Source organism: Nocardia sp. CY41, assembly GCF_009829325.1.
GTDB lineage: Bacteria > Actinomycetota > Actinomycetes > Mycobacteriales > Mycobacteriaceae > Nocardia.
Genome location: NZ_VUOS01000021.1, coordinates 170,665 through 214,401 on the forward strand (window position 1 = coordinate 170,665; position 43,737 = coordinate 214,401).

At 69.6% G+C, this 43,737-nt stretch carries 37 protein-coding genes and 1 pseudogene (1 of these 38 only partly in view); 18 read left to right on the top strand and 20 right to left on the bottom strand.

All coding sequences use genetic code 11. The annotated features are described in order from the left end of the window. Together GVY64_RS23720 and GVY64_RS23725 are read right to left on the bottom strand one after the other, a co-directional pair. A protein-coding gene (locus GVY64_RS23720; protein ID WP_159845336.1) for a valine--tRNA ligase crosses the window boundary here: on the bottom strand, nt 1–1,876 show its 5' portion. The gene continues 803 nt to the left of window position 1, outside the view; only the first 1,876 of its 2,679 coding nucleotides appear in the window; it begins with the start codon at nt 1,874–1,876; its stop codon lies off the left edge, out of view. Between the two features lie 288 nt (nt 1,877–2,164). After that, nucleotides 2,165–3,091: an NAD(P)/FAD-dependent oxidoreductase gene (locus tag GVY64_RS23725; protein WP_159845340.1), complete on the bottom strand. Its 927-nt coding sequence runs from the start codon at nt 3,089–3,091 to the stop codon at nt 2,165–2,167. 91 nt (nt 3,092–3,182) lie between these two features. Between GVY64_RS23725 and GVY64_RS23730 the strand changes: the two genes are divergently transcribed. Further along, entirely contained in the window at nt 3,183–3,776 is a 594-nt protein-coding gene (locus GVY64_RS23730) for a helix-turn-helix domain-containing protein (RefSeq protein WP_159845344.1), read from the top strand. Between the two features lie 157 nt (nt 3,777–3,933). Then, nucleotides 3,934–4,593: an AAA family ATPase gene (locus tag GVY64_RS23735; protein WP_236567098.1), complete on the top strand. Its 660-nt coding sequence runs from the start codon at nt 3,934–3,936 to the stop codon at nt 4,591–4,593. Between the two features lie 16 nt (nt 4,594–4,609). Here the strand turns inward: GVY64_RS23735 and GVY64_RS23740 are convergent, their stop codons facing one another. After that, nucleotides 4,610–5,554: a YegS/Rv2252/BmrU family lipid kinase gene (locus GVY64_RS23740; RefSeq protein ID WP_159845347.1), complete on the bottom strand. Its 945-nt coding sequence runs from the start codon at nt 5,552–5,554 to the stop codon at nt 4,610–4,612. Further along, nucleotides 5,551–7,128, bottom strand: coding sequence for an FAD-binding oxidoreductase (locus GVY64_RS23745; RefSeq protein ID WP_159845463.1), 1,578 nt, complete (start codon nt 7,126–7,128; stop codon nt 5,551–5,553). Before GVY64_RS23745 ends, GVY64_RS23740 begins: the two co-directional genes overlap by 4 nt. A 180-nt stretch (nt 7,129–7,308) precedes the next feature. On the opposite strand from GVY64_RS23745, the gene GVY64_RS23750 reads away from it, so the two are divergent. Both GVY64_RS23750 and GVY64_RS23755 read left to right on the top strand, forming a co-directional pair. Continuing rightward, the gene (locus GVY64_RS23750; protein WP_236567100.1) at nt 7,309–7,941 is read left to right on the top strand and encodes a TetR/AcrR family transcriptional regulator; all 633 of its coding nucleotides are present in this window, start codon (nt 7,309–7,311) and stop codon (nt 7,939–7,941) included. A 46-nt stretch (nt 7,942–7,987) separates the two neighbouring features. Then, nucleotides 7,988–9,529: a glycerol-3-phosphate dehydrogenase/oxidase gene (locus GVY64_RS23755; protein WP_159845355.1), complete on the top strand. Its 1,542-nt coding sequence runs from the start codon at nt 7,988–7,990 to the stop codon at nt 9,527–9,529. Between the two features lie 13 nt (nt 9,530–9,542). Here the strand turns inward: GVY64_RS23755 and GVY64_RS23760 are convergent, their stop codons facing one another. Continuing rightward, on the bottom strand, nt 9,543–10,082 hold the full coding sequence (locus tag GVY64_RS23760; RefSeq protein WP_236567102.1) for a GNAT family N-acetyltransferase: 540 nt from the start codon (nt 10,080–10,082) through the stop codon (nt 9,543–9,545). A gap of 22 nt (nt 10,083–10,104) precedes the next feature. Continuing rightward, complete coding sequence (locus GVY64_RS23765; protein ID WP_159845359.1) at nt 10,105–10,776, bottom strand: TetR/AcrR family transcriptional regulator; 672 nt, start codon at nt 10,774–10,776, stop codon at nt 10,105–10,107. 633 nt (nt 10,777–11,409) lie between these two features. On the opposite strand from GVY64_RS23765, the gene GVY64_RS23770 reads away from it, so the two are divergent. The 4 genes from GVY64_RS23770 (at nt 11,410) to GVY64_RS23785 (ending at nt 16,846) form a co-directional block, all read left to right on the top strand. Continuing rightward, a complete protein-coding gene (locus tag GVY64_RS23770) occupies nt 11,410–12,633 on the top strand; it encodes an FHA domain-containing protein (RefSeq protein ID WP_159845363.1) in 1,224 nt (407 codons plus the stop codon). Nucleotides 12,634–12,988: 355 nt separating this feature from the next. Then, a complete protein-coding gene (locus GVY64_RS23775) occupies nt 12,989–15,286 on the top strand; it encodes an FdhF/YdeP family oxidoreductase (protein ID WP_159845366.1) in 2,298 nt (765 codons plus the stop codon). A gap of 58 nt (nt 15,287–15,344) precedes the next feature. Continuing rightward, nucleotides 15,345–16,184 carry a formate dehydrogenase accessory sulfurtransferase FdhD gene (fdhD, locus tag GVY64_RS23780; protein WP_159845370.1) on the top strand — a complete coding sequence of 280 codons (840 nt, stop codon included), beginning with the start codon at nt 15,345–15,347 and terminating at the stop codon, nt 16,182–16,184. An 80-nt stretch (nt 16,185–16,264) separates the two neighbouring features. Continuing rightward, nucleotides 16,265–16,846: a hypothetical protein gene (locus GVY64_RS23785; protein ID WP_159845374.1), complete on the top strand. Its 582-nt coding sequence runs from the start codon at nt 16,265–16,267 to the stop codon at nt 16,844–16,846. A gap of 47 nt (nt 16,847–16,893) precedes the next feature. On the opposite strand, the gene mihF is transcribed toward GVY64_RS23785, so the two are convergent. Beyond that, nucleotides 16,894–17,208: an integration host factor, actinobacterial type gene (gene mihF, locus GVY64_RS23790; RefSeq protein WP_039796616.1), complete on the bottom strand. Its 315-nt coding sequence runs from the start codon at nt 17,206–17,208 to the stop codon at nt 16,894–16,896. 378 nt (nt 17,209–17,586) lie between these two features. Here mihF and GVY64_RS23795 point away from each other — a divergent pair, with 378 nt between their 5' ends. The 4 genes from GVY64_RS23795 (at nt 17,587) to GVY64_RS23810 (ending at nt 20,581) form a co-directional block, all read left to right on the top strand. Further along, nucleotides 17,587–18,381 (top strand): AraC family transcriptional regulator, encoded by a 795-nt coding sequence (locus tag GVY64_RS23795; RefSeq protein WP_236567104.1) that lies wholly within the window; start codon nt 17,587–17,589, stop codon nt 18,379–18,381. 39 nt (nt 18,382–18,420) lie between these two features. Continuing rightward, nucleotides 18,421–18,798 carry a nuclear transport factor 2 family protein gene (locus GVY64_RS23800; RefSeq protein ID WP_063022636.1) on the top strand — a complete coding sequence of 126 codons (378 nt, stop codon included), beginning with the start codon at nt 18,421–18,423 and terminating at the stop codon, nt 18,796–18,798. A gap of 108 nt (nt 18,799–18,906) precedes the next feature. Continuing rightward, nucleotides 18,907–19,476, top strand: coding sequence for a carboxymuconolactone decarboxylase family protein (locus tag GVY64_RS23805; protein ID WP_159845377.1), 570 nt, complete (start codon nt 18,907–18,909; stop codon nt 19,474–19,476). 223 nt (nt 19,477–19,699) lie between these two features. Then, nucleotides 19,700–20,581: a hypothetical protein gene (locus GVY64_RS23810; RefSeq protein ID WP_236567106.1), complete on the top strand. Its 882-nt coding sequence runs from the start codon at nt 19,700–19,702 to the stop codon at nt 20,579–20,581. 102 nt (nt 20,582–20,683) lie between these two features. On the opposite strand, the gene GVY64_RS23815 is transcribed toward GVY64_RS23810, so the two are convergent. From GVY64_RS23815 to GVY64_RS23845, 7 genes are all read right to left on the bottom strand, one after another. Further along, entirely contained in the window at nt 20,684–20,959 is a 276-nt protein-coding gene (locus GVY64_RS23815) for a ribosomal protein L7/L12 (RefSeq protein ID WP_159845381.1), read from the bottom strand. A 29-nt stretch (nt 20,960–20,988) separates the two neighbouring features. Next, nucleotides 20,989–21,399 (bottom strand): STAS domain-containing protein, encoded by a 411-nt coding sequence (locus tag GVY64_RS23820; RefSeq protein WP_159845383.1) that lies wholly within the window; start codon nt 21,397–21,399, stop codon nt 20,989–20,991. A gap of 147 nt (nt 21,400–21,546) precedes the next feature. Further along, on the bottom strand, nt 21,547–22,827 hold the full coding sequence (gene clpX, locus GVY64_RS23825) for an ATP-dependent Clp protease ATP-binding subunit ClpX (protein ID WP_159845470.1): 1,281 nt from the start codon (nt 22,825–22,827) through the stop codon (nt 21,547–21,549). Nucleotides 22,828–23,287: 460 nt separating this feature from the next. After that, on the bottom strand, nt 23,288–23,956 hold the full coding sequence (locus GVY64_RS23830) for an ATP-dependent Clp protease proteolytic subunit (RefSeq protein ID WP_043721507.1): 669 nt from the start codon (nt 23,954–23,956) through the stop codon (nt 23,288–23,290). A 71-nt stretch (nt 23,957–24,027) separates the two neighbouring features. Next, nucleotides 24,028–24,615 carry an ATP-dependent Clp protease proteolytic subunit gene (locus GVY64_RS23835; RefSeq protein ID WP_039796608.1) on the bottom strand — a complete coding sequence of 196 codons (588 nt, stop codon included), beginning with the start codon at nt 24,613–24,615 and terminating at the stop codon, nt 24,028–24,030. 235 nt (nt 24,616–24,850) lie between these two features. Next, a complete protein-coding gene (tig, locus tag GVY64_RS23840; protein ID WP_159845385.1) occupies nt 24,851–26,227 on the bottom strand; it encodes a trigger factor in 1,377 nt (458 codons plus the stop codon). 252 nt (nt 26,228–26,479) lie between these two features. Beyond that, on the bottom strand, nt 26,480–27,058 hold the full coding sequence (locus tag GVY64_RS23845; RefSeq protein WP_159845387.1) for an FKBP-type peptidyl-prolyl cis-trans isomerase: 579 nt from the start codon (nt 27,056–27,058) through the stop codon (nt 26,480–26,482). Nucleotides 27,059–27,268: 210 nt separating this feature from the next. Here GVY64_RS23845 and GVY64_RS23850 point away from each other — a divergent pair, with 210 nt between their 5' ends. The 5 genes from GVY64_RS23850 (at nt 27,269) to GVY64_RS23870 (ending at nt 33,507) form a co-directional block, all read left to right on the top strand. Next, nucleotides 27,269–29,737, top strand: coding sequence for a phosphoketolase family protein (locus tag GVY64_RS23850; RefSeq protein WP_159845389.1), 2,469 nt, complete (start codon nt 27,269–27,271; stop codon nt 29,735–29,737). A 36-nt stretch (nt 29,738–29,773) separates the two neighbouring features. Next, nucleotides 29,774–30,394 (top strand): TetR/AcrR family transcriptional regulator, encoded by a 621-nt coding sequence (locus tag GVY64_RS23855; RefSeq protein WP_159845392.1) that lies wholly within the window; start codon nt 29,774–29,776, stop codon nt 30,392–30,394. A gap of 180 nt (nt 30,395–30,574) precedes the next feature. Then, nucleotides 30,575–31,321: a DUF6008 family protein gene (locus GVY64_RS23860; protein ID WP_159845393.1), complete on the top strand. Its 747-nt coding sequence runs from the start codon at nt 30,575–30,577 to the stop codon at nt 31,319–31,321. Nucleotides 31,322–32,438: 1,117 nt separating this feature from the next. Next, on the top strand, nt 32,439–32,813 hold the full coding sequence (locus tag GVY64_RS23865; protein ID WP_159845394.1) for a hypothetical protein: 375 nt from the start codon (nt 32,439–32,441) through the stop codon (nt 32,811–32,813). Between the two features lie 148 nt (nt 32,814–32,961). Continuing rightward, a complete protein-coding gene (locus GVY64_RS23870; protein ID WP_159845395.1) occupies nt 32,962–33,507 on the top strand; it encodes a hypothetical protein in 546 nt (181 codons plus the stop codon). 39 nt (nt 33,508–33,546) lie between these two features. Here the strand turns inward: GVY64_RS23870 and GVY64_RS23875 are convergent, their stop codons facing one another. From GVY64_RS23875 to GVY64_RS23890, 4 genes are all read right to left on the bottom strand, one after another. Further along, a complete protein-coding gene (locus GVY64_RS23875; protein ID WP_159845396.1) occupies nt 33,547–36,096 on the bottom strand; it encodes an ATP-binding protein in 2,550 nt (849 codons plus the stop codon). A gap of 42 nt (nt 36,097–36,138) precedes the next feature. Next, complete coding sequence (locus tag GVY64_RS23880) at nt 36,139–38,676, bottom strand: ATP-binding protein (RefSeq protein ID WP_159845397.1); 2,538 nt, start codon at nt 38,674–38,676, stop codon at nt 36,139–36,141. A 117-nt stretch (nt 38,677–38,793) separates the two neighbouring features. Continuing rightward, nucleotides 38,794–39,369 (bottom strand): dihydrofolate reductase family protein, encoded by a 576-nt coding sequence (locus GVY64_RS23885; protein WP_228829976.1) that lies wholly within the window; start codon nt 39,367–39,369, stop codon nt 38,794–38,796. Nucleotides 39,370–39,619: 250 nt separating this feature from the next. Continuing rightward, nucleotides 39,620–40,354 carry a MerR family transcriptional regulator gene (locus tag GVY64_RS23890; RefSeq protein ID WP_159845399.1) on the bottom strand — a complete coding sequence of 245 codons (735 nt, stop codon included), beginning with the start codon at nt 40,352–40,354 and terminating at the stop codon, nt 39,620–39,622. Nucleotides 40,355–40,558: 204 nt separating this feature from the next. On the opposite strand from GVY64_RS23890, the gene GVY64_RS23895 reads away from it, so the two are divergent. Next, nucleotides 40,559–40,915: a DUF1707 SHOCT-like domain-containing protein gene (locus GVY64_RS23895; RefSeq protein WP_159845401.1), complete on the top strand. Its 357-nt coding sequence runs from the start codon at nt 40,559–40,561 to the stop codon at nt 40,913–40,915. Nucleotides 40,916–40,921: 6 nt separating this feature from the next. Here GVY64_RS23895 and GVY64_RS23900 read toward each other — a convergent pair whose 3' ends face one another. After that, complete coding sequence (locus GVY64_RS23900) at nt 40,922–43,363, bottom strand: serine/threonine-protein kinase (protein ID WP_159845404.1); 2,442 nt, start codon at nt 43,361–43,363, stop codon at nt 40,922–40,924. Nucleotides 43,364–43,494: 131 nt separating this feature from the next. Beyond that, nucleotides 43,495–43,737: pseudogene (locus tag GVY64_RS23905) on the bottom strand (amino acid permease); the annotation flags it as partial.

Consider the following 43,737-nt stretch of genomic DNA (forward strand, 5'->3'; position numbering starts at 1 on the left):
GGTCGGCGTCGGTGAGTTGCGCGCGGTCGGGCAGGTCGCCCACCCGCGCGCCGTTCATCAGCGCGAACTTGGTCGCGTTGAACAGCTTGGTCACGAAGCTGCGTGAGGCGAGCACGTGCGGCTCGCCGACCGAGAGGTCGCCGCCCGGCTGCGCGCCGCGCGCGAGGGTGAACCGGGTGGCGTCGGCGCCGAAGGCGTTGATCCAATCCAGCGGGTCGATGCCGTTGCCGCGCGACTTGGACATCTTCTTGCCGAACTGGTCACGGATCAGGCCGTGCAGGAAGACGTCCTTGAACGGCACCTGGCGCTCGCCGCCCTTGCCCGCGGTCAGCGCGGCGTCCTCGGCGACGTAGGTGCCGAACATCATCATCCGCGCCACCCAGAAGAACAGGATGTCGTAGCCGGTGACGAGCACGCTGGTGGGATAGAACTTCTCGAGTTCGGCGGTGGCGTGCGGCCAGCCCATCGTGGAGAACGGCCACAGGCCGGAGGAGAACCAGGTGTCCAGCACATCCGGGTCCTGCACCCAGCCTTCGGGCGCCTGCTCGTCGGGCCCGACGCACACCACTTCACCCTCGGGGCCGTACCAGATCGGGATGCGGTGACCCCACCACAGCTGGCGCGAGATGCACCAGTCGTGCATGTCGTCGACCCAGCCGAACCAGCGCGGCTCCTGGCTCTTGGGGTGGATCACGGTGTCGCCGTTGCGGACGGCGTCACCGGCGGCCTTGGCCAGCGACTCGACCTTCACCCACCACTGCATGGACAGCCGCGGCTCGATCGGCTCGCCGGTGCGCTCGGAGTGCCCGACGCTGTGCAGGTAGGGCCGCTTCTCGGCGACCACCCTGCCCTCGCGCGCGAGCCGCTCGCGCACCTTGACGCGCGCCTCGAAACGGTCCATGCCGTCGAATTCGGTTCCGGTGCCGGTGATCCGGCCACGCTCGTCCATGATGGTCGGCATCGGCAGCCCGTGCCGCAGACCCATCTCGAAGTCGTTGGGGTCGTGGGCCGGAGTGATCTTCACCGCGCCCGAGCCGAATTCGGGATCGACGTAGTCGTCGGCGATGATCGGGATCTGCCGCCCGGTGATCGGGTGCTCCAGAGTGGTGCCGATCAAGGCCCGGTAACGCGGGTCCTCCGGATGCACCGCCACGGCCGTGTCGCCGAGCATGGTCTCCACCCGGGTGGTGGCCACCACGACGTGCGGTTCGTCGTCGGCGAGCGAGCCGTAGCGCAGCGAGACCAGCTCGCCTTCCACGTCCTCGTACTTCACCTCGATGTCGGAGATCGCGGTGCGCAGCTCCGGCGACCAGTTCACCAGCCGCTCGGCGCGGTAGATCAGGCCCGCGTCGTAGAGTCGCTTGAACATGGTCTGCACGGCGCGCGACAGACCCTCGTCCATGGTGAAGCGGTCCCGGCTCCAGTCGACACCGTCGCCGAGCGCGCGCATCTGCCATTGGATGGCGCCGCCGGATTCCCGCTTCCAGTCCCACACCTTCTGCACGAACAGTTCGCGGCCGAAGTCTTCCTTCGTCTTGCCGTCCACCGCCAGCTGCTTCTCCACCACGGTCTGGGTGGCGATGCCCGCGTGGTCCATGCCGGGCAGCCAGAGCACCTCGTAGCCCTGCATGCGCTTGCGGCGCGAGAGCGTGTCCATCAAGGTGTGGTCGAGTGCGTGGCCCATGTGCAGCGTGCCGGTGACGTTGGGCGGCGGCAGCACGATCGAATAGGCCGGCTTGCCGCTGCCCGGATCGGCGGTGAAATAGCCCGCGGCTACCCAGCGCTCGTACATCTCGGCCTCCACCTCGCCGGGAGTCCAGCTCTTGGGGAGGGCATCGGCACGATTACGCGTGTTGTCAGGGGCTGCGCTGGTCACCCCGCGATTCTAGAGCCCGCCGATCCGCCCACCTCGGGTCGGTCGACCCCGGTCGCCTGCGGTCGGCGGATCCGCGGGTCGACACCGCGCGGGAATCGCGAGGAATATCCGCCCGCCGGGCACCCGCGCGACGCTATTTCGCGATGAAGACAAAAAGAGGCGGAGTCTTCGGTGGATGAGGGACACCGAACACTCCGCCCATGTCAGTAGCTTACCGGCGATCCGAGACCGAGCTCGGAATCCATAAGCAATTCTCAGCTTCCGACATTTCGGACCCGGATATTCCGCTCAACGGACGAGCACGGCGATCTCGGCCGCCACCAAGTCGCCGTTGATCGCGATCGCGGCGGCCGAGCCCGCTCCCGCGGCGGAGATGACCTGAGCTGCCGGATTGCTGACGTTGCCCGCGGCCCACACACCCGGCACGCTGGTGCGTCCGGTGGCGTCCGTCGCCACCCAGCCGCCGTCGTCGAACGCGCAGCCGAGCGCGACCAGCACTTCGTCGTTGGCACGGAAAGTCGGCGCGACGAACATCGCGGCCCTCGGTATCGCCCGCCCGTCGGCCAGTTCCACACCGCGCAGCCGGTCGTCCACCACGAACCGGGCGACCCGACCCTCGAGCAGCCGGACGCCGCGAGCGTCCAAGTGGGCGCGGTCGTCGTCGGACAGGGTCATCGTGTTCGCGAAGAAGACGACGTCGTCCGACCACTGGGGCAACAGCAGCGCCAGGTGCACCGCGCGGGCCGAGGCGCCGGGCTCCGGCCCGCCGAGCACGCCGATCGGCTGGTCCCGGACCTCGTAGCCGTGGCAGTACGGGCAGTGCAGCACGTCACGGCCCCACCGCTCGCGCACTCCGGGCAGCTCCGGCAGTTCGTCGCGCAGCCCGGTGGCCACGAGCACGCGACGAGCCCGCAGCGCTCCGCCGCCACCGAGCCGCAGCGTGTGGTCGGCCTCCCCGGTGCGCTCGGCGCCGACGACGACGTCATCGATCATCTCCGCGCCATAGCTCACGGCCTCGGCGGCCCCGCTCGCCAGCAGTTCCGCCGGTGGCATCCCGTCCCGGGACAGAAACCCGTGCATGTGCTCGGCAGGCGCGTTACGCGGCGCGCCGCCCCTGACCACCGCGACGCGCCGCCGCGCCCGGGCCAGGACCAACGCACCGGACAATCCCGCCGCTCCGCCGCCCACGATCACCACGTCATATGTCTCGCTCATCCGCGATCACCTCCATGGATACCGTGCCACCCGTCCCACCGATTCAGCAACTGATGTTGCCAAAATCGGGAAGTCGCGGTGCACTGGTGACATGTCCACACCACCGGCTGTCGCCCAAGCCCTCGCCGATATCGGGCCCCGGCTCAAAGCGCTGCGCACTCGCCGCAACGTCACGCTCACCGCGCTGGCCGAAAGCACCGGGATCTCCAAGAGCACGCTGTCGCGGCTCGAGTCCGGTCAACGGAAGGCCAGCCTGGAACTGCTGCTGCCGATCGCGATGGCCCACCAGGTGCCCTTGGACGAATTGGTGGCCGCGCCCGCGATCGCCGATCCGCGAGTCCACACGACGGCGTGGAAGATGAACGGGCTCACCATTGTTCCACTGACCCGGCAGCCGGGTCCGCTGCAAGCGTTCAAGATCATCATCCCACCTGAGCGCGGCGAACCCGACCCCAAGGTGCACGAGGGTTTCGAGTGGCTCTATGTACTGTCCGGACGACTGCGGCTGGTGCTCGGCGAGCACGATCTGGTGCTCGGCCCGGGCGAGGCCGCGGAATTCGACACCCGTCAACCGCATTGGTTCGGGAGCGCGGGCCGAGGGCCGGTGGAAATCCTGAGCCTTTTCGGGTCACAGGGCGAACGAATGCATCTTCGCGCGCGGTCGGCGGGCCGGAAGCGCGCGTGACCCATTCATGTCCAAAATGTCCATTATTGCCAAAACGTGAATTTTCCGGACCCTGGAAAGGGTGAATACCCCAGGCGCTCCTCCCCCCGTGAATCCCCAAGAAAAACCAGGGTTTTCCCGGTTGCCGAACAGGCGTCGGCTGCGGACGCTGGGAGAGGTGAACCCCCCGCTGGAGGCGTACGCCCCCGAACCCCGGCTGCCGGTCCTCGTACCGGAGACGCTGCACGATCTGCGCGGTCGGACGATCACGGAGATCCGGTATCCCGCCGCGGCGGCGCTGGTCGTCGCGGGCGTCCCCGGCGCGGGCAAGAGCACCGCGCTGCGCAAGTTCTTCGGCGCCGACGCGGCGGCCACCACGCCCTCACGCAATGCCGCCGGGGTGCTGGTGCTCGACTCGATGCAGGCGCGTAATCGCTGGCGGCCCAAGCTGTGGTGGCTGCCCTACCAGCTGTGGCGCCCGCTGGTGCACGTCGCGCACTTCCAGGCCATTCGCACCGCGTTGCGGGAGGCAGGCGGCCCGGTCGTCATCCACGACTGCGCCACCTTCGGATGGGCGCGCGCGCTGATCGCGCGCTGGGCGGCGGATCGCGAGCTGCACCTGCTCATGCTGGACGTGCCCGCGGCGGTGGCCCGCGCGGGCCAGCACAGCCGCGGCCGGCGGATCAACCACGTGGTCTTCCGGCTGCACGTGCGGCGCTGGCGGCGACTGATGCGCACCGTGGCGGCGCAGCGCCGGTCGGCAGACCGCGCGTCCCGATCGGTGGTCATCGTCGACCGCGCGGCCGTGAACGACCTGCAGTACGTGACGTTCGCCTGACCGGACGCCGCCGCGGTCAGGGCACCAGAACGGTCAACGCCGCCGGCACCGCCCGGACCGTGATCGGCAGCGTGCCCGCCGGTTCGCCGTCCGCGGTGGCGGGCGCGCCCGCCGCGGTGAGCGTGACGGCCGCGGCGCGGAACTGCTTGACCTCCGGGTGATTCTGCCGTTTGCCCGCCGACAGCGCGGGCAGCAGGCGCAGCATCTCCGCGCGCGACAACGCGCCGACCACGGTCAGGTCGAGCAGTCCGTCGTCCATCAGCGCGTCCGGGCAGATCAGCATGCCGCCGCCGTAGGTGCGGGTGTTGCCGACCGCGACCATGACCGCCTCGGTCGCCAACGCCGAGCCGGCGCCGGGGTTGGTCAGTCCGTCGGTCACCGCGTCCACCAGCTCGACCCGGTAGGGCACGGTGAAGCGTCCGGAGATCTCGGCCAGCGCGGCGACGGTGTAACGCAGTCTGCCCTTCGGCCAGCGCATCTCGTTCGCGCGCAGGGTGACCCGCGCGTCGAATCCGGTACCCGCCACCGTGGCGAACCACATCGGCGGGTCGGACGACTCGATGCGGCCGAGGTCGATCGTCCTGGTCCGCCCGCACAACACGAGCGAGGCGGCGGCTTGCGGATCGTCGGTCGGCACGCCGAGTTCCCTGGCCAGATCGTTGCCGGTACCCGCGGGAATCATGCCGAGCGCCACCCCGGTCTCGGCGACGGCCGGGAGGGTCACGTTGATCAGGCCGTCGCCGCCGACGCACACCACGGCATCGGGTCTCGCACGCCCGGCGATCGAATCCCGCACCTGCCGGACTGTTTCGGCGGCCGAGGGAGCGCATACCTGCGTGACCTCCGCGCCGCCCGCGCGGAAGCGGGCGATCGCGACGCTCGCCGCGTCGCCTCCCCTGCCGTGCCCGGACCGCGGATTGGTCACCACGGTGATCTTGCGCACCGGCGAGTAGTCGTTCACGGCACCAGCTTTCCGGGGTTCAGGATGCCCGCCGGGTCGAGTTCGGCCTTCACCGCGCGCAGCACGCGCACGCCTAGATCGCCCACTTCGTCCGGCACCCACGGACGATGATCGGTGCCCACCGCATGGTGGTGGGTGATGGTGCCGCCCGTGGCGACGATGGCGTCGCCCGCGGCGCGCTTGGCGGCCTGCCACTGGGTCAGCGGGTCGTCGAGCTGCTTGGCGACGACGGTGAAGTACAGCGACGCGCCGGTCGGATAGGTGTGCGAGATGTGGCACATGACCAAGGGCGGAGTGCCCTGCGCGCCGAGCGAATCGGTCAGCGCCGCGGTGACCTTCGCCTTCAGCGCGCTCAGATTCGACCAGGTGGTGGCGGTCTCCAGCGTCTCGCAGAGCACGCCCACGTCCAGCAGCGCGTCGCGCAGGTACGGGGCGGCGAAACGACCGTGCTCCCATTCCCGGGCCGGTGTCTCCCCCAAGGACGCACCGCCGGCGGCGGCCAGCACGGCGGCCGCTTCGGCGCTGCGTGCGGCGACATGCGCCGCGCTGCCCTCGTAGGTGGTGACGGCCAGGCACCCGGCCACGGGGTTGCCGCCGATATCGCCGGAGCGGGCGAGATTGATCCCGGTCTCCGCCTCGTCGGACAAGCGGAGCACGGTGGGCGCCGCATCCGCCTGCACTACCGCACGCAACGCGGCGGCGCCGGTCACGAAATCGGGGAACGCCCACGCTTGGTAGGCGACGGTTTCCGGAACCGGATGCACCCGCAGCGTGACCTCGGTGATCACGCCGAGCGTGCCCTCCGACCCGACGAACAACTCGCGCAGGTCCGGCCCCGCCGCCGAAGCGGGCGCACGCCCGAGTTCGAGCGTGCCGCTGGGGGTGGCGATCTTCAGCCGCTGCACCATGTCGTCGAAGCGGCCGTAGCCCGCCGAGGCCTGGCCGGACGACCGTGTCGCCGCGAAACCGCCGAGGGTGGCGAACTCGAAACTCTGCGGGAAGTGACCGAGGGACAGCCCGTGCGCGCCGAGCAGTTCCTCCGCGCGCGGACCGGTCACGCCCGCACCCAGGGTCGCGGTGCCGCTCACCGGATCGACCTCGGTCAACCCGGCCAGCCTGCGCAGATCCAGGGCGATCACGGTGTCGAAGCGTCCGCGTAGGGGATCGACGCCGCCGACCACGCTGGTACCGCCGCCGAACGGCACCACCGCGACGGCGTGCCGCGCGCAGTAGGCGAGGACGGCGAGGACCTCGTCGTGATCGGCCGGGAAGACGACGGCGTCCGGCGCGTCCTGCGGCCCCTCGGCCCGGCGACGCAGCAGATCGGGCGTGCTCTTCCCGCCGGCGTGCCGCAGCCGATCGCGATGGTCGGCCGACACGTTGCCGGGACCGACCACCTCGACCAGCCCGGCTCGCCGCTCGGGCGTCAGCGCCGATTCGCGCAGTGGCACGTCGCCCTCGTCGCGGCGCGCCACCGGGTTGCCGGAGACCCCGAACACCTGCGTCAGCAGACCGCGGATCCGTTCCGAAAGTGGCTGGTGACCAGCCACGATGCCCCAGGCATCCCAGACCATACCCGCCGCCGATTCGCCCGGACCGGTCTTCGCCGACAGGGCCGGATCGCCATCGGTGCGCTGCTGCGTGTCCACCATGCGTTACAGTTTGACATATACTGTCAAGCAGTAACGAATATCAGGATGAATCCTCCCTGGCCGACGCCTCGCCGCCGGCCGCTCGACCCCGGTGGTGACGCTTTGACCGCTCCCGACACCTCCGCCGAGCACCTCTCGGCGACCGACCTGGCGATCCTGGACGCCGCCCGCGCCTGCGTGGAGGAGTTCGGCGTACGCCGCACCACGCTCACCGAGGTGGCGCGGCGGGCGGGCGTCAGCAGGCCGACGGTCTACCGGCGCTGGCCGGACACCGGCGCGCTGGTCGCGGAATTGCTGGTTCGCGAGCTGCGCGGGATCGTGGCGGCGACCATGCCGTCGGCGGGCAGCGCACGCACCAGGCTGGTCGAGGGCTTGGTCGCCGGAGCGGCGACGGTGCGGATGAATCCCTTGTTCGGCAAGATCTTCCGCACCGACACCGACCTGATGCTCACCTACGTCTTCGGCAGGCTCGGGCGCAACCAGCGCGCGCTGATCGAGCTGTTCGCGGCGGGCATCCGAGACGGCCAGCGAGACGGCTCCATCCGCGCGGGCGATCCGGAGCGAATGGCCACCATGCTGCTGCTGATCGCCCAGTCCGCGGTCCAGTCGGCGGGCACCGTCGCGCCGCTGCTGGCGGGCGAGCACCTCGACGCCGAACTCCGTCGCGCGATCGACGGCTACTTGGACGATCGCGCCCGCGACACAGCTGAAGACGCCGCCCGAGCGCAGTCGTGAGCAGTACCCGCTCCGGCCGTTCCCGCTGGATCCGAAAGGCATTGTGATGAGCACTGAACCGGTGCGTACCGGAGACTCCGCGCTGAACGCCGCGCGCCGCGCCGCGGATCTGTCGCGGCTCGGCGACGGCGCCGAGATCGACGTCTTGGTGATCGGCGGTGGCGTCACCGGCGCGGGAGCCGCGCTGGACGCGGCCGCCCGCGGACTGCGGACCGTGCTGGTGGAACGCCACGACCTGGCGTTCGGCACCAGCCGATGGAGCTCCAAACTGGTGCACGGCGGCTTGCGGTACCTGGCGAGCGGCCGGGTGGGCATCGCCCACGAGAGCGCGGTGGAACGCGGCATCCTGCTGCGCACCACGGCGCCGCATCTGGTGCGCCCGCTGCCCCAACTGGTGCCGCTGCTGCCGAATGTCGGCACGACGCAAGCCGCTCTGGTGCGCGCCGGTTTCGTGGCGGGCGATCTACTGCGGCGCGGCGCGGGCACGCCCGCCGCGCTGCTGCCCCGGTCCCGGCGCGTCGCCGCCGCGGAAGCCGTGCGACTCGCACCGACCGTGCGGCGGGCGGATCTGCGCGGTGGCCTGCAGGCATGGGACGGGCAACTGGTCGACGACGCGCGCTTGGTCGTCGCACTGGCGCGCACGGCGGCGGCGCACGGCGCACGGATCCTGACCCGCGTCGAAGCGCGCGAGGTGACCGGGCAGTCGGCGACCCTGCGCGACACCCGCACCGGCGAGACGCTCACGGTGCGACCGCGCACCGTGGTGAACGCCACCGGCGTCTGGGCCGACCAGGTGGACCCGAGCATCCGGCTGCGCCCGAGTCGCGGCACACATCTGGTGTTCTCCGCCGAGTCCTTCGGCGGCCTCAGCGCTGCGCTCACCGTCCCGGTGCCCGGCAGCATCGGCCGCTTCGTGTTCGCCTTCCCCGCCGCGCACGGCCGGGTCTACCTGGGCTTGACCGACGAGGACGCGCCCGGCCCGGTGCCCGACGAGCCCGAGCCCACCGGAAGCGAAATCGATTTCCTGCTCGACACCATCAATCCCGCCCTGCGAGAGCCGTTGACGCGCGACGACATTCGCGGCTCGTACGCCGGATTGCGCCCACTGCTGCAGACCGCCGACGACAGCACGGCCGACATCTCCCGGCAGCACGCGGTGCTGCGTTCCCCGACCGGGGTCGTCACCATCGTCGGCGGCAAGCTCACCACGTACCGGAAGATGGCCGAGGACGTGATCGACGCCGCGGTCACGCACGGTGGTCTCGCCGCGGGGCCGTGCCGCACCCGGCGGCTGCCGCTGGTGGGCGCGGTCTCCGGCGCGGCACGCGACCGCATCGATGCCCCACCCGTGCTGATCGAGCGGTACGGCAGTGCGGCGGCCGACGTCCTGGCCGCGGCGCGGCGCGATCCGGCGCTCGCCGAGCCGGTCGCGCCCGGAATGGATGTGCTGGCTGCCGAATTCGCCTACGCGGTGTCCCACGAGGGAGCGCTCGAGGCCGGGGACCTGCTGGATCGGCGCACGCGCATCGGCTTGGTCGCCGAGGATCGCGCCGCCGCGGCGGCCGCGGCCGCGCGCGCCCTCGCCTGACCGCACCGCCGGTTCAGTCCATCGACCACTCGGACAGGTCGGCGCGCATGCACGCACGCGGCCATCGGTCGAGGCCGTGGGCCCGTTCGGCGGTACGCAAGGCGATCAGCCCCGGCGTCTCCTCGTCCGCCGCCAGGTAGCGGAAACCGAGCCGCTGGTAATACGGGCCGTTCCACGGCACCTCGGTGAAGGTGGTCAACGTCATCGCGGGCAGTTGCGCGGTCGCGGCCCATCGGGCGGCCTGGTCGAGCAAGCGTTTGCCGATCCGGCGGCGGGCGTGGTCGGGATGCACCGAAACCTGCTCGATATGGGCGTTTCCGTCGATCACGCCCACGATCAGGTAGGCGATCGGCGGGTCGGCGTCGCTCCAAACCCAGGCGCGCCCGGCCTGCTGGAACTCGCGCAACGTCGCCTTCGAAGGCGGTTCGTCGTCGGCTACGGCCGTCATGCCGACGTCCGCGAACGGCTTGCCCGCCGCGCGTTCGATCTCTTGCAGCACGGGTAGGTCTTCGGTCGTCGCGGGCCGGATCACCCGCCCATTGTGCAGCGGCACACCTGACGCATACCAGCGAATTTCACTCCGCCGGCGTGGCGAGGATGCCGCTGATCAGCACCTGCACCGCCCAGGCCGCGCGTGCGTCGCCGTCACCCGACAGCAGAGCCTCCCGCATGGCCACGACGGTCGGATAGCGGTCGACGGGCAGTTCGGCGAAGCGCCGCTCGATCGCCGCGAGGTACTCCTGTTCGCTGCCGCCGCCGGTGTCGTGCTTGCTCTGCTCCGCCGCCGCGGCGGTGATATGCAGAAAGAGCAGGTCCACCGCCCACGACGCGGTGCGGTCGTCCAATCCCGCCTCGACCAGCGCGCCGAGCATCAGTTCCACCAACCGCACCGCGTTGGGACTGCTCGGGATCACGCCGAGCGCGACGAGCGCCAGCCCCTCGTGCCTGCTCATCGCGGCCACCATGGCGTCGGCCAGTGCGGTGAGCCGCGTCCGCCAACTCGCCCCGGCCGGCTCCGGAACGGTGCCGAGGACATGGTCGAGCATGGCGGTCATCAGGTCGTCGCGATTGGCGACGTACACGTACAGCGAGGCCGCGCCGGTGTCCAAGTCCTGCGCCACCCGGCGCATGGTCAGCGCCGCCGCGCCGTCGCGATCCAGGATGCGCAGACCGGTCTCGACGATCACCTCGCGACTCAGCGGAGCTTTGGCCGGGCGGGCCCGGCGGCTGACGGCTGCTGCGCTCATGGGCCGAGCATAACCAGGGACGAACGGTGTTCGGGTGATCGGCGCAAATCGGTGGTGCGAAACATACGGGATACCGAGACAGGGATCGGCCGTGGACCGATCAGGCCGTGGTGACGCAACGACTCGCCGAGACGCCGGCGCGACTGCCGGGCGCACCCTTTGTCGTCGCAGGGTCATCGCCGGGCGTACCGGCCCCGCAACTCGGATGTGCTGCACGCGCCACCAGATCGCGCCCGCGCGACCACTGCGATCTCGCTGACGCCAACCCGTCGGTTCAGCAGGGAGTTGGGCGGATCCGCGTCGGCTGTCCGGAGCCCGGGGCCGACCGACCACTCACCTTGAGCGCCAGTAGTGTCCACGAACCTCGAATTGTGACTTATGGCATAGCAGAAGCCTCCGGGCATGACCGTCGCCGACTGCGGAAAACACCACAACGCGCAGCTCACGGCCTTGGCGATGGCGAAAGCAACCGTTGGCGAGAAGGCGCACGCCCGAGCGTGATTGGAGAACCGGGCGGCGCTCCGAAGGATTCACGCATTCCGCTTCGCCATGCTCGCAGACCCCGGTTCGGTTGTCGCCGACGCTCTATGCTGGCTTCGGAATGCCGGTAGTGCGCCGGGAAGGAGGGCGCGGGTGCGCAGGAAACCGTCCACCGTGGGTGTCGCACCGGGCGACGGGCTCGTCGCTCGCTTCGGTGCGGTCGTCGCCTATCTCGGAGCCGAAACGACCTCCACCGACCGGATACTCGGCACCATCGAAGCCGTGGCCGAAGGGGAGCATCCCGGCGCCGCGCTGGCGCAACGGTTGGCGGCGGTGATCTTCGCCAGCACGGTCAAACCGCCGCCGTTCGGTGTGGTCGCACCGACCGACGACGGCTTGCTGATCCTGTTGCGCGGACCGGTGACCGCCGAGATCCAAGGCGCGGAGGGCACCCGCCGCCTCGACGGCGGGCGCGCGTTCACCTGGGTGGACGAGATCGTGCGCGAACCGGTGCGCCGCATCACGATCGGCGCGGACACGGGCACGCTGCCGACCGCGCTCCCCCGCACGGATCTGCGCGCCGGCGTGGTCCCCGGCGGCGGTTTCGTCATGCACGCCGCGGTGCGGCGCGCCGGGAAGACCGTCGAGCCGCGCACCTCCGAGCCCGCCGCACAGGGCGAACCAGATCCCACAGCGGCGGCCGGTTTCGCCGCGATGCCCGAACCGACCGGCGCCGCCGAGGCCGTCGCCCAGCCGAAGCCGGTCGCCCGGCCGACCGACTCGGCCCCGGTCGCCCGGCCGACCGACTCGGCCTCAGTCGCCCGGCCGACCGAGTCCGCCCGACTCCTGGCCAAACCGCGTCCGCCCCGGCCGGTCACCGATCGCCCGCTTGCCTGGTCCCAGGTGCAGCCCGCGCACGAACCGGTCGCTCCGCGCAAAGGTCCCGAGAACGGTGCGACGCGAGCCGCGCGCCCGGCCGCGCCGTCCGGCGACACGGCGATCGGTGCGCTGGTCACCGAGGACGGCGCGGCCTACCCGTTGAACCGCGCCTACGTCATCGGGCGCGGCCCGCAGGTGGACGAATCGGTGCGCGCCGCCACCGCCGCGCCGATCGTCATCCAGCGCGACCGCCACGTGTCGCGCGTCCACGCGTATGTGTCGGTCGACGGCGGCAAGGTGTACGTCCGGGACGCCGCCGCCACCTCGGGCACCTTCATCGCCGGCCCCGGCACCGATCAGTGGACCCGGATCAGCACGTCGCCGACCGAGCTCCCGCCGGGCTGGCGCGTCCGCATCAGCGAGCGGGTCCTCACCTATCGCGGCGACGAGCAGCGCACGGGCGCGGCCGATATCGCAGCAGCGCGCCGCCGATCCTGACCGCCGGCCGGATTCCTCCACCAACGAGGGCGCGGCGTCGGTCACCCGGTCCGGCGTCCACAGTGAGCGTCGTCGGTCGCCCGGATCGGTGCGACATACGCAGAGCACGGGCCGCACGCACCGGCCCGATGCCACATGCACAGAGCTTGGCCGTGGTACGCACCGCCCGATCGGATCGCGGTGGTGGGCATCCCTCCCGCGCGGTCGCGATGTCTCGGGCGACCATGGCGCGGCCCACATCTCCCCGCCCGAGCACGGCCACCCTGGGCAACGAACGGCCCCACTCGGGGCGGTGCTGACGCCCGCTCGTACGGTCCCCGCCCGCTTCGCGCCGCGCGGAGAGGACAATGGCGGCATGCACCGAAACGGACCGAGCCGTGACATCGACGAGTCCGAGCTGACGGTGACCCCGCCCGAAGAGCAGGCCGCGGGCGTCACCGCCGTGGCGGTGGCGCTGAAACGCTCGATCGAGGAGATGGGCGTCGTGCGCACCGCCCGCACCTTGGCTCGGGTCAATCAGGTGCACGGCTTCGACTGCCCCGGATGCGCGTGGCCGGAGCCGACCGGCCATCGCAGGCCCGCCGAATTCTGCGAGAACGGCGCCAAGGCCGTCGCCGAAGAAGCCACGCTGCGCACGGTGACTCCGGAATTCTTCGCGGCTCACCCGGTGGCGGAGCTGAGTGAGAAGTCCGGCTATTGGCTCGGTCAGCAGGGCCGGCTGACCCACCCCATCGTGCTGCGGCCCGGCGACACCCACTATCGCCCCATCGCCTGGGACGACGCCTATCACCTGATCGCGGAGACCCTGCGCGGCCTGGACTCGCCCGACGAGGCGGTGTTCTACACCTCCGGCCGCACCAGCAACGAGACCGCGTTCCTCTATCAGCTGCTGGTGCGCAGCTACGGCACCAACAACCTGCCGGACTGCTCCAACATGTGTCACGAGTCCTCCGGCACGGCGCTGTCGGGCTCGATCGGAATCGGCAAGGGCTCGGTCTCCATCGACGACTTCGCCGAGGCCGACCTGATCGTGGTCGCGGGACAGAACCCGGGCACCAACCACCCGCGGATGCTCAGCGCGCTCGCCGCGGCCAAGGCCGCGGGCGCCCGGGTCGTCGCGATCAACCCCCTGCCGGAGACCGGGCTGCTGGGGTTCCGGGATCCGCAGACGGTCAAAGGCGTCACCACCGGTGTGCCGATTGCCGACGATTTCCTGCAGATCCGCCTCGGCGGGGATATGGCCCTGTTCCAAGCGCTGGGCCGGCTGCTGCTGGAAACCGAGGATCGCGCCCCGGGCACGGTGGTCGACCGGGCGTTCGTCGACGCCCACTGCGCCGGCTACGCGGAGTACGAAAAGCACGTGCGCGGGGTCGATCTCGCCACCGTCGAAGCGGCCACCGGTTTGAGCCGAGCCGAGCTCGAGCACACCGCAGAGGTGTTCGCGGGCGCGAGCAACATCATCGTGTGCTGGGCGATGGGCCTGACCCAGCAGGCGCATGCGGTGGCCACCATCGAGGAGGTCACCAACCTGCTGCTCTTGCGCGGCATGATCGGCAAACCCGGGGCGGGGGTGTGCCCGGTGCGCGGGCACTCCAACGTGCAGGGCGACCGCACCATGGGCATCTGGGAGAAGATGCCCGCCGCTTTCCTCGACGCGCTCGACCGCGAGTTCGGCATCGCCAGCCCGCGCGAGCACGGCTTCGACACCGTCGCGGCCATCCGCGCCATGCGCGACGGACGCGCGAAGGTCTTCTTCGGCATGGGCGGCAACTTCGTCTCCGCCACTCCGGACACCGGCGTGACCGAGGCCGCGCTGCGCGGCTGCGCGCTGACCGTGCAGGTCTCCACCAAACTCAATCGCAGCCACGTCGTGCACGGTCGCACCGCGCTCATCTTGCCGACGCTCGGGCGCACCGACCTCGACCTCGCGCCCGACGGCGGCAAACAGCAGGTCTCGGTGGAGGACTCGATGTCGATGGTGCACCTGTCCACCGGACGGCTGAAGCCGATCAGCGACCAGCTGCGCAGCGAAGTCGCCATCGTCTGCGAACTCGCCAGGGCGCTGTTCGGCCCCGAGCATCCGGTCCCATGGGCGCGCTTCGCCCGCGACTACGACCACATCCGCGACGCCATCGCTCGCGTCGTGCCCGGCTGCGCCGACTACAACACCAAGGTGCGCGCCCGCAACGGCTTCCAGCTTCCTCACCCGCCCCGCGACGCCCGCGAATTCCGCACCGCCACCGGCAAAGCCAACTTCGCGGTCAACGAGCTGAGCTGGCTGCCGGTCCCCGCGGGCAGGCTGATCCTGCAAACCCTGCGCAGTCACGACCAGTACAACACCACCATCTACGGTCTCGACGACCGCTACCGCGGCATCCACAACGGCCGCAAAGTGGTGCTGGTCCATCCCGACGACATCGCCGCGTTCGGTTTCCGCGACGGCGATCTGGTCGATCTCGTCTCCGAATGGACCGACGGCACCGAACGCCGCGTCGAGGGCTTCCGCCTGGTCCCCTACCCCACCCCGCGCGGCAATGCCGCCGCCTACTATCCCGAGACCAATCCCCTCGTGCCGCTGGACCACGTCGCGAAACGCTCGAACACACCGGTCTCCAAGGCGGTCACTATCCGTCTCGAGGCTGCACCGGCATGAGCGGTCAGGCCCGGAGGCGGCAGCGCAGCGTAACCACGCAGGGCGAGAGGCACAGCGCATGAGTCGCGTCACCGCGCGCCGCCGGATGCGCAGGATCACTCCCGGCGCGGACATCCACCGCCCGGACACCCTCGCCGTCGAGGAGCCGCTGGAAATCCGCGTCGGCGGGCAGTCGCTGACGGTCACCATGCGCACCCCCGGCAACGACATCGATCTGGTGCACGGATTCCTGCTGAGCGAAGGCATCATCGGCTCCGCCGAGGACATCGTGGCGGCGCGTTACTGCGCGGGCACCGACGACCAGGGCCGCAATACCTACAACGTCCTCGACGTCACCCTGCGGACCCCCGTCCCGGTGCGGACCCGTTCCTTCCTCACCACCGGAGCCTGCGGGCTGTGCGGCAAGACCGCTCTGGACGAGGTCCGCACCCGCACCCGGTTCACCCTGCCACCCGGCGGCCCCGCGGTGGACACCCGCGTCCTGGCCTCCATGCCGGACCGGTTGCGCGACCGTCAGTCCGTCTTCGACGCCACCGGCGGCCTGCACGCCGCGGGCCTGTTCACCCCCGGAGGCCGACCGCTGGCCGTGCGGGAGGACATCGGCAGACACAATGCCGTCGACAAGGCGATCGGCTGGGCGCTGCGCGAAACCCGCATTCCCGCCCACGATCTCGTGCTGATCGTCAGCGGGCGCGCATCGTTCGAACTGGTGCAGAAGGCTGTCATGGCCGGGATTCCGATGCTCGGCGCGGTCTCGGCGCCGAGCTCGCTGGCGGTCGACCTCGCCACCGAGGCCGGCCTCACCCTGGTCGGATTCCTCCGTGGCGACACCATGAACGTCTACAGCGCCCCCGATCGGATCACCAGCGATCCAGAACCCGGCTCCATGTTGGCCTGACTCACTATTGCCCGCGCCGGATGTCCGTTTTACCGTGACTGCACGGAGCCGAAACGGGTTCGGCGAGAACGGAGTGGCCGATGCGGATCTCGGTGGAGGGGAACTCCGAGGGCCTGCGGGTACGAATGCGGTTCCAGCAGCACCGCCGCCTGTTGCTCACGCGGATCGTGCTGGCCGTCCTGGCGGTGCAAGGAGCGATCATCGGGCTCTGGGCCACCCTCGCGCCGCAGTCCTGGTACATCAGTTTTCCGGGGTTCGGCATCCGGTGGGTGGCAGCCGACGGCCCGTACAACCACCATCTGGCGGCCGACGTCGGATCCTTCTTCCTGGCGCTGACCGCGGTGACGATCGCCGCTCTGGTGGTCGACCGGACCACGGCGGCCCGCCTCGCGGGCGTCGGCTGGCTGACCTTCGGTGTCCCCCATTTCCTGTACCACGTCCTGCACCGGCCCGCCGGACTCGGCGCGGCGAGCCTCACCGCCGGCTTGGTCGCGGCATTCCTGCTCGTGGCCGGTGGAGCGGTCTGCGTCTCCCTACCGCCACGCGGCGACCTGCCCCTGTCGGATCCGCAGCCGGTCACCCTGCGTTTCCCGCGCCGCCGTCCACGCGCCTCCGCCGACCAGCGAGCCCGGGACGCCCGTGGGAGATCACCACGGGCGTGATCCGGTGCCTCCGCGGATGACGCCGCGTGCGCCGAATTCCCCGCCCGTCAGTCCTTCAGCGCTTCGAGCAGTGCCGCGCGCTGGCGCGCGCCCAAACCACCGATGCGGCGGTCCTCGGGGATCTCCGCCTGGTCCATCAGCTTGGCGGCCTTCACCGGCCCGACACCGGGCAGTGCCTTGATCACCGCGGCCACCTTGGTCTTCTTGACCAGCTCGTCGGAGTCGGCCTTCTTCAGCAGGTCCGCGACCGAGACCTTGCCCGCCTTCACCTTGCCGATCAGTTCGGAGCGTGCCTTGCGGACCGCAGCCGCCTTGGCCAAGGCCTCGGTACGCTGCTCTGCGGTCATGGTAGGCAGTGCCATGTCTCCTCCGCTTCCACTCGTCACTCGAACGTCTGGTTGACCGGACCGAGTAAACAGCACGGCACCGGGTGCGCAAGCTCGACACACCGGGGCGCGAGCAGCGGAAATGGCGAGGAATCTCCCTGGTCCACGCCGTCGGAAGCGGTGCACGGCCGACCGTCGGCGGGCGAAAAGGACGAAACGAACTGCGGTAACGCGGGGCGCGCGATTCCCGACAGAATCAGCAGACATCCAACGCGGGTCATGGTTCAACGGCGAACCAGGGGGGATCAACGGCGATCCCCCGGAGCCCGGATCCGGTCGATCACTCCGGACGGCGCCCGATCCCGCGACGACAGAACGACAGCACGCCGCGCACAGCCGTGACAGCATGGCGGCATGGCGCCGAGCACTCCGCCGGGCACGCCCTCTTCCGCGGTTTTGTGGCTGTGGGCCGGGCAGGCGATCTATCGCGGGCCATCGCTGCGTCTGAACGCGCATTCGACCGCGGTCGACTGCCTCGCCGTAGGGGTGGACGCTCCGTTCACGCTCGAGACCGGCGGCGGTACGCACGTCCTGCGCAGCGCGCTGATTCCGCCGCGCCGGGTGCACCGGCTGGTCGCGGGCGGCGACCAGATGCTGTTCTGCTATCTGGATCCCGCCTCGCGCGGCGCCCGGGCATGCCGGGAGCGGATGACGCGGTGGCACAACGAATTCGGACTGGCTCACCGGGCGGAGGACGCACTGGCCGCCGCAGCGACGCAAACGCGGCCCGATCCGTGCGCGTTGGCCGGGCTCGCCGGAACGGCGCCGGGCCCCGCGCCGGACCACCGAGTGGCGGAGGCGATGGCGGCCCTGCTGGCCCATCCGGCAGGGGATATCCCCGCCGACCGTTTCGCCGCGGCCGCGCACCTGTCGGAGTCGCGCTTCCTGCACCTGTTCGCCGCACAGGCGGGGACCTCCTTCCGGCGGTACCGGCTCTGGGCCAGGATGCTCGGCGCCGCACGGGCGATAGCCGAGGGCGCGAACCTCACCGTGGCGTCGGCCCACGCGGGGTTCGCCAGCCCGTCCCACTTCAGCGATGCCTTTCGCACCCTGTTCGGGCTGTCGGCCACCACGCTGCTGGCCACCGGAGTCCGGATCGTCGTGCTGGACGAGGCGGAGGGGATCGAATCGGGCATGCGACCTTGCTAGGCTAAGAATTAGAACACGTTTCACTTCGGAGGAGACTCGATGGCCAAGCAGATCCGCGACGTGGTCGAGCAGTACGTCAAGCTGGTGGGTTCGGGCCCGACCGAGGACATCGTCGAGCTGTACGCGCCCGACGCGATCGTGGAGGACCCGGTCGGCACCCCACCCAAGCGGGGCCACGCCGCCATCCGCGAGTTCTACGAGGTGATCGCCGCACTGGATCGGGAGACCGAGCTGCGGCCCGAGGACGTCAGGATCGCGGGCAATCAGGCCGCGTTCCCGTTCACCATCGTCACCAAGGTCGGCGGACAGCGCTTCGTCCTGTCGCCGATCGACGTGATGGAGTTCGACGAGGAAGGCCGGATCACCGGGATGCGCGCCTACTGGAGCCAGGAGGACATGCGGGTCGAGCCCGAGTAACGCGCGCGGCGGCCGGGTGCGCCACGTCACATCGCGGCCCCATCACATTCCGGCGCGGTCTCTCGTCCGAGAAGTAGGAACCAGATCCGCTGATCGAAGGAGATCGACATGGGCGCCACCCGTATCGCCGCCGTCACCCCGCAGCAGGCCGGACCGACGACCAAGCTGCTCTACCGGCTGGCCAAGCGCCGCTTCCGGGAAGTGCCGGAGCCCTTCGCCGTCACCGCCAACCATCCGGGACTGCTGCGAGCCGGCGCTGTCCACGAGACCATGGTCGACAAGGCCAGCACCGCCCTGCCCGCCGTCATCCGCGAGATCGCGGTCTATCGCACGGCGTGGACCATCGGCTGTTCCTGGTGCGTCGACTTCGGCGCCATGCTCATGCGCCTGGGCGAACTGGACGTAGCACGGCTCGAGCACATCGCCGACTACGCTACCTCGCCGCTCTACTCCGAGGACGAGCGCGCCGCCATCGCCTACGCCGACGCGATGACGGCCACGCCGACCGCGGTCACCGACGAACAGGTCGCCGACCTGGAGCGACGCTTCGGTCGCGCCGGCGTCGTGGAGCTCAGCTACCACATCGCACTGGAAAACTCACGCGCGCGGTTCAATTCGGCGCTCGGGATCACCGCGCAGGGCTTCAGCACCGATTCGTGCCGGGTGCCCTGGGCGTGAAAACGGCCGTGGCGCTGTGGAAGGCCGGGCCGGACCTGGCCTTTCAGCGCCGCCTCCACTCCGGACTGTCGCTACGGCCCGAAATGCACTAAGAATAGGAGGTGTTGACGTCGCCTGGCCGTATCGCGGTCGGCGAACTGCCGTGGCGAATTTCGCCGCTCGGCGGGCCGTGCCGGCGTCTTCGGATTCTCGAGTTCCCCTCCGCTCAACCGTTTGGAGCCGCATGCTCGACGAACAGACCTCGGACGACGACGTCGCGCGGCTGGCGAGACGAGTCGAGAAGGCTCGCGGCCGTCTCGCCTACCAGTTCGACCCGGCACTGACCGGCGCGCTGTCGGAGGAGGAACTGTTCGCGGAACGCGAACTGGCCGAACGCATCCGGACCCAGGATCGCGACCAGCGCTGGAAGCAGGCCGAGGCGTCCGCTTCTGCCTCCGACCGGGCGCGGCACACCGCGGAGGCGATCGAGAAGGCCGAGATCAGGGACCTGCTGCTGGCGCGCAAGGCCATCGCCGCGCAGCGCCGCGCGTCCAGCCCGCATGCCAGGCTGGCGTCGCTGTACCGGCACCGCTCCTGGTCGCTCGGCGCGCTGGCGGGCGTGGTGGCCGCCGGGATGCTGTGGTCGGCGGTCAACGTCCAGCACAACATCGCGCCGGGCGGACCCACCGATCCGCTGTACTGGTTCAGCTACCTGCTCGAAGCGATGATCAGCGTGTCACTGATCATCATCATGATCGGCACGAACAAGGTCACCGAATGGGGCGTGCTGGACAACCGCAGCCAAGTGGCGGCCGCCGAGATCGCCTTGCTCGCGCTCACCGTGGGATTGAACACCTACCCGTACGTGAGTGCCGGGCGATGGTTCGACGCCGCCGTGCACGGGGTCGCCCCGGTGATGATCGGCGTCGCGCTGCTCATCCACGACGCCGCCAGCGCGCGATACGGACGTGCCATCAGCTACGCCACCGAGCAGGTGCGGAGTCTGCCCGACCCGACCGGGCACGACCCCTTGCCGGACCGCTCCTCAGAGGACATCCGCACCGGTGCGGACACCGGCCTTTCCCTGGATCTGCACGCCCCGATGGTGCAGGGCGCGCACAGCTAGACATCGCTCGGTAACGCAGCAGAGTCCTGCCACGTCGCGGGACCGCCTCCGTCGGCTCGAGCCGCCGCGTGCAGGGCAGTGGGAAGCGGTGGACTCTTTTATCTACGGGTATCGCCGCTCGACGGCGTCCTTGGCCTCTTTGAGCCCGCACCCCGTCAACTCGCGATACCGCTTGATCGCGTGAATCTTCTTGCCCTGCCTCAGGAGTGCGTCGACCTCGACCATGCCGTCGCCCCGCGGGACGTGCGGCACCGCAGGCGGCCGTGCGACCGCAGAAGCCTCGACAGCAGGGGCCTCGATGCCCAACTGGGCCATGATCAAATCGAGCTTGACGTGCAACGCGTCGACCTTGCGCTCCAAGCGCCGGTTGGCGAACATGATCCGATCGTAACGACCGGTCCCGCGCGTCACGCCACGTCCAGGACGGCATCGGCGAGGCTCGTCCTGGTCTCGAAGCGCCCGAGATCATCCACCAGCTGCAGCAGCCGGTCCACGCACCGCGTGCCGGTCACCAGGCGCAGCCTGCGCCCGGTCTGCGTCAGCACGGACTGCGCGTCGACCAGGACATACAGCCCGGCGACGCCGAAGAACGTCACTTTGGACAGATCGAGGACCACCAGGGGCGCGGCCGTCCCCAACGAGCCGATCACTCTGCGGCGGAACACCTCGACGGTGTAGTGGTCGACCTCGCCCGCCAGCGCGCATAGCATGACCTGGTCGCTTGGGGCGGTGACGGAGATCCTGAGCCGCTCGGCAGGGTGATCGGCATTGCGAGCAGCGTTGAGAACATACGTAGGGTTGGCCAAGCCTGCCGACATGAGGACCTCGGTCCTGTCGCCCGCAGCGAATCTTCGGACGATTGCTTGCGGGTACCGATGCGCTCCGGCCCGTAAGGCCGCCGGAACTAGGCTGTTTGCTCAACCCTCACGAACGAGTACCCGCGAGGAGTGGCCGCCACACCCGTATTACGCCGACTTCTCGCGGCGCTCCGAACGCTGCGGCTTGCGCGGCACGATGGTGGGCAACACGTTGTCGTTGACCGTGTCCGCGTTCACGACCACCTTCGCGACGTCGTCGCGGCTGGGGATGTCGTACATCGCGGGCTGCAGGACCTCTTCCATGATCGCCCGCAGGCCGCGCGCGCCGGTACCGCGCAGAATCGCCTGGTCGGCGACGGCCTCCAGCGCGTCGTCGGTGAACTCGAGATCGACCCCATCCATCTCGAACAACCGGACGTACTGCTTGACCAGCGCGTTCTTCGGCTCGGACAGGATCTTGACCAGCGACTCCTTGTCCAGGTTCGTCACCGAGGCCACGACGGGCAGGCGGCCGATGAACTCGGGGATGAGGCCGAACTTGATCAGGTCCTCGGGCATGACCTCCGCGAAGTGATCGGTCGTGTCGATCTCGGCCTTGGACCGCACCTCGGCGCCGAAGCCGATGCCGCGGTGGCCGGTGCGGTCGGAGATGATCTTCTCCAGGCCCGCGAAGGCGCCCGCCACGATGAACAGCACATTCGTGGTGTCGATCTGGATGAACTCCTGGTGCGGATGCTTGCGGCCGCCCTGCGGCGGCACGCTCGCCTGGGTGCCCTCCAGGATCTTCAGCAGCGCCTGCTGCACGCCCTCACCGGACACGTCGCGGGTGATCGACGGGTTCTCGCTCTTGCGGGCGATCTTGTCGACTTCATCGATGTAGATGATGCCGGTCTCGGCGCGCTTGACGTCGTAGTCGGCGGCCTGGATCAGCTTCAGCAGGATGTTCTCGACATCCTCGCCGACGTATCCGGCCTCGGTCAGCGCGGTGGCGTCCGCGATGGCGAACGGAACGTTCAGCATCTTCGCCAACGTCTGGGCCAGGTAGGTCTTGCCGCAGCCCGTGGGACCCAGCATCAGGATGTTGGACTTGGCCAGTTCGACGGTCTCGCCGCGGCTGTCGCGACCCTTGTCACCGGCCTGAATGCGCTTGTAATGGTTGTAGACGGCCACCGCGAGAGTGCGTTTGGCGGTGTCCTGGCCGATGACGTAGTTCTCCAGGAAGTCCCGGATCTCGGCCGGCTTGGGCAGCTCGTCGAGCTTGACCTCGCTGGACTCGGCGAGTTCCTCCTCGATGATCTCGTTGCAGAGATCGATGCACTCGTCGCAGATGTACACCCCTGGTCCCGCAATGAGCTTCTTGACCTGCTTCTGGCTCTTTCCGCAGAACGAGCACTTCAGCAGATCGCCGCCATCTCCGATGCGCGCCATCTCGTGGGTCCCTACTTCCTTGTCCGCGTGCAACCGTCCGTCCAGGTTGCCAGCTGTCCACCACTTTCGCAGCCGCAAACGCATCGGCTGATTCGTGGCCGGTGGGCAGTGCTGTCAACCGGGAGCAAAGGTCCCTAGGTCGACCGTACCCGGTGTTCGGGATGGAGGTCGACAACTCGCGCATGTTTCTCGCGCGGGTTGTGCGAGTCGTCACGACGCCGAAAGACGAAGCGCCCGTCGGATCGGACAATCGACACCTCCGGACCGCCCAGCGCGCCACGCCGGGGTTCGAACACATTCTCGAACCCACGGCGGCGGGTAAGCGGTCCGGCCGGGCGGCATGCCCCATCGCATACTTCCCGGCCGGAATTCCCTGTCATAGAGCGAATTCGAGCGAATCGCCGCCGGGATCGGCAATTCGCACCACCGTCCCGGCCCGGCCGGAACGACGAACGGCGCCTTATTTCTGCGCGCTCAGCTTGCGGTAGTCGAACACCGTGTCGATGATCCCGTACTCCTTGGCCTCCTCGGCCGTCAGGATCTTGTCACGGTCGGTGTCCTTGCGGATGGTGTCGGCGTCCTTGCCGGTGTGCCGCGCGAGGGTGGTCTCCATCAGGCGACGCATGCGCTCGATCTCGGCGGCCTGGATCTCCAGGTCCGACACCTGACCCTGGATGCCGCCCTCCAGCGACGGCTGGTGGATCAGCACGCGGGCGTTGGGCAGGCAGGCGCGCTTGCCGGGAGTGCCCGCGGCCAGCAGCACGGCCGCGGCCGAGGCCGCCTGGCCCAGGCAGACCGTGGCGACGTCGGCGCGCACGTACTGCATGGTGTCGTAGATGGCCATCAGCGAGGTGAACGAGCCACCCGGCGAGTTGATGTACATGGTGATGTCGCGGTCGGGGTCCAGCGACTCCAGCACCAGCAGCTGCGCCATGATGTCGTTCGCCGAGGCGTCGTCCACCTGCACGCCGAGGAAGATGATGCGCTCCTCGAACAGCTTGTTGTACGGGTTGGACTCCTTGACGCCGAAGCTCGAGTGCTCGATGAACGACGGCAGGATGTAGCGCGCCTGCGGGCTCTGCGGTGCGATGCCGGACAGGCCGGCGCGCGGGTCGATCGAATTGGCCATCTGAGTCTCCAAAGTCGGTGCGGCGGCCGGACGTTCGAGGTGTCCGGGGGCCTGTGGGGTGATCCGGTGCGTTACTTCTTGGCGCCGTTGGCCTGATTCGCGTGGCTGATCACGTGGTCGATGAAGCCGTACTCCAGGGCTTCGGACGCGGTGAACCAGCGGTCGCGGTCGGCGTCGGCGGTGACCTGCTCGACCGACTTGCCGGTGTGCAGCGCCTGCAGCTCGTTCAGCTCGCGCTTGGTGTGCGCGAACTGCTCGGCCATGATCGCGATGTCGGCCGCCGAGCCGCCGATTCCCGCGGAGGGCTGGTGCATCATGATGCGCGCGTGCGGCAGCGCGTAACGCTTGCCCTTGGTGCCCGCGGTGAGCAGGAACTGCCCCATGGACGCGGCCAGGCCCATGCCGTAGGTGGCGATGTCGCACTCGGCGAACTGCATCGTGTCGTAGATGGCCATGCCCGCGGTCACCGAGCCGCCCGGCGAGTTGATGTAGAGCGAGATGTCCTTGGTGGGATCCTCCGCCGACAGCAGCAGGATCTGCGCGCACAGCTTGTTCGCGATGTCGTCGTCGACCTGCGTGCCCAGGAAGATGATGCGCTCACGCAGCAGGCGCTCGTACACCGAATCACTGAGGTTGAGACCAGCAGTCGCGGTTGTCATGACCCCTGCCTGGTTGATTGTCACGGATACCTGCCTTCTCTCGCCGGCTCGTTGCGGATTGCCACATAGCCATCACTGGTTGGATATGCCGCACCCGGTCGGACAGGGCTATCCAACTTGCCGTCACAAACATTAACGAAGCAGGGCGGCACCGAACTCCCGGTACCGCCCTTTCTTCGCTCACAGCGCAATCAGCGCACCTCGCGGGCGTCGATCACACCGACATTCCATGAAATTATTCGGCGTCCGCCGCGGCCGTCTCACCGGCCTGGTCCTCGTCCGCCGAATCGGCGGGCGCGCCGAACATTTCGGCGGTGTCCACCGGGTTGCCCGCGGAGTCGGTGACGGTCACCTGGCCGACCACGCCGGCCAGCGCCTTGCCCCGCCGCACGTCCGCGAACACCGCGCCGAGCTGGCCTGCCTGCTGCACCTGCTGGATGAACTGCTCCGGGGACAGGCCGTAGCGCTGCGACTGGAACAGGATCCGCTCGGTGAGCTCCTCCTGACCGACCTGGGTGCCCTCCGCCTCGGCGATCGCGTCCAGCAGCAGCTGGGTCTTGACCGACTTCTCGGCGGACTGCTTGGTGTCGGCGTCGAACTCCTCGCGGGTGCTGCCCTGCGCCTCGAGCGCCTCGGCGAACTTGGCCTCGTCGTGGTCGAAGCCGTGCACCGCGTCGTGGGTCACGGCGTCGATCTCGGCCTGCACCACGGCGTCGGGCAGCGGCACCTCGACCTGCTCGAGCAGGGCCTCCAGCACCTTGTCGCGGATCTCGCCCGCCTGCTGCACCTTCTTGACCCGCTCGACGCGGCTGCGCAAGTCGGCCTTCAGCTCCTCGAGCGTGTCGAATTCGCTGGCCAGCTGGGCGAACTCGTCGTCGGCCTCGGGCAGCTCACGCTCCTTGACGGTCTGCACCGTGACGGTGATGACCGCCTCCTTGCCCGCGTGCTCCCCCGCGACCAGCGTCGAGGTGAACTCCTTCGACTCCCCGGCCGACAAGCCGACCAGCGCCTCGTCCAGGCCCTCGATGAGCTGACCGGAGCCGACTTCGTGGGACAGGCCGGTCGTGGCGGCCTCGGCCACCTCCTGGCCGTCCACGGTCGCAGACAGGTCGATGGAGACGAAGTCGCCGTCGCGCACCGGACGCTCGACCCCGGTCAGGGTGCCGAAGCGCTGGCGCAGCGACTGCAACTGCTCCTCGATGTCCTCGTCGCCGACGGTGAACGCGTCGACGGTGACCGCGATGCTCGAGTAGTCCGGCAGGGTGATCTCCGGACGCACGTCGACCTCGGCGGTGAAGGCGAGCTCCTGGCCGTCCTCGATCTTGGTGATCTCGATCTCGGGCTGACCGATGACCTTCACCTCGGAAGTGGTGACGGCCTCGCTGTAGCGGCCGGGCAGCGCGTCGTTGACGACCTGCTCCAGGATCGCGCCACGGCCGAGGCGGGCCTCGAGCAGCTTCGCCGGCGCCTTACCGGGACGGAAGCCGGGGATGCGGACCTGCTTGGCCAGTGCCTTGTACGCGCGGTCGAAATCCGGCTTCAACTCCTCGAAGGGCACCTCGACGTTGATCCGGACCCGGGTCGGGCTCAGCTGCTCGACGGTGCTCTTCACGGACATGCTCCTTGTTCGTTGTTCGTACTGGTTGACGTTCTGTGTGCGGTGCCACGCCCGCGGCGCTCCGGGGTCGGGAACGACGGGCGAGGCGGCCCTACGCCGGCTGCCGCACACCCCCACCGGCGCCGATCCGAACCGGAGTCCCGGCCTCAGCCGAGACGACGAGGGGTGCGGCGTACGCCACGCATCCCGATCAGGTTAGTTGACCGGCCGAGCGGGCCTGCATCCGGCGGTGGCTCGACGGCCGCGCTACTTCCCCACCGAGACCGCGTCGGTGACGAAGACCAGCGTCTCGTACGGCGCGATCCCGCGCCCGCCCGCGCCGTAGCCCAGCTCCGGCGGCACGATCAGCAACCGCCGCGAGCCCTCCCGGACGCCGACGAGTCCCTGGTCCCAGCCGTCGATGACCTGGCCCGCGCCCAGGGTGAGCTGGAACGGCTTCCCGCGATCGAACGAGCTGTCCAGCGTCTTCTTGTCCGACCAGGTGACCAGCGCGTAGTTCATGGTCAGCGACTGCCCCGGCGCGGCGCCGGGCCCGCTGCCCTCCTTCAGGTCCTTGACGATCAGCTGCTTCGGCGGGTCGCAGGTGTCCGGAACGGTGATCTTCGGCGCGGCGCCGAACTCGCCGCTGACGGTGATGTCCTCGGCGGTGCACTCCCGGCCTCTGCTCTGCGTGGCAGGGCGCTGCGGGGAAGCCCCGGCCGCCGCGGAGGTCTTCGTCGGCGACGCGGTCGCGGGGGACGGCTCGTCGTCCGAGCCGCAAGCCGCCAGCGCGATGGTCGTCGCGGCGAGGGCGCCGATACCGAGGATCCTTCCGAGAATGTGCATGCCGCGGACCCTAGACCACGAACGGGCATCGGGCGGCGCGAGCTTCCCGCGACACGCACGGGCCGCCGCACCGAGCCCGCGGCGGCTAGGCTGACGATGAATTCTCCATCCGGCGTTGTCGATTCCGATCGGCGACCGTCGCAGGACCGGGATGGTGGTCCCTCGCGGCACCGCGGTCCCCGATGCCCCGAACGTGAGGAGAGTCGGCGCATGACCCACATGGCAAGTGCAGGTGGCGAAACTTCGGCGGACAACGTCGGCAGCACCGGCGGACGAACCGTCGCCCCGCGTCCCTACCGGCTGGCGGACGTGCCGGGCCCGTTGGCACGCGACGAACTGAACTCGATCGACGCGTGGTGGCGGGCGGCCAACTATCTCGCGGTCGGCCAGATCTATCTGATGGGCAATCCGCTGCTGCGTGAACCGCTGCGGGCGGAGCACGTCAAGCCGCGGCTGCTCGGGCACTTCGGCACGGTGCCCGGCTTGAATCTGGTCTGGGTGCACGCCAATCGCGCTATCCGGCAACGCGGCCTGAGCGCCGTCTTCGTCGCGGGCCCCGGGCACGGCGGTCCCGGCCCGAACGCGTGCGCCTGGCTGGAGGGCACCTACTCCGAGTGCTACAGCCACATCTCGCAGGACGCCGCGGGCATGGGCGCGCTGTTCCACCAGTTCTCCTTCCCCGGCGGGGTGCCGAGTCACTGCGCGCCGGAGACGCCCGGCTCCTTCCACGAGGGCGGTGAACTCGGGTATTCGCTGCTGCACGCGTTCGGCGCGGCCTTGGACAATCCCGATCTCACCGTGTTCTGCGTGGTCGGCGACGGCGAGGCGGAAACGGGACCGCTGGCGACGAGCTGGCATGCGAACAAGTTCCTCAATCCGGCGCGCGACGGCGCGGTGCTGCCGATCCTGGCGCTGAACGAGTACAAGATCGCCAATCCGACCATCCTGGCGCGCATCCCGGAATCGGAACTGCTGGCCCTGTTGCGCGGATACGGCTACGAGCCGATCGTCGTCGCGGGCGACGACCCGGCGGCGGTCCATCAGGCGATGGCCGCGGCGGTGGACACGAGTATGGAACGCATCGATCGAATCCAGCGCGCCGCACGCGACGGCGCCGATGGGGAGCGGCCCACCTGGCCGATGATCGTGTTGCGCACGCCGAAAGGCTGGACCTGCCCGCCGGTGGTGGACGGCGACCAGGTGGAGGGCACCTTCCGCGCGCACCAGGTCCCGTTGCCCGGCGCCCGCACCGATGCCGGCCACCGCGCGGTGCTGGAGCAGTGGCTGCGCTCCTACCGTCCGGAGGAACTATTCGACGACAACGGCAAGCCGGTGGGGGACCTGCTCGCCCAGGTGCCCGGCGGCGATCGGCGGATGAGCGCCAACCCGGTCGCCAACGGCGGTGCGCTGCTGCGCGACCTGCGCCTGCCGGATTGGCGGGAGTTCGGCGTCGAGGTGCCCGCTCCCGGCGCGACCGAACACGAGGCCACCCGGGTGCTCGGCGGCTGGCTCCGGGAGGTGACCGCACTCAATCCGGACAACTTCCTCACCTTCGCGCCCGACGAACTGGCCAGCAACCGGTTGCAGGACATCCTGGAGGTCACCGGCCGCGACTGGCAGGCCGAGATCGATCCCCGCGACCAGAAGCTCGACCGGGGCGGTCGCGTGATCGAGGTCTTGTCCGAACACATGTGCCAAGGGCTGCTGGAGGGCTATCTGCTGACCGGCAGGCACGGCGTGTTCACCTGTTACGAAGCGTTCATCCACATCGTCGACGCGATGTTCAACCAGCACGCCAAATGGCTCGATGCCAGCGCGGCGGTGTCGTGGCGGCGCCCGGTTCCCAGCCTCAACTACCTGCTGTCCTCGCACGTCTGGCGGCAGGATCACAACGGCTTCACCCACCAGGATCCCGGCTTCCTGGACGTGGTGCTGAACAAGAAGGCCTCGATCGTGCGGGTGTACCTACCGCCGGACGCCAACACCCTGCTGTCCACCTACGACCACTGCCTGCGGTCGCGGCACTACGTCAACGTGGTGGTCGCGGGCAAGCAGCCCCAGGCCGACTGGCTGTCGGTGTCCGAGGCCGCCGAGCACTGCGCGCGCGGCATCGGTATCTGGCCGTGGGCCGGCCACGGAGACGAGACCGGCACGACGCCGGACGTGGTGCTCGCGTGCGCGGGAGACGTGCCGACGCTGGAGACCCTCGCCGCCGCCGCGATCCTGCGTGAACGACTGCCCGATCTGCGCGTCCGGGTGATCAACGTGGTGGACCTGATGCGTTTGCAACATCCGGACGAGCATCCGCACGGCCTGTCCGACAGCGAGTTCGACACGCTGTTCACCCGGGACCGGCCGGTGATCTTCGCCTTCCACGGTTATCCGTGGCTGATCCACCGGCTGGCCTATCGGCGCACCAACCACGGCGAACTACACGTCCGCGGCTACAAGGAACGCGGTACGACGACCACGCCGTTCGACATGGTGATGCTCAACGACCTGGACCGGTACCACCTGGTGATGGACATGATCGATCGGGTGCCGAGCCTGCGCGAGCGGGCCGCGGGCCTGCGCCAGGAAATGGTCGACGCGCGGTGGACGGCTCGCGCGTGGACGAGGGAACACGGCGCGGACATCCCGGAGGTCGCCGACTGGAGGTGGCCGTACCAGCGCGCGTGAGGCGGCCGCTGTGGCGTCGCCCGTACGATCGACCGTATGGAAAGTGGCCCGCAGGTCGCCGAGATCACCGACAAGCGTCTGCTGCGCGGTGCGCGAACACGTGCCACCGTGCTGCGCCGGGCGGTCGACATCGCTTCACTGGACGGATTGGAAGGACTCAGCTTCGGCAGGCTCGCCACCGACACGGGGCTGAGCAAAGCGGGGATCCAGACCCTGTTCCGCACGAAGGAAGCACTGCAACTGGCCGCCGTCGACTATGCGCGCGACCGATTCGTGGAGGCGGTCGTCGAACCGGCCGGCTCCGCGCCGCGCGGCGTCGCCCGCCTGCGCGCCTTGGTGGACCACTGGATCGTCTACGCCGCGACGCCGCTGTTCGCGGGCGGCTGCTTCCGGGTCGCGACCATGGCCGAGCACGACAGCAAGCCGGGACCGGTTCGCGACGCCCTCATCCGCGATCAGCGGACGTGGGTGCGACTGCTGGCGCGCGAACTGCGCGTGGCGGCGTCCGCCGGTGAGATCGGGAATTTGGACGCCGATCTCACCGCGTTCCAGATCGATGCGGTGTTGTGCGCGACCAATATCGCACTGCGAATCGGCGATCCGGATGCCGCCGACCGTGCCCGCCACATCGTCGAGGGCTTCTTGCAACCGTCCTGAACACGCTTGATGCCTTCCGGGTATGACGCGCACCCAATTGTGAGCGCAGCCAGGGCATTCGGGAATCCCGGACAGAACGGGACGCCACCTTGTATCTTGCGGATAACGCGTTCGACGCGTTTCCGTAGCAACTCCCCCATCCGTCGCCGTTGCCGGAGGGCGCGCAGAAGGGCGGTTCCCATGAACCACACAGCCGGAGCGACCGGGATGGAAGTCCTAGGTGCGATCTTGATGGTGGCCTGGATGGTCGTCATGTGGGCGGCGGTCGGCGTGCTCGTCGTCGCGTTGCGCAAACCCCTGCGCCCATGGATGTTCCGCACCGCACTCGGCGTGATCGCGCTGGGCGTGGTCGCCCAGATCGGCCACTTCCAGGAGCATGTGGCACAGGTGGGCTACTGGATCCAGCATCCGAACTCCCCCGCCTGGATGACCCCGTGGGGCACCGGCCTGGCGAACGGATTCGGGCAGGTCGATCACATGAAGCCCGCGCTCGGGATGGAGATCCTGCACTTGGTCGGCAATTTCCACTTCCTCGCCGGACTGGTCGGCGTCGCCTTGGTGACCCATCACGCCTTGGAGAGCAAGGCGCGCAAATGGGGCCGCATGGGCGTGCTGATGCAAGGCATCCACGGCCTCGAGCACCTCGCGCTCACCCTGACGGTCGCGTTCGGCACCAAGGCGATCGGACTGTCGACCATATTCGGTCTACTGGATCCCGGGCCCGGCGCGGCGACCTACCGCATCTGGTGGCACTTCCTGGCCAACGTGATCGGCACGAGCATCTTCGCCGTCGCGCTGTACTACCTGTGGCGCGAGCGCGCGGTGATCGAAGCTCCGTTCCGCGACCCCGCCGCCGCGAAGCCGAGCCGGGTATCAGCGGCCAAGGATCCGGTGGCTCCGGCATACGCGGCGGTCACCGAAGCCTGATCGCGAGACCGATCCCGCACTTTCTCCGCGACGCACGACCGCGTCGAAAGACGTGCAGAGGCTTCCCCCCTCACCCGCCGCGGTTTCCACCGGACCGTAGCGGCATATTCAGCGAAAGGGCGTCCGCCAGACGGCGGGCGCCCTTTCGTATGCCCTGTCCGGACAACGCCGGGGCACGCCTGACATCAGAGGCAGTTGGCCTGCCGTCTGTCGGGGAGCCTCCACGGGTCATGTCGGCCACCACGCCGCACCACGCACAAGGGAGGCGTGCGTAAGTCGACGGACCACCAGCGAGTTCATCGCACAGCATCGAGTCGCGCCGACAAGTCATGCCGAGCCCTCGGAGCATCCCGCCGCCGGCGTCGACCGCGAGCGCCAACTGGTCGCAATCCGCAACGGCCACCAGCACTACCTGCATCACAGTCGCCGGGAATCGGTATCACTGCCGACTCTCGCATCGGTGTCGGCTGCGCCGATCGCGCACGCTCGCCTGCCCGCCCACTCGGGTTCAGCGCATTTCCTACAGCACGGCCACTGCTATGACGGGACATCGACGCTGGTGACAGCCGCAGACCGCGCAAACGCACGGAGCATTCTTCCCAATTATGGGAAAGTGCTCGACAAGACATCGACCCGTCGATTAATGTGACGTTATCCAACGGCACGATAGATAGGGACCCGCCGATCGGACCACACCGGACCGATCCCCGATCCCGAGGTGGCGAGATGAACGGACGCGAACGATGACCGGCATCACGCCGCACCAGCGACGGACACAGACCTGGCTCGTCCGCCCGCTGATCGTGAGCGCGATAGCGGCCACGCCGGAAACCCCGGCGCCGACCGAAGCGCTGGCCGGGCCCGACGCGACCGTCGCGGCACCGCGCCCCGCAGACCCGGGCCGCCACGGATACGACAGGCCGGGCTCTTCCCATCCCGACGACCGGGACCGAGCCGACCGGCACCGCCCCGCGGACGACACGTCCGCGACGGATGCCGCCCCGATCCCTTCCCCGCCCCCACCTCGCGCGGCAACCCCGACCATCGACGTTCGCCGCACCGCCGCCGCTCGAACCGTGCTGCCGCGCACGGCTCGAAATCCGAACGGAGACTTACGATGACCGCCACCACCCACTCCGCCGCACGGCGGCTGTTCGCCTGCGCCGCGATCGTCGGCATGCTCACCGCGGGCGCCGCGGGCATCGCGGGCGCCGAGTCGCACTCGGGCCCCTCGGACCCGCGCAACGGCACGGGCGACACCAACGGCTGGCACCACATCGACCCGATGGGTTACAACCACAGCGACAGTGATCCGCGCCGCGCGGACGAGCACGACGACGCCATCCGCGACTACCACCAGCGCCAGAGCCGCCCCGCACCGGCCGACACCCCCACGGGCGACACTTCCGTCAGCCCCAGCTGGTCGCGCGTCGGCCGCCCGGACGGCAGCGGCTACACGGTCTGCCGCCCGCAGGCCCGCTGGTGCCAGTGATCGCCGGACCGGCTCGCTCACTCGCACCCACTACCTTCCGTGACGTCCTTCGGGACTGACCATACCGCTGCTCAGCGGCACATTACTTGAAGTATCACCATCCCGGAAATCCACTCCGGCCGGGATAGCGCACGAAAGAGAAATGCACATGTTTAAGATCAACGGGCTTCGCCGGACGACCGCGTGTAACGACAAGCGCGGCGGTACGGCACGGACGCTCACCCTGCTGGCGGCGGCAGCGGTGGCGGCGGGCGGCCTGAGCCTCGGCGCGGGCACCGCCGAGGCTCAGGGCGCTGCCTGCCTCTGGGCCGGTGGCGCCTACGGCCAGGGCACCACGGTCGTCGCGGGCGGCTGGGCCTTCAGCTGCGGCACCGACGCGGTCGGCGCCCCCTACTGGCACCGCGGCCACGCCGTGCGGCAGGCGAGCACCGTTCCCAACCCGGGGGCCTACGCCCACCCCGCGGGCCTGTTCAGCCCCGGTGCCCGCCAGTACGGCACGGAATACAACGACTACTGCGTCGGAAGCCAGCTCATCGAGGGTTCCGAGGATGTCTACCAGGTGGTCTCGGACGGCCGCGGCTCCCTGTGGTGGAAGGCCGCCGGCTCCATCGACCAGTGGTCCTTCGACCCCGGCACCGGGCCGCAGCGGTCCTGGCGGTCGTCGAGCCTGTGCTACGACGGCTCCCTGACCTGACCCGACCCGACTCCCACACGCCCGTAACCGTCGCGACGGTTACGGGCGTGTTCGCGTTCGCACGGGCCGCCGTGCGGATTCCAGCCTGATCCGCTCCGCGAGGTGATCCGGGACGTGCCTGCCGATGTCGGCCCTGGTGGCCGCCATCAACTTCCGGCGCACGGACGCCACCTGGGCATCGACCGTCCGGATCGAACTACCCCGGCGCGCGGCGATGGCGCTGTTGGCCCAGCCGGCCGCGGCCAGCACGGCGACCTCCCGTTCCGCCGGCGTCAGCTCGTCCCAGCGCGGGGCCGCTGTCGGCTTGGCCTGCGGCCGCGGGCTGGGCAACTGGTCGACCGGCAGCCTGCCCAGCAGCAGCAACTGCAGTTCGTCGCGTTCGGGACGCAGGCGGGCGCCGCGCGCGACCGCCGCCTCGTGGGCCTGCTCGCCGATGACCGCGGTGACCGCCGCGACGGCGCGGGCGGTGCCGCGGGCCACCAGCGTCACCCGATCGGCGACGATGCCCATCGAACGGTGCAACGTCGCGATCCCGCCTTGCAGATGGGCGATCTCGGTGGCGGCGGCGATCGCTTCGGCGCTCCTGGTGTCGCCCGCCTCGATCCGGGCGGACAGGAGGTAGGTCAGCGCCATCATGATGAAATGCGCGACCCAGCCCGCCGTCCAGGTGTCCCCCGTGACCAGCAGACGTTCCAGGGTGGACTGCCCGAGCTTGACCGCCTCCCGTGGGTCGCGGTGCCGGGAGACCGCGATCATCCAGGCCAGTTCCGCCCAAGAAGTCGCCCAGCCCGCGTCGGAAGCGACGGCCCGGTCCAGGTGGTCCCGCGCGGCCGCGAGCGCGACATCCGCGTCACCGAGATTCGCGTAGGTGAGCGCCTCGAACAGTTCACTCCGCTGCTCTCCGGCCCGGTCGCCCAAGGCGGCGAACTTCTCGCGCGCCCTGGACAACACGTCGACCGCGCGCAGGTCGAGATGGATCAGCAGCAGTTCGAGGCCCCAGGTGAACTCCACCGCGGCGGGCAGGCCCGCATCGATCGCCGTCGTCTCCCGCCAACGGTGCCGCTGCTGCGGATCGAGGCACTCCGCGGCACATTCGTCCAGTAATTGCGCGGTGTAGGCGTGCCTGCCCTGCCAGATGGCGATCCAGCCGACCAGCGCGGTCGCGTTGATCCGCAGCCGGGTCGGCGGCGGATCGACCTGTGCGGTGACTTCCAGGGCCTGTTCGGTCAGGCTGGTGATGGCCCGGTTCGACCCGGTGATGAACGGCACGCGCAACGCCATCAGCGTCGCGGCGGTCTCCAGCCCGACCACGGCTTCCTCCGGGTCGGCGAGGCTGGTCTCGACGGCGATGAGGATGTTGTCCCAGGCCGCCCGCGCCCAGTCGATCCACTCCTGCTCCCTGGGGCCGTACCAGGTGGCCGGGCCTGCGGCGACACGATCGCGGTAGTGCCGCCGATGCCGGGCCAGCAGACGTGCCTCGTCCAAGTGGTCACCGCGCGTGGCCAGGCGGTCGCGCACGAACACCCGGACGCTCTCCAGCAGGTAATAGCGCACCGTGGCCGCGGTGAGATGGACCGAAAGCAACGACCGTTCGACCAGGCGCTCGAGCAGTCCCTCGATCCGCTCGGCGGGCAGCGCCGCGTCCGCGCACACCGCGACGATCGCGTCCACCTCGGCTCCGCCGCACTGCGTCTCGTCGTTCTCGGCATCGCAGCCGGTGGCGAACACCGACAAGCGGTCGAGCAGCAACTGCTCGGGCGCGGTGCACAGACCGTAGGACCAGGCGATCACGTCACGCACGCTGCGGTGCCGTTCGCCGACGCCGCCTCTGGCGCCGTGCGTCCACTGCAGGCGCCGATCGGCGGTGTCGCCGGACAACTCGCGCAGCACGATGGCCGGTGGCCGGTGCAGTAGCCGCGCCGCGGCCAGACGGATGAACAGCGGGTTGTTGTCGACGTGCCCGCAGATCCGGGTGGCGATGGCGAGTTGGCCGGGATCCTCGGGAATCGGCCGTCCGGTGCGCTCGGCTCGCCGCCGGAACAGTTCGAGGGCGTGCGCGCTGGACAGCGGCGGCACGGTCACCAGGTGCTCGTCGATCCAGCCGATCGGCTCCCGGCTGGTCGCGACGATGGTCAGGCCGGGCACCTCCTGCAGCAGGCCGACGACAAGCGGGCCCACCCCGTCCAGCACGTGTTCGCAGTTGTCCAACACGAGGAGGGTGCGGTCGGTGCCGTCGTCGGAGGCGCCGTCGGTGAAGACCTCCAGCAAGCCGTCCCAGGCGGAGCGGCCCGCGATGCCGTTCTTCGCGACGGACAAGAGCACTTCCTCGGCAACCGCCCCGGTCTCCGCGCCTGCCGCGAGCCGGGCCAGGCGCGTCCAGTACACCGTGTGCCGCGCCGCGCCGCGGTACCGCCGCACGGCTTCCACCGCCAGCGTCGTCTTGCCGATGCCGCCGGGCCCGACCATGGTGATCAGCCTGGCGTTCGACGAGTCCAGTAATGCGTGGATCCGCCGCAGTTCGGCCTGCCTGCCCACGAACTCACCGAGCGCGGCGGGGCCGTTGCCACCGCCGCCGTTCACCTCCGACATGCCGACGCACCTACCGATCCGGAAAACCACCGCTCGAGCAGCCTAATGGGCGCGAGGAGACCTCCCTCTGCGACCACGGCTGGGCCGCCGCTCGGATTCGTAGCGGACCCGGTCGGCGAGGTCGTCGGGGATGTGCGCCGCGATGTCGGCGCGGGAGGCGATCATCAGCTTCTGCCGGATGGCGGCGACCTGCGCGTCGACCGTCCGGATGGAACTGCGTCTGCGGCCGGCGATGGCGCTGTTGGGCCAGCCCGCCGCCGCGAAGACGGCGACATCGCGTTCGGCCTCCGACAGGTCGTTCCAGCGCGAGGCGGGCCGCCGCGACACGGGCCGGGAAGCGGCCGGGCGGTCCGGCCGCCGAGCCGTCTGCATCTGCTCCGCGGGCGGGCTCGGACACCACAGCGCGTCCAGCTCGGGGCGCAGGCGCGTCCGGCGTTCGGCGGCGGCGTAGGCCCGATCGCCGAGCACCGCGCGGGCGAGTTCGGCGGCCCCGCGCAGTTCGGCGGCGATCAGCGGCACCCGGTCGACGGAGATGCCCATCGAACGCTGCCGCGTCTTGAAACCGCCGATCAGGTAGGCGATTTCGGTCGCGGCGTCGGCGCACGCGGCGGGATCACTCCCCTCGGCCCGCCGCGCGACGAGGATCTGGGCCAGCGCGACGATGTGCGCGCCCACCGCCCAGCTCGCCGTCCACGTGTCCCGCTCGCCGCGGTAACGGGTGAGCACACCGTGGGTCAACGTCAGCGCCTCGGCGGACGACCCGTGCTTGGCCAGCGCCACCGCGCGCGCGATCTCGGCCCAGGCCAGCGACAACGTCGAGCCGGACGACATCGACCGCTCCAGGAATCGCGCGGTGTGCTCCAGCGCCTGCCGCCGGTCGCCGACGAGCGCGGAACAGAATGTCGCGAAGACTTCGCTGCGTTCGGCGCCGATCCGATCACCCTGGTCGGCGAACTTGCGACGGGCCCGGGTGAGCACGATGACCGCGCGCGGATCGCCGTAGACCAGCATCAGCTCGAGTCCCCACATCCACTCGACCGGCGCGGGCAGACCGAAATCCGTGTCGGTGTACCGGGGGCCCGCCCCCGGCGGGAGGTCGGCGCGATCGGCGAGCAGTTGCGGGATGTGCTCGGTACGCCCCTGCCACAGCGAAATCCAGCCGAGCAGTGCGGTGGCCAGGTCGGCGAGCCCGGAAGGACCGAGTCCGGACGCCCGGGTGGCTTCCAGCGCACGCTCGGTCAAGCGGGTGAGCGCGCCCGCACCGGATCTGACGTACGGCACCTTCATCGACAGCAGAACGGTGGCGATCTCCAGCGCGACCACGGCCTCCGTCGGGTCGGACAAGCCGGATTCGATGGCAAGCACGATGTCGTTCCAGGCCGACCGCGCCCACGCCAGCCAGGCCTGATCCTGCGGGCCCAGCCAGATCGCCTGTCCGGCGACCACCTTGTCCCGGAAGTACCTGCGGTGCCGCGCGGCGAGCCGGTCGGCCTCGCCACGGTCTCGTCGGCGCAGCCGGTCCCGGGCGAACACGCGGACGCTCTGCACCAGGTACCAGCTGACCGTGGTCGCGGTGAGATGCGCCGACAACAGCGACTGTTCGGTGAGCCGCTCCAGCAGGCGCTCGATCTCGCTCGCGGGCAAGGTGTCGTCGGCGCACACCGCGATCGCGGCGTCGAGCTCGATACCGCCGCGCAGCGACTCGTCGTCGGTCTCGTAGCCGGCGGCGAAGACCGACAGCCGCTCGAGCAGCAACTGCTCCGAAGCGCTGCACAGCGCGAAGGACCAGGCCACCACGTCGTAGACACCGCGGTGGCGCTGCTCGGCGCCCGCCCGTGCCCCGTGCTTCCAGTGCAGGCGTTTGTCGTCCGCGTCGCCGGTGAGTTCGCGCAGCACCATGGCAGGCGGCTGGTGTCGCAGGCGTGCCGCGGCCAGCCGGACGAACAGCGGATTGTGGTCGACCCGCAGACAGATCCGCGCGGCGACGTCCATCGGCTCGCGCTCGTCCGGGATCGCGCGGCCGATGAGCTGGGCCCGCTGCCGGAACAATTCGAGCGACTGCCGTGGTGACAGCGGTGGTACGGGCAGGATGTACTCGTCGGCCCAGCCGATCGGTTCTCGGCTGGTGGCCAGGATGGTCAGGCCCGGCGCCGCTTCCAGCAACTCGGCGATCATCGCCGCGACCGCGCCGAGCAGGTGTTCGCAGTTGTCCAGCACCAGGACGGCGCGCTCGGTGGAGCGGTCTCCGCTGCTGAAGGTACGCACCAGCGCGCTGTGGGTCGGCGGTGAATCGAGGTCGGCGCGCACGGCCGACTGCATCACGTCTTGCGCGGTGGCGGTGCTGTCGGCCTCCAATCCGGCCAGCCGTGCCCAGTACACCGGCCTGCGAAGGGCGCGCGCGCCGCGGCGCAACGCCTCCGCGGCCAATCGCGTCTTACCGATCCCACCCGGGCCGACCAGGGTGATCAGGCGCGCACCGCCGTCCAGCAGCGTGCCCAGCCGGTCCAATTCCGTTTCCCGGCCGATGAATTCACTGGTGGACGCAGGCAGCACGTCGCCACGTGCCTGAACCAGGGACATGAAACGAAAGTTAGCCGACGACGCGGCAACGCGCTCGACAATCACAGGTTAGGGCGTAGTCAAGCCCCCATTTACCTGGGCGGCGGACCCCGGTTTCGCGTTTACCCGCGCCGGTTGCTACCTCGCGGAGGCCATCTGCTGGTAGTGCATCTGGACCACCGCGCTGTCGAAGGTCATCACGTCGACCAGTTGCAGCCCCGAGACCACCGCGGGCGTCGGGAACAGCGGAATCCCGCCACCGAGGAGGATGGGATGCACGAACAGCCGGTACTCATCGATCAAGTCGTGCTTCATGAACTCGGAGGCCGTCTCCGCACCACCGAACAGGACCATGTCGCAGTCCGGCCGGGCGCGTAACGCGGTGATCTTCTCGACGAGGTCCTCCCTGACCACGGTCGTGTTCCACCTCGCGGTGGACAGCGTGCGGGAGAACACCAATTTGGGCGTCTGTTTCCAGCATCGCGCGAAATTCACGTAGAACTCCGAGATCGCGGGATCCACGTCGGCGGTCGGCCAGAACGACGCCATGATCTCGTAGGTCTTGCGGCCGTAGAGGAACAGGTCGGCCGAGCGTAATTCGTCGAGGAACGACTCGCACAATTCCTCGTCCACCACCGGCCAGTGGATCTCCTGATCCGGCCCCTCCGCGAAGCCGTCGAGCGACATCTGCATCCACAGTGTCACGCTTCCCATGTGCCCACACCCATCTGCTGCCCTTGTGCGACTTCCAGATTGTCGGGGGGAGCGACACTTCGGCGCATCGGTAGGTTGCCTGGGACATACCTAAGTAGGCGAGCGTAGGTAGGTTTGCGGCGCAGCGAACGCGCGCCGGACGACGTCGCCCAATATACCGTTGATCAACGGCACGTTACTGCTACGTATCACCAATGATGGGAATCTGAAACGTAAACACTTCGACCAGGCGGGGATACGCGGCGCGTGATCAGCTCTCCGGCAGCGCCTCACTGAGCTCGGTGTCCTGATCGAGATACCTTGCGACGAACCGGTTCACGAGTTCGGCGGCGGTCTGCGCGGGGACGTCCTTGGTCGCCCCCAACCGCTGCGCGAGTTCGGCGGCCTGCTCCGGGCCGCGATCGGACTCCTGGAACGACGCCCACACGGTTCGCCGGAACAGGTCCACATAGCGCCGGGCGATGCGCTCCGCGTCCGTGCGCAGCTTCTCCAGCTCGCCGAGCACCTCGTCGGCCGGGACGCCGGCGGCGGTCAGCTGATCGAGGCTGTGCGCCAGGCGGCGATCCGCGATCCGGTAGGTCGCCGCGTCGACGGGCTCGTACAGCCCCGCGGCGACGACCCTGGCCAGGCCGTTGGGCACGTCACGATAGAGCTCGGCCAGTTCGGTCGCCGCGATCGTGTCACCCGCGTCGACGGCGGGCGCCTCGGTCGCCTCCGGCTCGGCGACGCCGAGGATGTCCCCGAGATCGTCACCGCGATCCCAGGCGTTGAGCAACTCCTTGATGCCGTTGAGTTTGATCCCGCGGTCGAGCAACCTGCTGATGGTCCGCACCCGATTGAGGTGGTCGGCACCATAGAACCCGGTACGCCCCTTCACCTGCGGGGGCGGCAGCACACCGCGTTCGTGGTAGACGCGCAGGCTGCGCACGGTCGTACCGGCCTCCCGCGCCAGCTCGTCGATCGTGTACTCCACACCCGCAGTCATACCTCAAGGAAACCACATCGCAACACGGAGCGACCGCCGGTGCGCGGCCATTGTCGGGGCGACCGACCGGTCTCCAGCGACATAACAGCAAACATCGAAGGCGCGGGGCGGAAACGCCCCGCCACGCGCACCGACCGACCGCTTCTTCCCGCCCGTGGAAATCCCCTCGGTGCCGGGTTCCGCCGCTGCGCCTATCCTTCCGGCATGGGTGAATCCGCGGGCACTCCGGCCGGTCTCGCCGACCGCGAACGCGCGATGCGCGAACTGACCCACCACCTGGGCACGGGCCGGCTGAGCCTGGCCGAGTTCGACGAACTGAGCGCGGCGGTCGCCGCCGCGACCAGCAAGACGCAGTTGGCCGAGCTGTTCGCCGACCTGCCGGGCAGCACACCGCCGCCGGCCGAGAGCACCCCGGTCAATCCGCTGCCTCGCCTGGTCGTCCTGGCCGGCGCGGCGGTCGTCTTCTCGGTGGTGCTCGCGGTGACCACCGGCAACTGGCTGTGGCTGCTGGTGATCCTGGCCGCGCCAGCGCTTTTCATGTTCACCGCGCGCACGACCTGAGACCGGTCACCACCTCGACTTCGGCCGGACGTAGTTGGCCAGGTCGACCAAGCGGTAGCGATGCAGCCGATGCGGGGCGATCCGGGCCAGCGCGCGCAGGCTCGACTCCAGTCCGCGTTGCAGGCCCAGCGGGGTGAACGGGAAACCGAGCAGGGTCGCGTCCGGATCGGCCGCCTCGCCGCCCGCCCGCACCCACTCCAGCGCCGCGCCCACCACGATGACCTGGAGTTGCAGCGCCCGCGGTTCGTCCGGCGCGGCGTCCAGTCGCGCGGCCGCCTCGAGCAGGTCGGCCTCGGTGGTCTCCGGGATGGGTTGCGAGACCAGCAGCAGGCATCCCGTCATACGCGCCACACTCTGGTACCGCGATGCCTCCGGCACCTGATCCAGGACTTCCACCGCCTCCAGCAAACCGCCGTCGGCAGCGAGCCTGCGGGCCAGGCCGAAGGCCGCGCTCACCAAGCCGTGATTGGTCCGCCACACCGTGCGGTAGTACTCCTCGGCGAGCCGATGCCAGTGGTCGCCCGCGGCGTCGCCGAGATGCTGGAGGGTGAGTTCGGCGGTGGCCGCCAGGGCCAGGGCCGGGGCGATCTCACCGGGCAGCATGCCGTGCACCAGGTCGAAGTATTCGTAGGCGCGTTCGTACTGCCCGTCCAGCAGGGCCGCGACGGCCGAATACCACTCCAGCCGCCAATCCGTGCCGTAGTCGGGCCGCAGGTCGGCGAGCCGATCGCACGCGGGCACCACCTCACCCAGGTCCAGGTGCGCGCGGACTGCGGTCAGCGTGCCCTCCAGTTCGAACGTCTCCGGCTCCGGAATGGTCCCGGAGACGATCCGGTCGGCGGTGCGGCGCAGTGCGTCCAGCGCGTGCCTGGGATCGCCGTGCAGCAGCGTGGACAGCAGGTCGGCGCTGGGGTCCTCGCCGTCGATCAGCGGCACCGGCAGGGCCGCGACGACACTCGGCGCGTCCAGCGCGGGCAGGCGGTGCCGCCCGTCGGTCATCCCGTCGGTCTGCCCGATCAACGTCTCGATACCGAAATCGCCGCGCATGGCGCCGAATTCGAGTGACGCCTGCGGATGTTCCTTACCGGTGTCGTAGGCGAGCACCATGCGCAGGACGCCGGCGAGCTGGCCGTACATCGCGTATGCGGTCGGGAAGCGACGTTTGGGATCCGGATCGGTGGCGCGGCAGAGCAATCGGTACAGCGCCGGATAGTCGCGCAACAGCGGCTCGTCCTCCGGCGACGGGATGCCGGGCAGCTGGTGTCCGTCGGCGTTCTTGGGCATGTCCAGCACGAGCGCGGCCAGCGTGCGTCCGACGGTGTAGATGTCCGAGGCGACCGTGGGCCCGGTCTCGGTGATCTCGGGCGCTTGATAACCCGGCGTGCCGTAGATGCTGCCGTAGGACTCCATCGCGGCGACCGCGCCGAGATCGATCAGCTTGACCTCGTCCTCGCTGACCATGATGTTGTCGGGCTTGAGATCGTTGTAGGCCAGCCCGAACGAGTGCAGATAGTCCAGCGCGGGCAGGATCTCCATCATGAAGGCGATCGCCTCGGAGACCGGGATGCGTTCCGGCGCGCGCAGATCCAGCATCCGCTTGAGCGAACGCCCGCCGACGTACTCCATGACGATGTAACCGTCGGCCACGTCGCGCCCGGAACGGTGCTTGACGAAGTTGTGGATCTTGACAATGCCGGGATACGCCACCTCCGAGAGGAATTGGCGTTCGGCGAGGGCGACGACGTGCGCCTCGAAGTCGAGCGGGTTCTGCAACCCCTTCAGCACCACCCAGCGATCGCTGACGTTGCGATCGACCGCCAGGTAGATCCATCCGAGTCCGCCGTGGGCCAGACATCCTTGGACTTCGTACTGGTCGGCGACCATCTCCCCCGGCTGCAGCAGCGGCCGGAAGTTGAACGGGGAGGCGCAACGGCCGCACTCACCCTCCACGGCGCCGGGCCCCGCGGCGGTGGTGCGGCCGACCGGCTGCTGGCATTTCCAGCAGAACCGTTTGTGCTCGGGCACTTCCGGGTTCTGCATCACCGCGGTGCGCGGATCGAGCGGGCTCACCTTGGGCATCGACACCAGCCCACCGCCCAATCTTCGCCCGCTCGGGCGCGAGCGTGCGCTGCGCCCGGAATCCGATTCGGACTCGAGTGCGCCGAGCAGCAGCCGCTCAGCGGTGCCGATGGTTTCCTCGCCCCCGCCGTCGCGGCCGGTCGGCGGCCCGCCGTCGCCGGGCGCCGAGTCGACGGCCACGGCACGTGGTTTCTCGACGTACCGCGGTGTCGACCACGGATTGGGAAGTCGTGGGGGCACTTCGGTCTTGAGCAGGTGCCGAGTTGCCCAGGGGTGGGAAGTTCGCCGAGGCACCTCGGTGCCGCGCATGCGCCGATTCGCCCATGGATGCGCAAGTGGACGGTCGGATGCGCTGGGGTGCTCCGGCATACGAACCTCTCAGACCCGCCGTTGAATCGCGGTTTCATTCTGGTCCGCCACCTGTCGATGCGCGCGTATGTTTTGTTCCCGACATTGGGAATAGTTCCGCCCCGGGCGAACGGCCCGGGGCGGATACTGCCTTACTCTTCGTCGTCGGGCTTGTCGAGGATCACCACCGGGTCGCCCGTCGTGCGGAGCGGCCGCTCCGCCAGGACCGGGAACTGGCCGGTGATGCCCTGGCGGATCTCCGCGATCTGCAGCACCCGCTTGCGAGCGAGGAACCAGCCGCCCACCAGCGCGGGAACCATGATGACCACCATCGCGATCACCGCGCCGCGCTGCACGTGGTCGTCGCTGAACGCCATCAGCAGGACCACCGTGGC

Excerpts from the sequence above, each read along its gene's own strand:
- GVY64_RS23830 (WP_043721507.1), bottom strand. The coding sequence starts at position 23,956 with ATGGCCAATTCGATCGACCCGCGCGCCGGCCTGTCCGGCATCGCACCG.
- GVY64_RS23800 (WP_063022636.1), top strand. The coding sequence starts at position 18,421 with ATGGCCAAGCAGATCCGCGACGTGGTCGAGCAGTACGTCAAGCTGGTG.
- GVY64_RS23815 (WP_159845381.1), bottom strand. The coding sequence starts at position 20,959 with ATGTTCGCCAACCGGCGCTTGGAGCGCAAGGTCGACGCGTTGCACGTC.
- clpX (WP_159845470.1), bottom strand. The coding sequence starts at position 22,827 with ATGGCGCGCATCGGAGATGGCGGCGATCTGCTGAAGTGCTCGTTCTGC.
- GVY64_RS23795 (WP_236567104.1), top strand. The coding sequence starts at position 17,587 with ATGGCGCCGAGCACTCCGCCGGGCACGCCCTCTTCCGCGGTTTTGTGG.
- GVY64_RS23820 (WP_159845383.1), bottom strand. The coding sequence starts at position 21,399 with ATGTCGGCAGGCTTGGCCAACCCTACGTATGTTCTCAACGCTGCTCGC.
- GVY64_RS23805 (WP_159845377.1), top strand. The coding sequence starts at position 18,907 with ATGGGCGCCACCCGTATCGCCGCCGTCACCCCGCAGCAGGCCGGACCG.
- GVY64_RS23855 (WP_159845392.1), top strand. The coding sequence starts at position 29,774 with ATGGAAAGTGGCCCGCAGGTCGCCGAGATCACCGACAAGCGTCTGCTG.
- GVY64_RS23895 (WP_159845401.1), top strand. The coding sequence starts at position 40,559 with ATGGGTGAATCCGCGGGCACTCCGGCCGGTCTCGCCGACCGCGAACGC.
- GVY64_RS23870 (WP_159845395.1), top strand. The coding sequence starts at position 32,962 with ATGTTTAAGATCAACGGGCTTCGCCGGACGACCGCGTGTAACGACAAG.
- GVY64_RS23845 (WP_159845387.1), bottom strand. The coding sequence starts at position 27,058 with ATGCACATTCTCGGAAGGATCCTCGGTATCGGCGCCCTCGCCGCGACG.
- GVY64_RS23785 (WP_159845374.1), top strand. The coding sequence starts at position 16,265 with ATGCGGATCTCGGTGGAGGGGAACTCCGAGGGCCTGCGGGTACGAATG.
- GVY64_RS23865 (WP_159845394.1), top strand. The coding sequence starts at position 32,439 with ATGACCGCCACCACCCACTCCGCCGCACGGCGGCTGTTCGCCTGCGCC.
- GVY64_RS23875 (WP_159845396.1), bottom strand. The coding sequence starts at position 36,096 with ATGTCGGAGGTGAACGGCGGCGGTGGCAACGGCCCCGCCGCGCTCGGT.
- GVY64_RS23835 (WP_039796608.1), bottom strand. The coding sequence starts at position 24,615 with ATGACAACCGCGACTGCTGGTCTCAACCTCAGTGATTCGGTGTACGAG.
- GVY64_RS23755 (WP_159845355.1), top strand. The coding sequence starts at position 7,988 with ATGAGCACTGAACCGGTGCGTACCGGAGACTCCGCGCTGAACGCCGCG.
- GVY64_RS23765 (WP_159845359.1), bottom strand. The coding sequence starts at position 10,776 with ATGAGCGCAGCAGCCGTCAGCCGCCGGGCCCGCCCGGCCAAAGCTCCG.
- GVY64_RS23745 (WP_159845463.1), bottom strand. The coding sequence starts at position 7,128 with ATGGTCTGGGATGCCTGGGGCATCGTGGCTGGTCACCAGCCACTTTCG.
- GVY64_RS23725 (WP_159845340.1), bottom strand. The coding sequence starts at position 3,091 with ATGAGCGAGACATATGACGTGGTGATCGTGGGCGGCGGAGCGGCGGGA.
- mihF (WP_039796616.1), bottom strand. The coding sequence starts at position 17,208 with ATGGCACTGCCTACCATGACCGCAGAGCAGCGTACCGAGGCCTTGGCC.
- GVY64_RS23900 (WP_159845404.1), bottom strand. The coding sequence starts at position 43,363 with ATGCCGGAGCACCCCAGCGCATCCGACCGTCCACTTGCGCATCCATGG.
- GVY64_RS23860 (WP_159845393.1), top strand. The coding sequence starts at position 30,575 with ATGAACCACACAGCCGGAGCGACCGGGATGGAAGTCCTAGGTGCGATC.
- GVY64_RS23880 (WP_159845397.1), bottom strand. The coding sequence starts at position 38,676 with ATGTCCCTGGTTCAGGCACGTGGCGACGTGCTGCCTGCGTCCACCAGT.
- GVY64_RS23775 (WP_159845366.1), top strand. The coding sequence starts at position 12,989 with ATGCACCGAAACGGACCGAGCCGTGACATCGACGAGTCCGAGCTGACG.
- GVY64_RS23890 (WP_159845399.1), bottom strand. The coding sequence starts at position 40,354 with ATGACTGCGGGTGTGGAGTACACGATCGACGAGCTGGCGCGGGAGGCC.
- GVY64_RS23810 (WP_236567106.1), top strand. The coding sequence starts at position 19,700 with ATGCTCGACGAACAGACCTCGGACGACGACGTCGCGCGGCTGGCGAGA.
- GVY64_RS23850 (WP_159845389.1), top strand. The coding sequence starts at position 27,269 with ATGACCCACATGGCAAGTGCAGGTGGCGAAACTTCGGCGGACAACGTC.
- fdhD (WP_159845370.1), top strand. The coding sequence starts at position 15,345 with ATGAGTCGCGTCACCGCGCGCCGCCGGATGCGCAGGATCACTCCCGGC.
- GVY64_RS23730 (WP_159845344.1), top strand. The coding sequence starts at position 3,183 with ATGTCCACACCACCGGCTGTCGCCCAAGCCCTCGCCGATATCGGGCCC.
- GVY64_RS23885 (WP_228829976.1), bottom strand. The coding sequence starts at position 39,369 with ATGGGAAGCGTGACACTGTGGATGCAGATGTCGCTCGACGGCTTCGCG.